The 57,150-nt window shown below is 64.9% G+C and carries 47 protein-coding genes and 4 tRNA genes (2 of these 51 running past the window's edge); 8 read left to right on the forward strand and 43 right to left on the reverse strand.

The features are described 5' to 3' along the window. Positions 1–35, forward strand: the end of a protein-coding gene (locus QPK31_RS11465; RefSeq protein WP_290423069.1) for an amidase. The gene continues 1,492 nt to the left of window position 1, outside the view; the window shows 35 of its 1,527 coding nt (coding positions 1,493–1,527); its start codon lies beyond the left edge, outside the window; its stop codon occupies positions 33–35. A gap of 154 nt (positions 36–189) precedes the next feature. Here QPK31_RS11465 and QPK31_RS11470 read toward each other — a convergent pair whose 3' ends face one another. The 3 genes from QPK31_RS11470 to QPK31_RS11480 all read right to left on the reverse strand — a co-directional run bounded on the left by QPK31_RS11470 (position 190) and on the right by QPK31_RS11480 (position 2,458). Continuing rightward, positions 190–1,281 (reverse strand): tartrate dehydrogenase, encoded by a 1,092-nt coding sequence (locus tag QPK31_RS11470; protein ID WP_290423070.1) that lies wholly within the window; start codon positions 1,279–1,281, stop codon positions 190–192. 72 nt (positions 1,282–1,353) lie between these two features. Beyond that, a complete protein-coding gene (locus QPK31_RS11475; protein ID WP_290423071.1) occupies positions 1,354–2,157 on the reverse strand; it encodes an OST-HTH/LOTUS domain-containing protein in 804 nt (267 codons plus the stop codon). A 225-nt stretch (positions 2,158–2,382) separates the two neighbouring features. Further along, a tRNA-Asn gene (locus tag QPK31_RS11480) sits at positions 2,383–2,458 on the reverse strand. Between the two features lie 123 nt (positions 2,459–2,581). Here QPK31_RS11480 and purT point away from each other — a divergent pair. Further along, positions 2,582–3,793 (forward strand): formate-dependent phosphoribosylglycinamide formyltransferase, encoded by a 1,212-nt coding sequence (purT, locus tag QPK31_RS11485; protein ID WP_290423072.1) that lies wholly within the window; start codon positions 2,582–2,584, stop codon positions 3,791–3,793. A gap of 85 nt (positions 3,794–3,878) precedes the next feature. Here the strand turns inward: purT and QPK31_RS11490 are convergent. The 4 genes from QPK31_RS11490 to QPK31_RS11505 all read right to left on the reverse strand — a co-directional run bounded on the left by QPK31_RS11490 (position 3,879) and on the right by QPK31_RS11505 (position 6,066). Beyond that, positions 3,879–3,954: transfer RNA gene (locus QPK31_RS11490), tRNA-Asn, on the reverse strand. A gap of 348 nt (positions 3,955–4,302) precedes the next feature. After that, positions 4,303–4,378 (reverse strand) — tRNA-Asn (locus QPK31_RS11495). Positions 4,379–4,726: 348 nt separating this feature from the next. Then, a tRNA-Asn gene (locus tag QPK31_RS11500) sits at positions 4,727–4,802 on the reverse strand. Between the two features lie 52 nt (positions 4,803–4,854). Beyond that, on the reverse strand, positions 4,855–6,066 hold the full coding sequence (locus QPK31_RS11505; protein WP_290423073.1) for an amino acid aminotransferase: 1,212 nt from the start codon (positions 6,064–6,066) through the stop codon (positions 4,855–4,857). A gap of 115 nt (positions 6,067–6,181) precedes the next feature. Here QPK31_RS11505 and uvrB point away from each other — a divergent pair, with 115 nt between their 5' ends. Continuing rightward, on the forward strand, positions 6,182–8,290 hold the full coding sequence (uvrB, locus tag QPK31_RS11510; protein WP_290423074.1) for an excinuclease ABC subunit UvrB: 2,109 nt from the start codon (positions 6,182–6,184) through the stop codon (positions 8,288–8,290). Between the two features lie 111 nt (positions 8,291–8,401). Here uvrB and QPK31_RS11515 read toward each other — a convergent pair whose 3' ends face one another. The 21 genes from QPK31_RS11515 to ndk form a co-directional block, all read right to left on the reverse strand. Then, positions 8,402–8,863 (reverse strand): RES family NAD+ phosphorylase, encoded by a 462-nt coding sequence (locus tag QPK31_RS11515; RefSeq protein ID WP_290423075.1) that lies wholly within the window; start codon positions 8,861–8,863, stop codon positions 8,402–8,404. 163 nt (positions 8,864–9,026) lie between these two features. Continuing rightward, a complete protein-coding gene (locus tag QPK31_RS11520; RefSeq protein WP_290423076.1) occupies positions 9,027–10,118 on the reverse strand; it encodes a trypsin-like serine protease in 1,092 nt (363 codons plus the stop codon). Positions 10,119–10,311: 193 nt separating this feature from the next. Continuing rightward, complete coding sequence (locus tag QPK31_RS11525; RefSeq protein ID WP_290423077.1) at positions 10,312–10,773, reverse strand: FKBP-type peptidyl-prolyl cis-trans isomerase; 462 nt, start codon at positions 10,771–10,773, stop codon at positions 10,312–10,314. Positions 10,774–10,885: 112 nt separating this feature from the next. Continuing rightward, the gene (locus QPK31_RS11530) at positions 10,886–12,928 is read right to left on the reverse strand and encodes an ATP-binding protein (protein WP_290423078.1); all 2,043 of its coding nucleotides are present in this window, start codon (positions 12,926–12,928) and stop codon (positions 10,886–10,888) included. A gap of 1 nt (position 12,929) precedes the next feature. Next, positions 12,930–13,526: a MarC family protein gene (locus tag QPK31_RS11535; protein ID WP_290423079.1), complete on the reverse strand. Its 597-nt coding sequence runs from the start codon at positions 13,524–13,526 to the stop codon at positions 12,930–12,932. Between the two features lie 212 nt (positions 13,527–13,738). Beyond that, on the reverse strand, positions 13,739–14,278 hold the full coding sequence (locus QPK31_RS11540; protein WP_290423080.1) for a phosphoribosyltransferase: 540 nt from the start codon (positions 14,276–14,278) through the stop codon (positions 13,739–13,741). A 31-nt stretch (positions 14,279–14,309) separates the two neighbouring features. Further along, positions 14,310–15,626, reverse strand: a complete 1,317-nt coding sequence (locus QPK31_RS11545; protein ID WP_290423081.1) for an adenylosuccinate synthase — start codon at positions 15,624–15,626, stop codon at positions 14,310–14,312. A 3-nt stretch (positions 15,627–15,629) separates the two neighbouring features. Further along, positions 15,630–16,784: an ATP phosphoribosyltransferase regulatory subunit gene (locus QPK31_RS11550; protein ID WP_290423082.1), complete on the reverse strand. Its 1,155-nt coding sequence runs from the start codon at positions 16,782–16,784 to the stop codon at positions 15,630–15,632. A 456-nt stretch (positions 16,785–17,240) separates the two neighbouring features. After that, positions 17,241–18,113, reverse strand: a complete 873-nt coding sequence (gene hflC / locus QPK31_RS11555) for a protease modulator HflC (RefSeq protein WP_290423083.1) — start codon at positions 18,111–18,113, stop codon at positions 17,241–17,243. Further along, entirely contained in the window at positions 18,113–19,420 is a 1,308-nt protein-coding gene (gene hflK, locus QPK31_RS11560) for an FtsH protease activity modulator HflK (RefSeq protein WP_290423084.1), read from the reverse strand. The genes hflC and hflK overlap by 1 nt, the downstream gene beginning before the upstream one ends. A 3-nt stretch (positions 19,421–19,423) precedes the next feature. Beyond that, the gene (gene hflX, locus QPK31_RS11565) at positions 19,424–20,626 is read right to left on the reverse strand and encodes a GTPase HflX (protein WP_290423228.1); all 1,203 of its coding nucleotides are present in this window, start codon (positions 20,624–20,626) and stop codon (positions 19,424–19,426) included. A gap of 32 nt (positions 20,627–20,658) precedes the next feature. Continuing rightward, positions 20,659–20,895, reverse strand: a complete 237-nt coding sequence (gene hfq / locus QPK31_RS11570; RefSeq protein ID WP_026354376.1) for an RNA chaperone Hfq — start codon at positions 20,893–20,895, stop codon at positions 20,659–20,661. Between the two features lie 233 nt (positions 20,896–21,128). Next, on the reverse strand, positions 21,129–22,472 hold the full coding sequence (der, locus tag QPK31_RS11575; RefSeq protein WP_290423085.1) for a ribosome biogenesis GTPase Der: 1,344 nt from the start codon (positions 22,470–22,472) through the stop codon (positions 21,129–21,131). A gap of 9 nt (positions 22,473–22,481) precedes the next feature. Further along, a complete protein-coding gene (gene bamB / locus QPK31_RS11580) occupies positions 22,482–23,636 on the reverse strand; it encodes an outer membrane protein assembly factor BamB (RefSeq protein WP_290423086.1) in 1,155 nt (384 codons plus the stop codon). An 87-nt stretch (positions 23,637–23,723) separates the two neighbouring features. Then, positions 23,724–24,380, reverse strand: a complete 657-nt coding sequence (locus QPK31_RS11585; protein ID WP_290423087.1) for a tetratricopeptide repeat protein — start codon at positions 24,378–24,380, stop codon at positions 23,724–23,726. A gap of 61 nt (positions 24,381–24,441) precedes the next feature. Continuing rightward, on the reverse strand, positions 24,442–25,788 hold the full coding sequence (hisS, locus tag QPK31_RS11590) for a histidine--tRNA ligase (RefSeq protein WP_290423088.1): 1,347 nt from the start codon (positions 25,786–25,788) through the stop codon (positions 24,442–24,444). Positions 25,789–25,876: 88 nt separating this feature from the next. Next, on the reverse strand, positions 25,877–27,151 hold the full coding sequence (ispG, locus tag QPK31_RS11595) for a flavodoxin-dependent (E)-4-hydroxy-3-methylbut-2-enyl-diphosphate synthase (protein WP_290423089.1): 1,275 nt from the start codon (positions 27,149–27,151) through the stop codon (positions 25,877–25,879). 12 nt (positions 27,152–27,163) lie between these two features. Continuing rightward, positions 27,164–28,180, reverse strand: coding sequence for a helix-turn-helix domain-containing protein (locus QPK31_RS11600; protein ID WP_290423090.1), 1,017 nt, complete (start codon positions 28,178–28,180; stop codon positions 27,164–27,166). 7 nt (positions 28,181–28,187) lie between these two features. Next, positions 28,188–28,991 carry a type IV pilus biogenesis/stability protein PilW gene (pilW, locus tag QPK31_RS11605; RefSeq protein WP_290423091.1) on the reverse strand — a complete coding sequence of 268 codons (804 nt, stop codon included), beginning with the start codon at positions 28,989–28,991 and terminating at the stop codon, positions 28,188–28,190. A gap of 23 nt (positions 28,992–29,014) precedes the next feature. Beyond that, complete coding sequence (rlmN, locus tag QPK31_RS11610) at positions 29,015–30,184, reverse strand: 23S rRNA (adenine(2503)-C(2))-methyltransferase RlmN (RefSeq protein ID WP_290423092.1); 1,170 nt, start codon at positions 30,182–30,184, stop codon at positions 29,015–29,017. 87 nt (positions 30,185–30,271) lie between these two features. Continuing rightward, positions 30,272–30,685 carry a nucleoside-diphosphate kinase gene (ndk, locus tag QPK31_RS11615; RefSeq protein WP_229438683.1) on the reverse strand — a complete coding sequence of 138 codons (414 nt, stop codon included), beginning with the start codon at positions 30,683–30,685 and terminating at the stop codon, positions 30,272–30,274. A 280-nt stretch (positions 30,686–30,965) separates the two neighbouring features. Between ndk and QPK31_RS11620 the strand changes: the two genes are divergently transcribed. Together QPK31_RS11620 and QPK31_RS11625 are read left to right on the forward strand one after the other, a co-directional pair. Then, complete coding sequence (locus QPK31_RS11620; protein WP_290423093.1) at positions 30,966–31,652, forward strand: Bax inhibitor-1/YccA family protein; 687 nt, start codon at positions 30,966–30,968, stop codon at positions 31,650–31,652. A 132-nt stretch (positions 31,653–31,784) separates the two neighbouring features. Further along, complete coding sequence (locus tag QPK31_RS11625) at positions 31,785–34,427, forward strand: ATP-binding protein (RefSeq protein ID WP_290423094.1); 2,643 nt, start codon at positions 31,785–31,787, stop codon at positions 34,425–34,427. Positions 34,428–34,562: 135 nt separating this feature from the next. Here the strand turns inward: QPK31_RS11625 and rlmD are convergent, their stop codons facing one another. The 7 genes from rlmD to QPK31_RS11660 all read right to left on the reverse strand — a co-directional run bounded on the left by rlmD (position 34,563) and on the right by QPK31_RS11660 (position 43,289). Continuing rightward, positions 34,563–35,906 (reverse strand): 23S rRNA (uracil(1939)-C(5))-methyltransferase RlmD, encoded by a 1,344-nt coding sequence (gene rlmD, locus QPK31_RS11630; protein WP_290423095.1) that lies wholly within the window; start codon positions 35,904–35,906, stop codon positions 34,563–34,565. 162 nt (positions 35,907–36,068) lie between these two features. Next, positions 36,069–37,109, reverse strand: coding sequence for an RNA polymerase sigma factor RpoS (rpoS, locus tag QPK31_RS11635; protein ID WP_290423096.1), 1,041 nt, complete (start codon positions 37,107–37,109; stop codon positions 36,069–36,071). Positions 37,110–37,118: 9 nt separating this feature from the next. After that, positions 37,119–38,057: a peptidoglycan DD-metalloendopeptidase family protein gene (locus tag QPK31_RS11640; protein ID WP_290423097.1), complete on the reverse strand. Its 939-nt coding sequence runs from the start codon at positions 38,055–38,057 to the stop codon at positions 37,119–37,121. 34 nt (positions 38,058–38,091) lie between these two features. After that, positions 38,092–38,997: a protein-L-isoaspartate(D-aspartate) O-methyltransferase gene (locus tag QPK31_RS11645; RefSeq protein ID WP_290423098.1), complete on the reverse strand. Its 906-nt coding sequence runs from the start codon at positions 38,995–38,997 to the stop codon at positions 38,092–38,094. Continuing rightward, complete coding sequence (surE, locus tag QPK31_RS11650; protein WP_290423229.1) at positions 38,994–39,773, reverse strand: 5'/3'-nucleotidase SurE; 780 nt, start codon at positions 39,771–39,773, stop codon at positions 38,994–38,996. Before surE ends, QPK31_RS11645 begins: the two co-directional genes overlap by 4 nt. 160 nt (positions 39,774–39,933) lie before the next feature. After that, positions 39,934–42,672 carry a tetratricopeptide repeat protein gene (locus QPK31_RS11655; RefSeq protein ID WP_290423099.1) on the reverse strand — a complete coding sequence of 913 codons (2,739 nt, stop codon included), beginning with the start codon at positions 42,670–42,672 and terminating at the stop codon, positions 39,934–39,936. 8 nt (positions 42,673–42,680) lie between these two features. Beyond that, positions 42,681–43,289: a toll/interleukin-1 receptor domain-containing protein gene (locus QPK31_RS11660; protein ID WP_290423100.1), complete on the reverse strand. Its 609-nt coding sequence runs from the start codon at positions 43,287–43,289 to the stop codon at positions 42,681–42,683. Positions 43,290–43,494: 205 nt separating this feature from the next. Here QPK31_RS11660 and QPK31_RS11665 point away from each other — a divergent pair, with 205 nt between their 5' ends. After that, positions 43,495–44,469, forward strand: coding sequence for an NADPH:quinone oxidoreductase family protein (locus tag QPK31_RS11665; protein WP_290423101.1), 975 nt, complete (start codon positions 43,495–43,497; stop codon positions 44,467–44,469). Between the two features lie 155 nt (positions 44,470–44,624). Here QPK31_RS11665 and QPK31_RS11670 read toward each other — a convergent pair whose 3' ends face one another. After that, a complete protein-coding gene (locus tag QPK31_RS11670; RefSeq protein WP_308633762.1) occupies positions 44,625–46,664 on the reverse strand; it encodes an ATP-dependent DNA helicase in 2,040 nt (679 codons plus the stop codon). 27 nt (positions 46,665–46,691) lie between these two features. Then, a complete protein-coding gene (locus QPK31_RS11675) occupies positions 46,692–46,892 on the reverse strand; it encodes a YdcH family protein (RefSeq protein ID WP_056333185.1) in 201 nt (66 codons plus the stop codon). A gap of 171 nt (positions 46,893–47,063) precedes the next feature. Between QPK31_RS11675 and QPK31_RS11680 the strand changes: the two genes are divergently transcribed. Further along, positions 47,064–47,828, forward strand: coding sequence for a PP2C family serine/threonine-protein phosphatase (locus QPK31_RS11680; RefSeq protein WP_290423102.1), 765 nt, complete (start codon positions 47,064–47,066; stop codon positions 47,826–47,828). Positions 47,829–48,005: 177 nt separating this feature from the next. Here the strand turns inward: QPK31_RS11680 and QPK31_RS11685 are convergent, their stop codons facing one another. The 6 genes from QPK31_RS11685 to QPK31_RS11710 form a co-directional block, all read right to left on the reverse strand. After that, entirely contained in the window at positions 48,006–48,674 is a 669-nt protein-coding gene (locus tag QPK31_RS11685) for a hypothetical protein (protein ID WP_290423103.1), read from the reverse strand. A 26-nt stretch (positions 48,675–48,700) separates the two neighbouring features. Next, the gene (gene zapE / locus QPK31_RS11690) at positions 48,701–49,798 is read right to left on the reverse strand and encodes a cell division protein ZapE (protein WP_290423104.1); all 1,098 of its coding nucleotides are present in this window, start codon (positions 49,796–49,798) and stop codon (positions 48,701–48,703) included. A gap of 218 nt (positions 49,799–50,016) precedes the next feature. Next, positions 50,017–51,450 carry a dihydrolipoyl dehydrogenase gene (lpdA, locus tag QPK31_RS11695; RefSeq protein WP_290423105.1) on the reverse strand — a complete coding sequence of 478 codons (1,434 nt, stop codon included), beginning with the start codon at positions 51,448–51,450 and terminating at the stop codon, positions 50,017–50,019. Positions 51,451–51,464: 14 nt separating this feature from the next. Continuing rightward, positions 51,465–51,848 (reverse strand): PspC domain-containing protein, encoded by a 384-nt coding sequence (locus QPK31_RS11700; RefSeq protein WP_290423106.1) that lies wholly within the window; start codon positions 51,846–51,848, stop codon positions 51,465–51,467. 67 nt (positions 51,849–51,915) lie between these two features. Continuing rightward, positions 51,916–53,196: a 2-oxoglutarate dehydrogenase complex dihydrolipoyllysine-residue succinyltransferase gene (gene odhB / locus QPK31_RS11705; RefSeq protein WP_290423107.1), complete on the reverse strand. Its 1,281-nt coding sequence runs from the start codon at positions 53,194–53,196 to the stop codon at positions 51,916–51,918. Between the two features lie 81 nt (positions 53,197–53,277). After that, positions 53,278–56,139: a 2-oxoglutarate dehydrogenase E1 component gene (locus tag QPK31_RS11710; RefSeq protein ID WP_290423108.1), complete on the reverse strand. Its 2,862-nt coding sequence runs from the start codon at positions 56,137–56,139 to the stop codon at positions 53,278–53,280. 430 nt (positions 56,140–56,569) lie between these two features. On the opposite strand from QPK31_RS11710, the gene QPK31_RS11715 reads away from it, so the two are divergent. Continuing rightward, positions 56,570–57,150: the 5' portion of a PepSY-associated TM helix domain-containing protein gene (locus QPK31_RS11715; RefSeq protein WP_290423109.1), read on the forward strand. It continues 85 nt past the right edge of the window; only the first 581 of its 666 coding nucleotides appear in the window; the start codon lies at positions 56,570–56,572; its stop codon lies off the right edge, out of view.

Raw genomic sequence — 57,150 nt, forward strand, 5'->3', positions numbered from 1 at the left:
AAGGAAGCACGAAATCCGCAGTTGCCACCGCGTGAAATGGCGCAAGCCGTAGGGTGGGCTCTCGAGCCCACCGGTCTCATCGCATGATGGCATGCGCGTGTGAGCGTGGACGCACACCACGCCATTCCCGTCATGATTCGACATTCAACCGTGCCATACCGCGTGGGCTCAAGAGCCCACCCGACACCATCACGCTACCAATGCGGCAATCGCATCACCGACTTCCACGGTCGTCGCAGCCCCACCGAGATCCCCCGTCCGCGGCCCCGCACGCAACACCTGCTCGATCGCCTTGAGAATCGCATCATGCGCCTCGCGCAAGCCGGAGGGCGCATCCGGCCCATCCGCCAGGAAGCCCAGCATCATCGCGCCCGACCAGATCATCGCGATCGGATTCGCAATCCCCTTCCCCGCGATATCCGGCGCCGAGCCGTGCACCGGTTCGAATAGCGACGGAAAGGTGCGCTCCGGATTCAGGTTGCCCGACGGCGCCAGCCCGATCGTGCCGGTGCAGGCCGGCCCCAGGTCCGACAGGATATCGCCGAACAGATTCGACGCCACCACCACGTCGAAACGCTGCGGCTGCAGCACGAAGCGCGCGGTCAGGATATCGATGTGCTGCTTGTCGACCGTGACGTCCGGGTAGGCCGCGCCCACCGCGTCGGCACGCCCGTCCCACCACGGCATGCTGATCGCAATGCCGTTCGACTTGGTCGCCACCGTCAGGTGCTTGCGTGCGCGCGACTGCGCCAGTTCATACGCGTATTTCAGCACGCGGTCGGCGCCATGGCGGCTGAACACCGATTCCTGGATCACCACTTCGCGCTCGGTGCCCGGGAACATGATGCCGCCCAAATTGGTGTACTCGCCTTCGGTATTCTCGCGCACCACAAAGAAATCGATGTCGCCCGGCTTGCGGTTGGCCAGGGGGCAAGGCACGCCCTCGAACAGGCGCACCGGACGCAGATTGATGTACTGGTCGAACTCGCGCCGGAACTTGAGCAGCGAACCCCAGAGCGAGATGTGATCGGGCACCGTGGCCGGCCAGCCGACGGCGCCGAAATAGATCGCGTCCATGCTTGAGAGCTGCTCCTTCCAGTCGGGCGGCATCATGTCGCCGGTCTTCAGGTAATAGTCGCAGCTGGCCCATTCGAACTGCGTGAATTCGAGCGCGATATCGAAGCGCTTCGCGGCCGCTTCCAGGACTTTCAGGCCTTCCGGCAGGACTTCCTTGCCGATACCGTCGCCGGCGATGGCGGCGATCTTGAAACTGCGTGTCATGTGCTCTCGTCCAAAATTTTTATCGTAACAGCCATCGGAACGGCTTGCAGGAAGCGCCGCCATCGGCCATCGTTATGAAGCGCCTGCGCCGCAACGGCTGCGATACCAGACCTGCCCCCTGCTGCCTTCCGTGCCGGGTGCATGGCGGATGTCGAACTCGCCGGATCGCCGCAGCACCTGGGGCCAGGTCGTGCAGCCGTAGCGGCTCGGCACCTGATCGCGGCTTTCCTGCGCCATGAAGCGGATTGCAGCGTCGAGCGAGGTCCAGCCCTCGCCGTGGCAGGCTGCCTCCGCTTCGCGCAAACTGGCGACAATCGCACTGCCCGGCCAGTCTACCGTGCCGTCGGGATGGATACCGTGTACGAATGCATCCTCGAACTGCTGCGACTCGATGAACGATGCCGCGCGCGCCTGACACCGGGCCAGGGCGGTAGCCCAGGCGTGGAGACGCCGGTAGTGGACGTCGATGCGCGCATCGCAGCTTTCCAGATGATGCATCGCCGCGGCGCGGCCGGTGTCGCTGGACAGATCGAAGCGTTCGCCAAGATGATGTACCAGGTTGTTGCGCAGCTCGACCAGTTCGGCCAGCCCGGCCTCGACCTGCAGCGCCTGCTCGGGAGACATCGAGATGGTGACGTTCATGCTGGCGTAGGGCACATCCGGTGCCGGGCTGTCGGCCCCGGTGGGTTCGCCCTCGGCGGCTGCCGAGGCCAGGTGGCGCTTGACGAACTCCTTGACCAGCGTTCCCAGGGTACGGCCGTGCATGGCGCTTGCCCGCTCGTCGCGCAAGGCCTCGAGCTGTTCCATCGGCCCTTCGACTGCCATGTGGGACATCATCGTCTTCAGCAGCCGCTCGTACTGCTGCAAGCGGAGCATGCACCGCCCTAATCGACGTTCGATTTCATGCTGCAAGTGTTCCATGCCCGGTCTCCACAAAGGTGATTTCGACTAGGCAATTCTGCCATACGGGCTGGAATGCATGTCCCGGTCCCTGGGTACGGGAGAAGACTTCATGCGGCATGTCGTTTGCAAGCAGGCCGGCAAGCGGCCGTAAACGACAAAGGCCTTCCGAAGAAGGCCTTTGCTTTGACTACCGAATTCTGGCTCCCCGACCTGGACTCGAACCAGGGACCTGCGGATTAACAGTCCGTCGCTCTACCGACTGAGCTATCAGGGAATTGAGGCAATATTATAGCCGGCCATTTCCAAATTAGCCAGTCCTCTACGAAAAATCGGATTTCGCACCCGGCGCCCGGCGCTTTGCTATAGTCGCTGCACCTTTGTACCTTCACATCTCACCATGACTATTCCCCGCATTCTCGGCACTCCCCTTTCTCCTTCCGCCACGCGCGTGATGCTCCTCGGCTCGGGCGAACTCGGCAAGGAAGTGATCATCGCGCTGCAGCGCCTCGGCGTCGAAGTCATCGCCGTCGACCGCTACCCGAACGCGCCCGGCCACCAGGTGGCGCACCGCTTTCATGTGATCGACATGACCGACGGCGACGCCCTTGCCGCGCTGATCGAACAGGAAAAGCCGGACCTCGTGATTCCGGAAATCGAGGCGATCGCCACCGACAAGCTGGCCGAACTCGAAGCGGCCGGCGCCATCACCTGCATCCCGACGGCGCGCGCCGCCCAGCTGACCATGAACCGCGAAGGCATCCGCCGCCTCGCCGCGGAAGAGCTGGGCCTGGCCACCTCTCCCTACCGCTTCGCCAGCAGCCTGGCTGAACTGGAAACGGCCTGCGCCGCGGTCGGCTTCCCGTGCGTGGTGAAGCCGGTGATGTCCTCGTCCGGCAAGGGCCAGTCCAAGCTCGACAGCGCAGCCGACGTGCGCGCCGCCTGGGATTACGCCGCCGCCGGTGGCCGCGTCGACAGCGGCCGCGTGATCGCCGAAGGCTTCATCGACTTCGACTACGAGATCACCCTGCTGACGGTGCGCTCGCTCGGCGCCGACGGCCAGGTCGAGACCGGCTTTTGCGAGCCGATCGGCCACAAGCAGGTGCAGGGCGATTACGTCGAATCCTGGCAGCCGCATCCGATGAGCGCGCTGGCCCTGGAACGCTCGCGCGAAATCGCGGCCAAGGTCACGGGCAACCTGGGCGGCCTGGGCGTGTTCGGCGTCGAGCTGTTCGTGAAAGGCGACATGGTGTGGTTCTCGGAAGTGAGCCCGCGCCCGCACGATACCGGCATGGTGACCATGGCGACCCAGGTGCAGAGCGAGTTCGAGCTGCATGCCAAGGCGGTGCTGGGGCTGCCGGTTGATACGACCTTGCGCGCGCCGGGGGCCTCGGCCGTCATCTACGGCCAGCTCGACGAAAAGGGCATCGCCTTCGAGGGCGTGGCCGAGGCGCTGCGCGTGCCGGGTGCGGACGTGCGCCTGTTCGGCAAGCCGGAATCATTTGCGCGGCGGCGCATGGGTGTGGCGCTGGCGACCGCCGGGGAGATCGAGACCGCACGTGCACGCGCATTGGAAGCGGCGTCGCGCGTGAAGCCGGTGTCGGGCAAGTAAGCGGAAGGGCGGGCGCCCTGCCCGCTTGAACAAACCGTTCGGAAAACGAAAAAGGCCGCATCGTTCGACGCGGCCTTTTGTATTCTGGCTCCCCGACCTGGACTCGAACCAGGGACCTGCGGATTAACAGTCCGTCGCTCTACCGACTGAGCTATCAGGGAATTGATGGATCGAATTATAACTGCTCAGCAGCATTCCGCAAAGGGTTGCACAGCGAATCGTGCAGCCCACCGAAGCCGACGGCGACGACCGTAGGGTGGGCACCCCGTGCCCACGCGGAACAATGCGCATTGTTGGCGCTTGAAAAAATCAAGACCGATGGGCTAACGAGACGCTTCTGGGGCGCAGTCGAAACGCGTCAATCGGGATCGAAACGACGCCAACTAGATGCGAACTTTCGCGTGGGCACGGGGTGCCCACCGTACGGTTAAGGCTATCGGCCTTGCTCGACAGCGCCATTCCGAAAACAAAAAAGGAGTGCCGATCACTCGACACTCCTTTTCATATTCTGGCTCCCCGACCTGGACTCGAACCAGGGACCTGCGGATTAACAGTCCGTCGCTCTACCGACTGAGCTATCAGGGAATTGATGGATCGAATTATAACTGCTCAGCAGCATTCCGCAAAGGGTTGCACAGCGAATCGTGCAGCCCACCGAAGCCGACGGCGACGACCGTAGGGTGGGCACCCCGTGCCCACGCGGAACAATGCGCATTGTTGGCGCTTGAAAAAATCAAGACCGATGGGCTAACGAGACGCTTCTGGGGCGCAGTCGAAACGCGTCAATCGGGATCGAAACGACGCCAACTAGATGCGAACTTTCGCGTGGGCACGGGGTGCCCACCGTACGGTTAAGGCTATCGGCCTTGCTCGACAGCGCCATTCCGAAAACAAAAAAGGAGTGCCGATCACTCGACACTCCTTTTCATATTCTGGCTCCCCGACCTGGACTCGAACCAGGGACCTGCGGATTAACAGTCCGTCGCTCTACCGACTGAGCTATCAGGGAATTGTGTTGCTCTTCAATCTTAACTTGCGTTCAAGTTCGAAGAGCCAAGATTCTAGAGGACTTTGGCGATGGCGTCAACGACGAGATCGATATTCTTCGAATTCAGCGCGGCAACGCAGATGCGGCCGGTGTCGACCGCATAGATCGATTCCTCGCGCAGCTTGCCCACCTGCTCCTTGGTGAGACCCGAATACGAGAACATGCCGACCTGCTCGCGCACGAAACCGAAGTCGCGCCCCGGCGCCCTGGCAGCCAGCTTCGTCACCAGCTCTTCGCGCATCGCCTTGATGCGCACGCGCATGCCGGCCAGCTCGTCTTCCCACAGCTGGCGCAGTTCCGGCGTCGACAGCACGGTCGCCACCACCTTACCGCCGTGCATCGGCGGGTTCGAGTAGTTGGTGCGCACCACGCGCTTCAGCTGCGACAGCAGGCGTGCCGCTTCTTCCGACGACGAGGCCACCACCGACAACGCGCCGACGCGCTCGCCGTACAGCGAGAACGATTTCGAGAACGAGTTCGACACCAGCAGCGGGCCGCCGGCTTCCACGAAGCGGCGCACGACGGCGCCATCTTCCGCGATGCCGGCGCCAAAGCCCTGGTAGGCCATGTCGAGGAAGGGAACCAGGCCGCCTTCGGTGACGGCGGCGATCACCTGGCCCCACTGCTCTTGCGTGAGGTCGGCGCCGGTCGGGTTGTGGCAGCAGGCGTGCAGGACGACGATGGAGCCGGCGTCCATCTTGCGCAGCGAGGCCAGCATGCCGTCGAAATCGACGCCGTGGGTGGCTGCATCGTAATAGGTGTAGTTGTTGACCACGAAGCCGGCCGACTCGAACAGCGCGCGGTGGTTTTCCCAGCTCGGGTCGCTGATGAAGACTTCCGCATCCGGCGCAAAACGCTTGAGGAAATCGGCGCCGATTTTCAGGGCGCCGGTGCCGCCGATGGCTTGCACGGTGATGGCGCGCTTCTCTTGAATTACGGCGCTGTCGGCCCCAAATACAAGCTCTTGCACAGCCTTGTCGTACATTGCCAGGCCGTCGATCGGCAGGTAGGTACGCGGCGCTTGCTGCTCCATCAACTTCGCTTCCGCCTGTTGCACGCACTGCAGCAGAGGCACCTTGCCATTATCGTCGTAATACACGCCCACACCCAGGTTGATCTTGGCCGGATTGGTGTCGGCGTTGAATGCTTCGGTGATTCCCAGGATGGGGTCGCGCGGGGCCATGTCGATGGCGCCGAAGAGGCTGGCGGAGGCGGTAGAAGTCATCGTGATAAACTGAATTGTCGGTGAGTTCGCAGCTGTTGTATAGACAGCGACGCTGCTGCAGGAACGTTGCTGCGGTGCGGCAAGTGAACTCCCATTCTAGCAAAGGTCGGACAACATGGCAGATATATCAGCTGTAAGCGCAACCGCAACCGGTCCCGAGCCGACTGTGATCACCTACCCGAATTCGCCGTTCAAATTGCACCAGCCCTTCCCGCCGGCGGGCGACCAGCCGACCGCGATCGAGGGCCTGGTCGAAGGCATCGAGGACGGCCTGATGTACCAGACCCTGCTTGGAGTAACGGGTTCCGGTAAAACCTACACGATGGCCAACGTGATTGCCAAGGCTGGCCGCCCGGCGATCGTGTTCGCGCCGAACAAAACCCTGGCGGCCCAGCTGTATTCGGAGTTCCGCGAATTCTTCCCGCAGAACGCGGTCGAATACTTCGTGTCCTATTACGATTACTACCAGCCCGAAGCCTACGTGCCGCAGCGCGATCTGTTCATCGAAAAGGACTCGTCGATCAACGAGCACATCGAGCAGATGCGTTTGTCGTGCACCAAGTCGCTGATGGAGCGGCGCGACGTGGTGATCGTCGCCACCGTGTCGGCGATCTACGGTATCGGTAATCCGAACGAATACCACAAGATGATCCTGACGCTGCGCCACAAGGACAAGGTGGCCCAGCGCGACATCATCGCGCGCCTGATCCAGATGCAGTATTCGCGCAACGAGATGGACTTCGGCCGCGGCACCTTCCGCGTGCGCGGCGACACCATCGACATCTTCCCGGCGGAACACGCGGAACTCGCGATCCGCGTCGAGATGTTCGACGACGAAATCGAATCGCTGCAACTGTTCGATCCGCTCACCGGCCGCGTGCGCCAAAAGATCCCGCGCTTCACCGTGTACCCGGGTTCGCACTACGTCACGCCCCGTTCGACCGTGCTGCGTGCGATCGAGTCGATCAAGGCCGAGCTGAAGGACCGCCTGGAAGAATTCCGCCAGCAAAACAAGCTGATCGAGGAACAGCGCCTGGAACAGCGCACCCGCTTCGACCTCGAAATGATGGCCGAGATCGGTTTTACGAAGGGCATCGAGAACTACTCGCGCCACCTGTCGGGCGCCATGCCGGGCGAGCCGCCGCCGACCCTGGTCGATTACCTGCCGAAAGACGCGATCATGTTCATGGACGAATCGCACGTGCTGGTCGGCCAGTTGTCCGCCATGTACAACGGCGACCGTTCGCGCAAGACGAACCTGGTCGACTACGGCTTCCGCCTGCCGTCGGCGCTGGACAACCGGCCGCTGAAATTCGAGGAATTCGAAGGCAAGATGCGCCAGACGATCTTTGTCTCCGCCACGCCGGCCGAGTACGAAAAGGCGCATGCCGACAACGTGGTCGAGCAGGTGGTGCGCCCGACCGGCCTGGTCGACCCGGTGCTGATCGTGCGCCCCGCCCTGTCGCAGGTCGACGACCTGATGAGCGAAATTAACGACCGCATCAAGAAGGACGAGCGGGTGCTGGTGACCACGCTGACCAAGCGCATGGCCGAGCAGCTGACCGAGTATTTGTCGGACCACGGCATCAAGGTGCGCTACTTGCACAGCGACATCGAGACCGTCGAGCGCGTCGAGATCCTGCGCGATTTGCGCCTGGGTACCTTCGACGTCCTGATCGGGATTAACCTGCTGCGCGAGGGCCTGGACTTGCCCGAAGTGTCGCTGGTGGCCGTGCTGGATGCGGACAAGGAAGGCTTCCTGCGTTCCGAGCGTTCGCTGATCCAGACCATCGGCCGCGCGGCGCGTAATTTGAACGGCGTGGCGATCCTGTACGCGGATCACGTCACCGATTCGATGCGCCGCGCTATCGACGAAACCGAGCGCCGCCGCGCCAAGCAGATCGCCTTCAACGAAGCCAACGGCATCACGCCGAAGGGTGTGCAGAAGAAGATCAAGGAACTGATCGACGGCGTCTACAGCAACGCCGCGCAGAAGGCCATGGTCGAGGGCGTGCACGAGGATGCGGCGACGGCCAAGGTCGAGTCGATGAGCGAGAAGCAGATCAGCAAGGAGATCAAGCGCCTCGAGAAACTCATGGTCGACCACGCCAAGAACCTCGAGTTCGAAAAGGCGGCCCAGGTGCGCGACCAGCTGCATGTGCTGAAGCAGCAGGCCTTCGGGGCGCCGGGGGCGGACAATGTGGTGTCGATGCTGGGGAAGTAAAACGAACGGCGCCGGTGGCGCCGTTTTTTTTGGGGGCAGATGTTTTGTAGGGTGGGTTCTCGAACCCACCAGCTCTTACGTTGCCCAGATTGGTGGGTGCAAGAATCCACCCTAGCGCTTGAACATCCTCGGATCAAACCTGAACGACCGCGCAACGCTCAGCTTCACCCCCTCGTACGCCGGATGCGCCGGATTGATCACCAGGTTCACGCCCTCGCCCACGATCACCGACGGCACGCGCATGTAAAGGTACTCGCGCTTCTTCAGGAAGGCCGTCCCGAATGCGGCCGCGCTGCCGCCATCGTCCAGCGCATCCCAGCCTTCCGGCAACGCCTCCGCCTTCACATCCAGGCCCAACCCGGGATCGTCGGGCAAGTCGATCGCTACCAGCACCAGCGGCTCTTCCTCGACTTCCTCGGTGTGCACGAACTTTTCCAGCACCGCCAGCTCCACCGTCATCGCCGCATACAGCGCCGGTACGCCCTCGTTGTGCCAGTGTCCGCCACTCTCACGGGCGCCCTTGCATTCGCGATCGAGCGCCGCCTTTTCGATTGCAATTCTCCAGGTTCTCATGGGTACTGTTGCATAGCCAAGTAACGGCTTCAGCATACAACGCCCGCCCCGCCGCGCACGTATGCAAGGAGGAACATACCCCGCCGCACAGCCCAAAAAACAAGAGCGGCCCGAAGGCCGCTCCCGTCATGCGATCGCTATCCGGCCCGCAGGCCGGAGCGGATTACTTCTGCTTGCGACGGCGTGCTGCGCCACCCAGCATCAGGGCGCCCAGGCCCAGCAGTGCAATGCTGGTCGGTTCCGGCACCAGGGTAACGCGGCCGCCGGTAGCGGTGTACAGGAAGTCCTTGTAGCCGCCCATGATCATGCCGCCGAAGTAGGTGCCGAAGGTACCTTCAGCATAGCCCAGCGAGGTGAAGCGGCCGCTGAAGGTGTTGTTTGCCACCAGCATCAGTTCGCCGTACATTTCGACGAACGATGGGCCACCCGAGTCGCCGCCGCCGATACCCGATTCGCGGTCGTTCGGCAGCACCGGGGTGCACACGCCGAACAGGTCGCAGAAGGTGTCGCGGCCACGGCCGTCGAAGTCGGCGTAGAAGACTTCCTGGTTGCCGCCTTCGAAGTCCTGCTCGTCGTCGAGGTCGATCAGGTCGACGTAGTTTTCGCCGGTGCGCTTGATGTTGAAGGCCGGGTTGATGTAGTAGCCGTTGACGCCATCGCCCGAGGTGCCGTAGCCGGCCATGATGATGTGGGTGCCGGCGTTGATCGGGTTGACGGCGACCTTGTAGATCTTGGCCGAAGCCGGTGCGTCTTCCGCCAGGGTGATGACAGCGACGTCATCGTTCACGCAGCCGCGGGTGCCGTCAGGGCAGTTGTTGAAGCCCTGGTAATCCTGATGCACGGCGAAGCTGCTGGCGTTGATGATGGCATTGTAGGTACCGGCGCTGTTGAAGACCACGCGCACGTCGCTGCCTGGCTTGTTCAGGTCAACGTAGGAACCGTTGCCATTGGTATCGACGCAGTGACCAGCCGAGACTACCGAGCGCTTACCTACCAGTGCGCCCGAGCAGATGAAGGATTGACCGTCGTAACGAACGTTAATGCTGACCACACCCGAGAAACGTGAATCCGGCGTGTTCGGATCGACGTGTGCGCCTGGGGTATCCGGCAGTGCGCCCGAAGTGATCGCTGGAGTCACGACCGAACCTGGGGCGGCGGCGATCGAACCCGCGTGGGCCGAGCCCATGCCAAACACGAAGCCGGTAGCAACGACGGCACCAGCGATTTTCTTCAACGACAGATTCCGATTCAGCATTTGTTTTCCTTTTAATTTGACTTTGATCTCTCACGGACGGTCCCAACTACCGTGTATAAACTATTTAGCAGAAATCATGCCAGAAGGAAAAAAATGCATCGATTCAATATGTTAGCTGGCTAACATAGGAAATTTGTATCCTGATTGTAAGAATTTCCGACACTCAATTATAAGTGCCGGAAGATTTCCAGGCTTACTTGGCGTCCTTGACGTCCACCAGCTCGACATCGAACATCAGGTTGGCGTTCGGCGGAATCGGACCGGCGCCGCGTGCACCATAGCCCAACTCCGCCGGAATGATCAGAGTGCGCTTGCCGCCCACTTTCATCCCCACCACGCCCTCGTCCCAGCCCTTGATGACCGCGCCCATGCCGAGCGGGAAAGTGAACGGCGCGCCGCCCACCGAGGTATCGAACTGTGGGCCGCGGCCCTTGGGCGCCTTCGGCGAATAAAGCCAGCCGGTGTACTTGACGGTAACGGTCTTGCCGCTGACCGCCTCCTTGCCCTTGCCGACGACGGTGTCGGTCTTTTGCAGCTGCATGCGCGCCGGCGCATCGGCGCTGTTGGGTGCACTGGGTGCGGCAGGCGCGGCGGCGTGGGCGCCGGCGACGGACAGAATCAGGGCCAGCCCAATGGCGGAAACGTGTGATTTCATGGAAATACCTTCGTAAGGAATGTCTGCACGATTGTTCGCGCAGCCGCTTTCTTGCCAATTGGCACGAGCGACTGTGCGGGCAGTATTCCCTACTCGGCAGCTTCGCACAAGCTCAACGATAGGCTTGTTGGACCTCTGCAAGAATCTCCGCCACCCGGTTCAGGTCGGCGGGTTTCACCAGATGGTGATTGAAGCCGGCCTCTACGGCCAGGCGCTGGTCTTCGGCCTGGCCGTAGCCGGTCAGGGCAACCAGCACGGCGTCCTGCAGTTCGGGAATGGCGCGCAGCTGGCGCGCCAGGGCGTAGCCGTCGGTATCGGGCAGGCCGATGTCGAGCAGCATCACGTGCGGCCGCACCTGGCGCGCCCGCTGCAGCGCGCCGCGCCCGTCATACTCGACCGACACCGCATGCCCCTGCACTTCCAGCAGCGTGCCCAGCAGCTCGGCGGCGTCCTGGTTGTCGTCCACCACCAGCACGCGCAGCGGCGCCTGCTGCGGCGCGTTCTCGGCGGCGTGGGCGACAGGCGCTTCGGCCTCGACTTCCAGGCGCGGCACGCAGATCTCGAATTCGCTGCCGCGTCCGCCGTCTGGCGCGGCGCGCGCGTCGACGGTGCCGCCGTGCAGCACGATCAGGCTCTTCACCAGGGCCAGGCCAATGCCCAGCCCGCCCTGCGAACGGTCGGGCGTGCGCTCGGCCTGGGTGAACAGGTCGAAGATATACGGCAGCACGTCGGGCTCGATGCCGATGCCGTTGTCGGTCACGGTCACCGTCACGCGGTCGCCGTGGGCGAACACGCGCAGCGCGATCTGCCCGCCCGCCGGCGTGTATTTGGCGGCGTTGTTCAGGATGTTCGACAGCACCTGCACCAGGCGCGTGCGGTCGCCCAGCACGTGCACCGGCTCGCCTGACAGTTCCATCGTCAAGGCGTGGCGCTTGGCCTCGATCAGCGGCCGTACCTGTTCCAGGGCGCCGGCCACGATCGTGTTCAGGTCGAGCTCTTCCTTCTCCAGCGTGACCAGGCCGCGCGTGACCCGCGAGACGTCGAGCAGGTCGTTGACCAGGCTGGTCATGTGCTCTGCCTGGCGCGAGATGATCTCGCTGGCGTTGCGCACGGCTCTGGCGTCGAGGGTGCCCATTTTGAGCAGGTGGGCGGCGGTGGTGATCGGCGCCAGCGGATTGCGCAGTTCGTGCGCCAGCATGGCCAGGAACTGGTCCTTCTGGCGGTTCGCGGCGCGCAGTTCGTCCTCGACCTGCTTGCGCGGCGTGACGTCGCTGCCCTCGACGAAGATGCCGACCACGTTGCCGTGCGGGTCGCGGATCGGCTGGTAGACGAAGTCGATGTAGCGTAGCTCGAGCGGCGCGCCCGGCTCGCGCGCCACCTTCAGCGGCACCGCGTGGCCGACGAAGGGTTCGCCGCTCGTGTACACCTGGTCGAGCAGTTCGAAGAAGCCCTGCCCTTCGACTTCGGGCAAGGCCATGCGCGCGGTCTTGCCGACGATGTCGCGGTAGCCGATCAATTGCTGGTAACTTTTGTTTGCGATCTCAAACATATGTTCGGGACCGCGCAACACGGCGATGATGCCGGGCGCCTGCTCGAACAGCGTCATCAGGCGTTCGTTCTCTTCCTTGCGGTAGCGCTCGCCCAGTACCTGCTCGGTCGCCTCGACGCAGGCGCAATACACGCCGCCCACCGCACCGCTGTCGTCGCGCACGGCCGAATACGAGAAGGTGAACCAGGTCTGCTCGTCGTACCCGTGGCGGTTCATCAGCAGCGGCAGCTTTTCCCACCAGGTGCCCTCGCCCTGCAGGGCGCGCTCGACAATGGGGCCGATGTCGCCCCAGATCTCGCCCCAGATATCCTTGAAGGGCGCGCCGAGCGAGGACGGGTGCTTGTCGCCGAGGATCTCGATGTAGGCGTCGTTGTAGAGGAAGGCCAGCTCCTCGCCCCAGGCCACGAACATCGGGAACTTCGAATTGAGCATCAGCGCCACCACCGTGCGCAGCGCCTGCGGCCAGCCGCGCGGGTCGCCGAGCGGCGAGCGCGACCAGTCGTGGGCGCGCATCATGGCCCCGGCCTCGCCGCCGCCGCTGAGGAACATCGGCAAGCCGGCGTCCAGTGAGGCCTCGGGCAAGGATGGTGGGTGCGCGTCGCTCATGTCAGAGGGTCCGGACGAATTCGCGGATACCGCCGAGCAGCATCTCGACCGACATCGCCGTCAGGATCAGGCCCATCAGGCGCTCGAAGGCGGTCATCACCTGCGGACCGAGCTTTTGCTGGAGGCGCTCGGCGCTCAGGAACACCGCCAGCCAGACCACGCCCACCGCCGCCAGGGCCGCCACGTGGACCATGGTTTCCGAGATCGTGTCCGAGCTGAACAGCAGCACGGTGGCCAGCGCCGACGGGCCGGCCAGGGCGGGAATCGCCAGCGGCACGATGAAGGGCTCGCCGTGCTCGCTGCGGCCAAGCACGCCATCCGGGTGCGGGAAGATCATGCGGATCGCGATGATCAAGAGGATCACGGCGCCGCCGATGCGCAGGGCTACCGGACTCAGGTGCAGCGCGGCCAGGAAGTGCTGGCCGAAGAACATGAAGACCAGCAGCAGCAGGAAGGCGATCGCGCATTCGCGCACCACAATGCGCGGGCGGCGGTGCAGCGGGGTGTCCTTCAGGGCGGTGGCGAACAAGGGAACGTTGCCGAACGGGTCAGTGACGAGGATGAGGAGGATGAAGGTCTGGAAGAAGCTCTGGGTCATGGTTCTTATTGTTTGTGACGTTCCGGGCGACGCGGTCGAGGCTTTCGTAACAATCTTAACCGATCTGCACTGGGCTGTTAACTTGATAACGTGCGGTAAGGCTCAGGATAAAGAAAAAGCCAGGGCATCCTGCGACACCCTGGCCTTCGCGGGACCGGCATGGCGCGGTGGTTTCCCACCATGCCATGCCGGCCCGGGTCTTTCTGTACCGATTACTTGTCGAACTTCTTCAGCCACGCCGACAGCTGGTGCGGACGCAGGCCGTCGTAGTCTTCGAACGGCTGGTGGATCCACGGGTTGTGCGGCAGGTCTTCCAGGTGGTAGTCCGGCTTGAAGGCCGAGGTGCCCTTCACCCAGATCACGGCCGATTTCACTTCGGTGACGTCGGCATAGTTCTCGGTCAGGTGCTCGCGCACTTTCTGCAGGGTGACGCCCGAATCGGCCAGGTCGTCGACCAGCAGGATGCGGCCGGCCAGCGGGCCCTTGGTCATCGTCATGTACTTGGCGATGTCCAGGTTGCCTTGTTTGGTGCCGGCTTCTTCGCGGTAGGAGCTGGTCGACAGGATCGCCAGCGGCACGTCGAAGATGCGCGAGATCACGTCGCCCGGACGCACGCCGCCGCGCGCCAGGCACAGCACCATGTCGAACTTCCAGTTCGATTCGTAGACTTGCAGGGCCAGGCGCTCGACCAGGCGGTTGTACTCGTCCCAGGAGACCCACAGGTCCTTGTCGGTGGATGCAGGAGTATTCATGTTTCAGTCATTCCTATTTTTATAGTGGTGCTCAGGCAGCAAACGGGTGGCGCAGGACGATGGTTTCTTCGCGGTCCGGGCCGGTCGAGACCATGTCGACCGGGATGCCGACCAGTTCTTCGATGCGCTTGATGTAGGCGCGGGCATTCGCCGGCAGCTCGTCCATCGACTTGGCGCCGACGGTCGATTCGGTCCAGCCCGGCATTTCTTCGTAGACCGGCTCGCACAGCGCGGCTTCTTCGGCGCCGACCGGGAAGATGTCGGCCTCAACGCCGTTGATCTTGTAGCCGGTGCACAGCTTCAGCGACTCGATGCCGTCCAGCACGTCGAGCTTGGTCAGGCACATGCCCGACACGCCGTTGATCTGGACTGAGCGGCGCAGCAGTGCGGCGTCGAACCAGCCGCAGCGGCGCGCACGGCCGGTGACGGTGCCGAACTCGTGGCCGACGCGCGACAGGTGCTCGCCGACGCCTTCGGCGGTCGACAGTTCCGACGGGAACGGGCCCGAACCGACGCGGGTGGTGTAGGCCTTGGTGATGCCCATGATGTAATGCAGCATGCCAGGACCGACGCCGGCGCCGGCAGCGGCGTTGCCGGCCACGCAGTTCGACGAGGTGACGAACGGATAGGTGCCGTGGTCGACATCGAGCAGCGAGCCTTGCGCGCCTTCGAACAGCAGGTGGCCGCCGGCCTTGTGCGCGGCGTACAGCTGCGACGACACGTCGCCGACCATCGGACGCAGGCGCGGCACCAGGGCCATCGCGTCGTCGAAGGTCTTCTGGAAGTCGATCGCTTCGCCGCCCAGGTAGTTCACCAGCACGAAGTTGTGGTATTCCAGGTTTTCCTTCAGCTTCTCAGCGAAGCGCTCTTCGTTGAGCATGTCGGCGATGCGGATCGCGCGGCGCGCCACTTTGTCTTCGTAGGCCGGGCCGATGCCCTTGCCGGTGGTGCCGATCTTGTTTTCGCCGCGCTTGGCTTCGCGTGCCTTGTCGATGGCGACGTGGTAAGGCAGGATGACCGGGCAGGCTTCCGAAATTTTCAGGCGCGAGGCGACTTCGATGCCGGCGGCTTCGAGCTTGTCGATTTCGCGCATCACGTCCGGCACGGAAACGACCACGCCGTTGCCGATGTAGCAGGCCACGCCTTCGCGCATGATGCCCGACGGGATCAGCTGCAGCGCGGTTTTCTGGCCCTTGATGACCAGGGTATGGCCGGCGTTATGGCCGCCCTGGAAACGAACGACGCCGGCCGCATGGTCGGTCAGCCAGTCGACGATTTTGCCCTTGCCTTCATCGCCCCACTGGGTGCCGATGACGACGACGTTCTTTGCCACGGTAGTATTTGACATCACTTAACCTAAGTTTTTGAGAATCCAATTTCCATCTTCGAGGACGAGCACGCGGTCGCACTCGAACTCGTCCTGAACATTATCGTGACCCGGCATGGACTGGATCACGACTTCGCCTGCCTTGCGCAGGTCAGCGATTTTTTCGCGCAGCTCCGGCGCGTTGCCCCAGGGGGCGCGGATCGAATGCTTGCGCTCTGCCGTCGGCAGCAACCGCGCCAGCTCGCGCAAGTCGAGCGAGAAGCCGGTGGCAGGACGTGCGCGCCCGAATGCTTCGCCCACGTGGTCGTAGCGCCCGCCCCTGGCGACTGCGTTCGGCAGGCCCGGCACGTAGAGCGCGAACATGGCGCCGCTTTCGTACTGGTAGCCGCGCAGGTCGGCCAGGTCGATCGCGACCTCGGCGCGCTTGAAGGCGCCGGCCGCCAGGGCAGCCAGTTCCGCCAGTGCGCGGGTGATGCCGGGCAAAGCCGGCAGGATGTCTTTCGCGCGCGCCAACACCTCGACGTCGCCGTACAGGTTCGGCAGCGCGAGCAGCGCGTCGCGCGTTACCGGCGCGTAATCGCGGGTCAGCTCGGCCAGGCCGGGCACGTCTTTTGCGCGCAGCAGTGCGGTGATCTGGGCTTCGTCTTTTTTCGCCGCCGCGTCTTCGGCCAGCAGCGCGCGCAGCACGCCGACGTGGGCCATGTCGAGGCGCACTTCCGTGAAACCGGCCAGGGCGACCGAGGCCAGGGCGAGTTCCTGGATCTCGGCGTCGGCTTCCAGGCCGGCGTGGCCGTAGATCTCGGCGCCGATCTGGATCGGCTCGCGCGTGGCGTGCAGGCCCGACGGACGGGTGTGCAGGACGCTGCCGGCATAGCAGAGGCGGGTGACGGAGTTACGGTTCAGCAGGTGCGCATCGATGCGGGCGACTTGCGTGGTCATGTCGGCGCGCAGGCCGAGCAGGCGGCCGGACAGCTGGTCGATCAGCTTGAAGGTGCGCAGGTCGGTATCTTGCCCGGCGCCGGCCAGCAGCGACTCGACGTATTCGAGCATCGGCGGCATGACCAGTTCGTAGCCGTACAGGCGGAAGGTGTCGAGCATCGTGCGGCGCAGATCTTCGATCTTGCGGGCTTCGGACGGCAAGACGTCGGCGATATTCTCGGGCAGGAGCCAGTTCGGCATGGGCAACAGCTAATGGATTGTTAAGATTGATGCAATAAGGCGCGCTCGAACGTGCGAAGTCGTCGCCGAATCGGCAATTTTACCTGAAAATGCGGCGGGGCTGGCGGTTGATGTTGCTTGAAGAGCTCGTTCGGTCGCAAGCGTCGATTCATGGCCGCATAAGCCGAAGGGGCGTAGGGTGAACGGGTCCCCCGTCCACGCGTTCACGGAAACGATGCACACCACGGTCGCGATCGGCATCGGTTAGTTGAACGCGTGGACGGCAGAGCCGTCCACCCTACGTTTCTGTGCGGTCGCTGACGGATGCAATGATGCCGCGTTGACGCATCGTTCCGCGTGGGCAGGGAGTGCCTTGCGCGGCCCGGCCCACCGCACGGGAGCCGATATCAATATGCGGCGACCACGAATAAAAAAACGCCGCGGGGTGCGCGGCGTCTTTGGCATGCTGCTCGGCGATTATTTGCTGCCCGGATTCTTGAAGTACTTGAAGTACTCCGAATTCGAATCGATCACCATCACATCGCCCTGGGCCTTGAAGCTGGCGCGATAAGCTTCGAGCGAACGATAGAACTTGTAGAACTCCGGATTCTTGCCAAACGCTTCCGCATAGATCGCGGACGCTTTCGCATCGCCCTCGCCCTTGATCTTCTCGGCTTCGCGGAAGGCTTCGGCCAGGATCACGGTGCGCTGGCGGTCGGCGTCGGCGCGGATCTTCTCGCTTTCGGCCGAACCGGTCGAACGCAGTTCATTGGCTACGCGCACCCGCTCGGCGCGCATGCGGTCGTAGACCGAGTCGTTGATCTGATCGATGTAGTCCACGCGCTTCAGGCGCACGTCGACGATGCCGACGCCGATCTGCTTGGCCTCGGCCACGACCTTGTCGCGCACGGCATCCATCACGCGGCCGCGCTCGCCGGAAATCACTTCGCGCACGGTGCGCTTGGTGATCTCGTCGTTCAGGGCCGCCTTGACGATCTGCGACATGCGGTTGCGGGCGGCGCGCTCGTCGCCGTTGAAGCTGACGTAGTACAGGCGCGGCTCGACGATGCGCCATTTGACAAAGGCGTCGACCAAGATGTTCTTTTTCTCGGACGTGATGAAGCGGTCGGCATCGGGCGTATCCAGGGTCAGGATGCGCTTGTCGAGATAGATCACGTTCTGGAACGGCGGCGGCAGCTTGAAGTGCAGGCCCGGCTCGGCGATCACTTCGCGCACTTCACCAAGGGCGAAGACAATCGCGAAGCGGCGCTGGTCGACCACGAACACCGTCGAGGACAGCAGCATCAGGGCAATGAAGCCCGCCACGAAAATGGTTACGAGGCGGCTCATCAACGGCTCTCCCTGTCACGTGAGGTATCGCGGCTGCGCGAGTCGCGCTGGCGCACCGCTTCGATGTTTTGCAGGACTTCCTGCGAAGTCGATCCTTGCGCGGCCGCGCCCTGCTGGGCCGGCGCCTGCACCGGGCCCGAGTGCGCACGGCCGACATTCGCGTCGTTCGCGGCGACCTGGGCGACCAGCTTGTCCAGCGGCAGGTACAGCAGGTTGGAACCCGACTTGGCGTCGACCATCACCTTCGTGGTGTTGCTGAAGATCGATTGCATGGTGTCGAGGTACATGCGGTCGCGGGTCACGCCCGGGGCCTTGGCATACTCGGCCACCACCTGGTTGAAGCGCGAGGCGTTACCGGTGGCGTTTTCGATGACCATTGAGCGGTAGGCCGACGCGTCTTCCAGCAGGCGATTCGCGGCGCCGCGCGCACGCGGGATCACGTCGTTGGCGTAGGCCTGGCCTTCGTTGCCGGCGCGCGCGCGGTCCTGGCCGGCTTTCACGGCGTCATCGAAAGCGCTCTGCACCTGCTCAGGCGGCTGCACGTTCTGCATGGTCACGTTGGTGATCAGGACGCCCAGCTTGTAGCGGTCGACGATGGCCTGCATCATGGTGTGGACGTCGACGGCCACCTTTTCGCGGCCTTCGTACAGCACGAAGTCCATCTTGCTCTTGCCCACCACTTCGCGCACCGCCGTTTCGGCGATCTGGTGCACGCTGGTGTCCTGGTCGCGGTTGTTGAAGACCCAGGCGACCGGGTCCTTCAGGGTGTACTGCACCGCAAACTGGATGTCGATGATGTTTTCGTCGTCGGTCAGCATCAGCGCTTCGGCCGGCTGCTTGTTGCGCACGTTGTCGCGGTAGCCGATTTCGGCGGTACGCACCTGCGAGACGTTGACGGTTTCGTGGGCCTGGATCGGGGCCGGCCAGCGCCAGTTGAAGCCGGCGCCGGTGGTGTGGCTCAGGCGGCCGAAGGTGGTCACCACGCCGACCTGGCCTTCCTGGACGATGAAGGCGCCGCTGGCGAGCCAGATCAGCACGACGATGAAGCCGATCACGGTGGCCGTGATGCCGGCGCCCCGCCCTTCCGAGCGGTACGGTCCGCCGGCGTCGCCGCCGTTGTTGCCGCGGCCGCCGAACAGGCGGTTCAGGCGCGCATTGAAGTCGCGCCACATCTGGTCGAGATCGGGCGGACCTTCACCCGGACGGCGGCCCTCCTGGGCCTTGGGGTCACGCTTGGGATTGTTACCCCAGCGCGGATCGTTCAGCGACAGTTTGACGCCAAAACGTTTAAGTAAGGAAACGAGCATAGGCTAGTGGGGCCCGAGATGGGTGGAGGTTGGAATACTTGCGCCGAAGTCGTCGTCCGACCCATCCGATTGGTCGGATGCGTCCGACGCCTTCGTCGCGGCATCGTCCTGCTCTTCGTTTTTAGCGCTCAGGCCAGGCGCGGAGCCGGCTGCCTCGACGATTGCATCGCGCAACAGATCGAGGCCGGCGCCGCTGCGGGCGCTGATAAAAACGCGGCTGATTTTATCATATTCATCACGTTCGACCCCGGGCTGGAGGTCGGCCGCGTCAATCTTGTTCCACACAAGGATCTGCGGAATATGGTCTGCGCCGATTTCGCGCAGGACGTCGTTGACCTGTTCGATCTGTTCCATGCGCACCGGCGAGGAACCATCGACCACATGCAGCAGCAGGTCGGCGTGAATCGTTTCTTCCAGGGTGGCGCGGAAAGCGGCAACCAGCTGGTGCGGCAATTCGCGCACGAAGCCGACGGTGTCGGAAATCACCACGCTGCCGACCTCGTCGTTGAGGTAGAGGCGGCGGCTGGTGGTGTCCAGGGTCGCGAACAGCTGGTTCGCCACATACACGCCGGCCTTGGTCAGCGTATTGAACAGGGTCGACTTGCCGGCATTCGTATAGCCGACGAGCGAGACCGAGAAGGTGTTGTTCCGGCCGCGCTGGCGGCGCTGGGTCTCGTGCTGCTTGCGCAGCTTGGTGAGACGGGCACGTAAGGCCTTGACGCGTTCGCCGATCAGGCGGCGGTCGGTCTCGAGCTGGGTTTCGCCGGGACCGCGCAAACCGATACCGCCCTTTTGCCGTTCCAGGTGGGTCCAGCCGCGGATCAGGCGCGTGGCCAGGTGCTGCAGCTGGGCCAGTTCCACCTGCAACTTACCCTCGTGGCTCTTGGCGCGCTGGGCGAAGATGTCGAGGATCAGGCTGGTGCGGTCGATGACGCGGCGGTTCAGGCGGCGCTCGAGGTTACGCTGCTGGGCGGGCGACAGGGCGTGGTTGAAGATGACGATGTCGGCATTGTCGACGGTCGCGGCCTGGGCGATCTCGTCGGCCTTGCCGCTGCCGACAAAATAGGCAGGATCGGGGGCGGAACGTTTTGCGGTGATCGTGGTGATCGGCTCCGCGCCGGCCGAGCGCGCCAACAAGGCGAGCTCTTCGAGACTGGCGCTGAAGTCGACAGCGCCAAAATCGATGCCGACCAGCGCGGCGCGCATGGTACTTGTACCGAGGGCGTCAGCCATCGGCCTTACTCAGCTTCGGAATCGAGGTTGAGATTGACGGCGCGAGCCGGCACGACGGTGGAAATGGCATGCTTGTACACCATTTGGGTGACGGTATTGCGGAGCAGGACGACGTATTGGTCGAAGGACTCGATGTGGCCCTGCAGTTTGATCCCGTTGACCAGGTAGATCGAGACAGGGACATGCTCTTTGCGCAAGGCATTGAGGAATGGGTCTTGTAACAGTTGCCCTTTGTTGCTCATAACAGCTCCGTAATGTTGTTGTAGTTTAAAAATTGGAGGCTAATGCCGCCATTTCAAGTGGACGGGGCAAGATTCAGCTTTGCGAACGATGGCCTGCGGTTACTGTAACCTGTTTTACCCTTTTTTGTCGTACTGCTACGCTTAAGAAAACATTAAAACGAGCAATACAGCCCACGGGAGATGGCTTGCGCAGCGGCCCGGCGGGTTTGCCGGGCGCGCTTATCCGGATTGGATTACCCTTCGCGCTTATCGAAAGGATTTTTACCGCTGCGCAGCTCGATCCGCAATGGCGTGCCGATCAGGCTGAAGGTGTCGCGGAAGTGTTTTTCCAGGTAGCGTTTATACGGTTCCGTCACGCCGTCCAGGGCATTGCCGTGGATGACGATGACCGGCGGATTCTGGCCGCCCTGGTGGGCGTAGCGCATCTTCGGACGGGTGCCGCCCTTGCGCTTCGGTTCCTGCTTCTCGATCGCTTCCTGCAGCGCGCGGGTCAGGCGCGGGGTCGACAAATTCGCCGTCGCGGCCGCGTAGGCCGCATCGACCGACTTCATCAGCTGCGACACGCCGCTGCCCTTCAGCGCCGAGATGAACTTCATGTCGGCAAAGCCGAGGAAGTCGAGCTTGCGGTCGATGTCGTTCTTCACCTGGTCGCGCTGGTCGCTGGTCAAACCGTCCCACTTGTTGACGGCCACCACCAGCGCCCTGCCCGATTCCAGGATGAAGCCGGCGATGTGCGCATCCTGCTCGGAAATGTCCTGCTGGGCGTCCAGCATCAGCACGACCACGTTGGCTTCCGACACCGATTGCAGGGTCTTCACGACCGAGAATTTCTCGATCGCTTCGAACACCTTGCCGCGGCGGCGGATGCCGGCGGTGTCGATCAGGGTGTACTGCTTGCCGTCGCGCTCGAATGGCACTTCGATCGAGTCGCGGGTGGTGCCCGGCATGTCGAAGGCGATCACACGCTGCTCGCCGACCAGGGTATTGATCAGGGTCGACTTGCCGACGTTCGGACGGCCGACCAGGGCGATCTTCACGCCGCGGTCCGCCGGCTCCAGTTCTTCCTCGTCGCTTGGGCGCTGGGCAAAGGCCAGGTCGAGCGCTTCGTTGACCAGGTCGTGCACGCCGTCGCCGTGAGCGGCGGAAATGACATACGGGTCGCCCATGCCCAGCTCGTAGAACTCGGCGGTGACCGAGGTGTACTTCATGCCCTCGGACTTGTTAATCACGAGCATGACCTGGCGGCCGGACTTGCGCAGGAAGTCGGTAATGGTCTTGTCGTGCGGGGTCAGGCCCTGGCGGCCGTCGACGATGAAGACGACGATGTCGGCTTCGGCCACGGCCTGCTTCGTCTGCAGGGCCATCTCGTGCATGATGCCTTCCTTGGCCACCGGCTCGAAACCGCCGGTATCGATGACCAGGAAGGGCCGCTCGCCGATCCGCCCCTCGCCGTAGTGGCGGTCGCGCGTCAGGCCAGGGAGGTCGGCCACCAGCGCGTCGCGCGAACGGGTCAGGCGGTTGAATAGGGTCGACTTTCCGACGTTCGGGCGACCAACGAGTGCAATTACCGGCTTCATGTATTTATTCTATTCGACCGCGATGGCGGCCACAGTTCCATTTTGTGTTTGAAAAATCAGGTTACTTCCGGCCACCAGCGGCGTGCCGCTGACAGCGCCGCCGTCGAGGGCGGCGCGCGCCAGGAACGACCCGTCCTCGCGCGACAGGAAGTGGATGTAACCCTGGTAGTCGCCGACCGCGACCGCACGGCCGTAGGACAGCGGCGTCGAGAGTGCGCGGAAGGCGAGCTTGTCGTTCTTCCAGACGCTGGCGCCGCTGTCGCGGGCAAACGCATGCACGGCGCCCTTGTCGTCGGCGGCGAAGACGAAACGCTGGTCGACGGCCACGCCCACTTCCGAGGACAGGTCGCGGTTCCAGCGCGGCGAGCCCGACGCGAGCTCGAAGCAGGCCACGCGGCCCTGGTAGGATACGGCGCAGACGTCGGATTCGAAGATCACCGGGGCGCCGCCGATGTCGGTGACGCGTTCCAGTTCGGTGGCGCCGCGCGCCATGCCCACCTCGACTTCCCAGCGCGGAGCGCCGGTGGCCATCAGGAAGGACGTCAGCTTGCCGGCCGGCTGGGCCACGATCACGTCCTTGTCGTGCACCAGCATGCCCGGCGCGTTACGCAGGGTCAGCGGTGGCGACGGACGCTGCACGGTCCATTTCTTTTCGCCGGTGGCGGCATCGACGCCGACGATGCGATTGTCGATCGAACGCGCCACCACCATGCCCTGGCCGACGGCCGGGGCGGACAGGATCTCGCTCGACAGCTGGGTCTTCCACAGCGCCTTGCCGTCCATGTCGAAGGCCATCAGCACGCCCTTGGCGGCGCCGACCACGATCACGTTGCCGTCGGTGCCGACGCCGGCGGTCAGGTTCGAGCCGGCCTTGATGCGCCACATCGAACGGCCGTCCGCCGCCTCGACGCGGGCGATATCGCCCTCGGCGCTGGCCACGACCAGGGTGTTGCCGGCCAGCGCAGGCGAGAACTGGTAGCCCTTGGCCTTGCCGATATCGAGCTTCCATGCGGTACGCACGGCCATCGAGGCCTTCAGTTCTTCCAGCTTGGCCGGCTCGTTGGTCTTGTCTTTCGACGAGAAGGGATTCAGCGAACTCAAGGTCGAGCAGCCCGTCATCAGGGCCAGGACACCGACACCAACCAGCTTACGGGTAATACGCATATTCTTTTAGCCTTGTTCTTAAGTCTGTAGAGGACGCAAAGCCCGCGCCCGCCTTGGCGGCATGGCGCGGGCCGTATCAAACGACGATTACGCTGCGGCTTTCGGCGCTTCCGGGGCGGTACCGCCGATCGCTTCGAGCTTGATGCGCACCAGCTGGCTGCCCGGATGCTTCGGACCCATGGCGGCCAGTGCGGCAACGTAGGCGTTGCGGGCGTCGGCGATTTTGTTCTGCGCCACCAGCACGTCGCCCTTGCGGTCCTGCACTTCGGCCGAGAATTGCGGCAGGAACTTTTCGTTCAGCAGCTTCATGGCGCCATCGTAGTTCTTCTCGTCCAGCAGCACGCCGGCCAGGCGCAGTTTCGCGACTGACTGGTATTCGTCGTTGCCGTTGTCGACCACCCATTGCAGCTGGACCTTGGCGGTCTTCAGGTCGTTTGCTTCGAAGGCGGTCTTGGCGGCGGCCAGGGCGCTCATCTGGGCATACGCGGTGCGCTTGAACTTGTCCTGGATGTCGGCGGCGATGCGCTGGGCCTTGGCGTTGTCGTTGGCGATCACGGCCTCGGTCAGGGTGTCGTACAGGGCCGACGCTTCGGTCGACGACTTGCGCACGTGCTGGTTCCAGAAGTTATAGGCGGCAAAGGAGCCGAGCGCAATGATCAGCACCCAGGTGATCAGGTTGCCGTACTTGGACCAGAAAGCCTTGAATGAGGCAATCTGTTCTTGTTCTTCGAGGTCGTATGCCATGGTCGTTCGTCTGTCTGATAATTATCGATGGATCGGGACTTCAGTGCTGTTGAAACGTCGCTTATGGATGGTAATGCACGTGATCGTGGTCGTGGTCATGGTCGCCGATGATGGCGTCCACCACGTGGTCGACCACGGCGTCGAAGGCAACGCTGGCCTGCTGCTGCTCGCCGGCTTGTCCAGCAGCTGCGCGCAGCGACTTCACGGCCGCCACGTTGTTGGCCACTTCGTCTTCGCCGAGGATGACGGCAAAGGCGGCGCCGCTGGCGTCGGCCTTCTTCATCTGGCTCTTGAAGCTGCCCGCACCGGCCGGCGTTGCGCAATGTAGCACAACATCCAGGCCGGCATCGCGGAATCGTTCGGCCAGGATAAAGGCCTGCACCTGCGCTTCCTCGCCCTGGTGCACCATGTAGACGTCGCACTGCGAAGGCGCGGCCGGTTCGCCGAGGCCCTTCATCAGCTCGACGATGCGCTCGATGCCCATCGCGAAACCGACGCCCGGGGTGTGCTTGCCGCCGAAGGTTTCGATCAGCGGATCGTAGCGGCCGCCGGCGCAGATCGTGCCCTGCGAGCCCAGCTCGTCGGTGACCCACTCGAACACGGTGCGGTTGTAGTAATCGAGGCCGCGCACCAGGCGCGGATTCACGGTGTACTGGACGTTGTTACGGTCGAGCAGCTTTTTGACGCCGTTGAAGTGGGCCAGCGATTCCTCGCCCAGATACGACAGCAGTTGCGGCGCGCCGTTCACCATCTCCTGCATGGCCGGGTTCTTGGTGTCGAGGATGCGCAGCGGGTTGCTGTGCAGGCGGCGCTGGGCTTCGGCGTCGAGCACCTCGCTGTGCTGTTCGAAGTAGGCGATCAGGTCGGCGCGGTGACGGTTGCGCTCGTCGGCGTTGCCGATCGAATTCAGTTCCAGGCGCACGTTCTGCAGGCCCAGGTCATCCCACAGGCGGCGGCACAGCATGATCAGTTCGGCATCGATGTCCGGGCCGGCAAAGCCGACGGCTTCGGCGCCGAACTGGAAGAACTGGCGGTAGCGGCCGCGCTGCGGACGCTCGTGGCGGAACATCGGGCCCTTGTACCAAAGGCGCTTCGGGCCTTCGTACACCAGATTGTGCTCGATGACGGCGCGCACCACGCCGGCCGTGCCTTCCGGACGCAGGGTCAGCTGGTCGCCGTTCATCGAGTCCTCGAAGGAATACATTTCCTTTTCGACGATGTCGGTCACGGCGCCGATGGCGCGCGCGAACAGGCGGGTTTCCTCGACGATCGGGGTGACGATCTTCTGGTAGCCGTAGCTCTTCAGGATCGTTTCGGCGGTGTTCTCGAACAGTTCCCACAGCGGTGCGTCGGCTGGGAGGATGTCGTTCATGCCTTTGATGGCATTGATTTTTTCTGGTTTGGACATGATTGCGTTCTTTGATTCGTAGGGTGGGTTCTTGAACCCACCATGTACCGTGCGGCATGCTTGGTGGGTTCGAGAACCCACCCTACGTTTAGCCAACGATTTCGGTTTGTTTGCCGTAGTTTTTCTTCACGTAATCCAGCACGATGGCCTGGAACTCTTCGACGATCCGCTCGCCGCGCAGCGTGGCGAACTTTTGCCCATCGACAAACACCGGCGCCGCCGGCGATTCGCCGGTGCCCGGCAAACTGATGCCGATGTTCGCATGCTTCGACTCGCCCGGACCGTTGACGATGCAGCCCATCACGGCCACGTTCATCGCTTCCACACCCGGGTAGGACTTCTTCCATTCCGGCATCTGCTCGCGCAGGAAGCTCTGGATGTTGTCGGCCAGTTCCTGGAACACGGTCGAGGTGGTGCGGCCGCAGCCCGGGCAGGCGATCACCATCGGGGTGAACTTGCGCAGGCCCATGGTTTGCAGGATCTCCTGCGATACCACGACCTCCTTGGTGCGGTCGCCGCCCGGCTCCGGCGTCAGCGACACGCGGATGGTGTCGCCGATGCCTTCCTGGAGCAGCACCGACAGCGCGGCGGTCGAGGCGACGATGCCCTTGCTGCCCATGCCGGCTTCGGTCAGGCCCAGGTGCAGCGGGTAGTCGCAGCGGCGCGCCAGTTCGCGGTAGACCGCGATCAGGTCCTGCACCGCCGATACCTTGCACGACAGGATGATCTTGTCTTTCGCCAGGCCGACTTCCTCGGCGCGCACGGCGTTCTCGATGGCCGAGGTGATGAGGGCTTCGTACATCACGGCCTGGGCGCTGAACGGGTTCGCGCGCGCGGCATTCGCATCCATGATGCGCGCCAGCAGCGACTGGTCCAGGCTTCCCCAGTTGACGCCAATGCGCACCGGCTTGTCGTGCTTGATCGCCACTTCGATCATCTGGGCGAACTGGGTGTCGCGCTTGGCGCCCTGCCCCACGTTGCCCGGGTTGATGCGGTACTTCGACAGCGCGGCGGCGCATTCCGGGAAGTCGCGCAGCAGGATGTGGCCGTTGTAGTGGAAGTCGCCGACCAGCGGCACATCCACTTCCATGCGGTCGAGCTGCTCGCGGATCGCCGGCACGGCGGCAGCCGCTTCCGGCTTGTCGACGGTCAGGCGCACCATCTCGGAACCGGCACGCGCCAGTTCCTTGATCTGGATGGCGGTGCCGATCACGTCGGCGGTGTCGGTGTTGGTCATCGACTGCACCACCACCGGGGCGTCGCCACCGATCCAGACCTTGCGCGCGCCGTGCTGGACCAGCACGCGGCGGCTGGCGCGGCGCGCCATCGGACCGGAAGGAATGGGCATGTTCATGGCATTCATGGGTGTTTCCGTTTATTTGTTCAGCGTGACACGGGAAATGGTCTTGCCCGGCACTTGCGGCAGCGCCACGGCGGCGCCGCGCAGCGTGGCGCTCACGCCGTTCGGGTTGCCGACCACCAGGGTCGCGGTACCCGGCACTTCGACGGTTTCAGTACTGCCGGCTTTCACCAGGCGCGAAATCAGCGCGCGGCCGCCTTGCGGGCGCACTTCGATCCAGGAATCCTCGCGCACGCTCAGCACCAGGGTGTTGGCGCCGGCCGGGGCAGGCGCCGCCGCCGGCGCTGCCGGCACGGTGGCGATGGCAGCCGGCGCATTCGCGGCTGGCGCGGTCGTCGCGGGCGCCGTGGTCGTCGGCGAGGCCGGTGCGGTCTGGACGGCGGGCGGTGTGGCGGCGGGCGCCTGGCCTGCCGGCGCAGTCGTCGCGCCATTTGCCGGGGCCGCGTTGGCGTCGCCCTGGGCCGGCACCGAGATCAGCGGCACGGCAGGATCGTGGCCAGCGTCGGCGCCGGCGCCGGTGGCCGCGCCGTCGGCCGGCACGGTCTGGATGGCATCGCCCGTGGCCGTGGCATCGCTCCCCGGCAGCTTGATCAGGCCGAAATTCCAGGCGGCGCCGGCGGCGGCAGCCACCACGACGACCGCGACGATCCAGCCCAGCGGCAGGCTGGAACGCCGGCCATGGGTCGGGAAGCGCGATTCCGAGAACGAAGTTGGACGTTCGCGGCGGGCGGCGGCGCCATCGAGCTCGCTGGGAGCCGGCTCGTCCATCTTGACCATCGCCACCAGCGGCGCCGGGTCGAGACGCACGATCTTGGCGTAGGCACGCACGAAGCCGCGCGTCACGGCCGGGCTCGGCAGGGCCGCGTAGTCGCCGGCCTCGATCGCCACCACCTGGCGCACCGCCAGCTTGAGCTGCTCGGCCACCTGCTCGACGCTCCAGCCCATCGCTTCGCGCTGTGCGGCGAGGGTGGCGCCCGGATGGCTGTGGTGGTTGGCCGGCGTGGCGCCCTGGTCTGCGCGCTCAGAAGTCATTGTCGTCTCACTCATCGAATGCCCCGCGCTCGTACGCCGCGAACTCGGGCGAGCCCGGGAAGCGCCGCCGCAGCTGCGCCAGCAGGCTGGCTTCGTTCGCGCGCTCGCCGCTCTTGCGTCCGACCCGGATGGCCAGCCACAAGGCATCGGCGGACAGGGTGTCGAGTGTCGACACGTCCGTCAGGCGGTGTATGAAAAAACCGGCGCGCCCGTAGTCGCGCCGCTCGTAGTACACCCGCGCCAGGCCGGCGCTGGTGGCCGGCAGGTCGGGGTTGAAACGCAGCGCATTGAGCAGGTAGCGCTCGGCCGCGTCGTAATTCTTCGTCTTCAGGCTGCACTGCCCGGCATTCACCATCGCGCTCACCGGCGTCCGGTAGGACGGGTTGGCGATCGCGGCGTCGAAATGGCGCATCGCCTCTTGCGGGCGGTTGGCGCGCTGGCACAGGAAAGCGCCGTAGTTGTTGGCCAGCTCGGGATTGCGCGGCGCCAGGCGCAGCGCGTGCTGGTAGTTTTCTTCCGCGAGCGGCAATTCGTTCATCGCGGTGTAGATCAGGGCGCGCACGCCATAGGCGTCGGCGTAATCGCCGTCGGCGGCGATCGCCTTCTTGATTTCGTCGAGGGCGATCTCGTACTTGCCGTCCTGGTAGTACTCGACCGCCAGCTGCAGGCGGATCGCGGCGCGCTTCTCGGCCACGGTCTGGTCGGAGGCGGTCTTCAGTTCGGCGGTGGAACCGCCGCCCGGATTGCTGGCGCAGGCCGACAACAGGCACAGGGCAAGCGCCGCCGCCAGGCGGGTCGCTGCCCCGTTCATTCCCTTGCCTGCCTGCGCGCCGATCAAGAAGGAATCTCCACGATGCGGCCGAAGTCGGCGCCGAATTTTTTCTGGTACTCGGCCATCTTTTCCATGCGCTCGGCCACGCGGGTACGGTCCTTGACCTCGCCGGCCAGCTGGCCGCAGGCGGCGTCGATGTCGTCGCCGCGCGTCTTGCGCACGGTGGTCACGATGCCGGCGTTCATCAGCACTTCGGCAAAGGCCTTGATGCGCGGGTTCTTCGAGCGGAACAGGCCCGACTCCGGGAAAGGATTGAACGGAATCAGGTTGAACTTGCAGTTCACGCCGACTTCCGGATCGTTGACCAGGGCGATCAGTTCGCGCGCATGCTCGTCCGAATCGTTGAAGTTGTCGAGCATGCAGTACTCGAAGGTGATGAAGTCGCGCGGCGCGAATGCCAGGTAGCGCTTGCAGGCGGCCAGCAGTTCGCGCAGCGGGTACTTCTTGTTCAACGGCACCAGGATGTCGCGCAGGGCGTCGTTCGAGGCGTGCAGCGACACCGCCAGGGCCACCGGCACGTCCTGCGCCAGCTTGTCGATGTTCGGCACCACGCCCGAGGTCGACAGGGTCACGCGGCGGCGCGACAGGCCGTAGGCGTTATCGTCGAGCATCAGCTTGAGCGCGGTGGCGGTCGGCTCGTAGTTCAGCAGCGGCTCGCCCATGCCCATCATGACCACGTTGGTGATCTGGCGTTCGCCTTTCGGGCCGGGCTCGATGCCCTTGGTGCGGCGCAGCTCGAACTCGGCCATCCACAGCTGGCCGATGATCTCGGCGACCGTGAGGTTGCGGTTGAAGCCCTGCTTGCCGGTCGAGCAGAAGCGGCAGTTGACGGCGCAACCCGCTTGCGTGGAGATGCACAGCGTGCCGCGGTTTTCTTCCGGGATGAACACGGTTTCCACGGCGTTGCCGTTGCCGACGTCGACCAGCCACTTGCGGGTGCCGTCGCTCGAGGTGTTGTCGCTGATGATGGCGGGCGAGCGCACCTCGGCGCGGGTTTTCAGTTTTTCGCGCAGCGACTTGGCGAGGTCCGTCATGTCGTCGAAATTGCTGGCGCCGAACTGGTGTATCCAGCGTTGCAACTGCTTTGCGCGGAACGGCTTCTCACCCAATTCAGCGCAGTAAGCGACGAGTTGCGCGGGATCGAAGTCCAGCAGGTTGGTGAGAGTCGTCATGGTGTTCTGGGGTACTGTATAAAAATAAAACGAACCCCGCTCGCCGGGCCTGAAGCATGGGCGAGCGGTGCTTGGTGCCGACAGCGATTACTTCAGTTCTGGGAAGAAGTAAGCGATTTCGACTTGTGCGGCTTCGACAGCGTCCGAACCGTGCACGGCGTTGGCATCGATCGAATCGGCGAAATCGGCGCGGATGGTGCCTTTTTCAGCTTTCTTCGGATCGGTCGCGCCCATCAGGTCGCGGTGCGCCAGGACGGCGTTCTCGCCTTCCAGAACCTGGATCATGACTGGACCGGAAACCATGAAGGTGACCAGGTCGTTGAAGAAGCCGCGCTCCTTGTGGGCAGCGTAGAAGCCTTCAGCCTGCTCGCGCGACAGCTGGGTCATACGGGCTGCGACGATCTTCAGGCCAGCGTTTTCGAAGCGGCTGTAGATTTGGCCGATCACGTTTTTTGCAACTGCGTCTGGTTTGATGATCGACAGGGTGCGTTCGATTGCCATGTAAAAACTCCAATAAAAAGAAAGGTTTAAATCGAGAAGTTGAGAACTCAATCAACCTTCGATTTTACCATACATGCGTCCATATAACCCAGAATGCGGCCGGGAGGCCAAAAGTGGCGTGATCATGGCCCAATCGCATCGAAAAAACACCCGGTAGCGCGAGGCCGGTAGCTTGCGGTACGGAACTTATGAATAACTTAAACCCAAGGCCTGTCCATACTCTGCGCGGCATGCGCATGCTATGCTGGCACCGAATTATCCTACCAACGGAGGCATGAACATGAACCCTATCCTGCAAAAGCAACCCGCGTACGACGTGGCGGTCGGCCAGGTCACGCGCAACAAAGTCCTGCGCAACACCTTCTGGCTGCTGGCCCTGTCGATGATCCCGACCGTGCTCGGCGCCTTCGTCGGCGTGAGCATGCAGCTGCCGATGCTCGGCGGCGCGATGGGCTTCATCATCTTCCTGGCGGTTGCCTTCGGCTTCATGTTCGCCATCGAGAAGACCAAGGATTCCGCGGTCGGCGTCTTCGTCCTGCTGGGCTTCACCTTCTTCATGGGCCTGATGCTGACCCCGCTGCTGCGCCACACCCTGGGCTACAGCAACGGCGGCACCCTGATCATGACCGCCTTCGGCGGCACCGCCTGCGTGCTGGCCGTGATGGCAAGCATCGCCACCACCACCAAGCGCGATTTCTCGGGCATGGGTAGCTGGCTGATGGCCGGCGTGGTCGTGCTGCTGCTGGCCGGCTTCGCCAACATCTTCCTGCAGATCCCGGCGCTGACCATCGTGTTCTCGGTGCTGGCGGTGGCGATCTTCTCGGCCTTCATCCTGTATGACGTGCAGCGCATCGTCAACGGCGGCGAAACCAACTACATCACGGCCACGCTGGCGATCTACCTCGACGTGTACAACGTCTTTGCCAACCTGCTGCGCTTGCTGGGCATCGTCGGCGGCGACGACTGATCCTGGCAAGGGTTTTACCGGAACCGGCCTGCGGGCCGGTTTTTTTTCGCCTGTACTTCTTTAGAAACAATTGATTTGGGTTCAGATCGGCGTTTCAACGTATCATCGTCTTTTCTTCAATCGCAACATTCGATGGCTGCCCACCTTCCCTACGACTTGCTGGCCAGTCCCGGCGCCATTCGCGCCGGCTACGCCGCGCGCGACTGGTCGAGCAGCCCGGTCGGCCATCCCGCCGGCTGGGGGCCGGTGCTGCGCAGCGCGGTCGCGATGATCGTCGACTCGCGCTTCCCCATCTTCATCGCCTGGGGACCGCAGCTGGTGATGCTCTACAACGATGCCTATGTCGAGCTGCTCGAAGCCAAGCATCCGGCCGCGCTCGGCACGCCGCTGCGCACGGTCTGGCCGGAACTCTGGAACGGCGTCCAGCCGCTGGTCGAGCAGGCGACGGCCGGCATCCCGACCTATGGCGAAGACGTACCGCGCACGATCCTGCGCAACGGCCAGCCCTTCGAAGCCTGCTTCACCCTCGCCTATTCGCCGCTGCGCGACGAGACCGGCGCGATCGGCGGCGCGCTGTGTGTGATCAACGAAACCACGGCCCGGGTCGCCCTCGAACGGCGCCAGGCCCTGCAATTGCAACTGGCCGACCGCCTGGGCGGCCTGCTCGATACCGACCGGATCGCCGAGGTCGCCAACGAAGCGCTCGGCCAATACTTGGGCGCCTCGAACATCTTCCACGGCGTGAACGACGACACGCGCGGCAGTTTCCGCATTCGCGCCCACTGGACCCCGCAAGGCAGCGGCGAACTGGTGGGCCGCGAAGCCTGGCATGCCGACTTCGGCCCCGAGGTCATGGCCGAACTGCGCGCAGGACGCCCGCTGGTGGTCGAGGACGTCCGGACCGATCCGCGCACCGCGCCTTTCCTGGCGGCCTACGAACGGCTCGGCATCGTGTCGCTGCTGGTGCAGCCCCACGCGCGCAATGGCCGCCTGCTGGCCGGCCTGAACGTGCTCGACCATAGCGCGCGGCGCTGGACGGCCGAAGAATGCAAGCTTGCCTCCGACATCGGCGAACGGGTCTGGAACGCCATCGAGCGCGCCGACAGCGCACGCGAACTGCGCAACGCGGTGGCGCGCCAGTCCTCGCTGCTGGCGATCTTCGAATTCCAGCTCGGCCTGGCCGACCTGCTGCGCCGCCTCGACAATGCCGACGCCATCCTGCGCGACACCAGCGTCCTGCTCGGCCGCTTCCTGCAAGCCAGCCGCGTCGTCTATGGCGAATACGATGCCGAGCGCCGCCGCGTGCGCTTCCAGGCCAACTACGTGGACGGCGTCGAAGCACTGCGCGGCAGCCTGGATACCGACGCTTTCGGCGTCAATTTCGCCGCGCTGGAACGCGGCGAAACCTGGGTCGTCGACGACCTCGAGCATGATCCGCGCACCGGCACCCCGGCAACCTGGCCAGCCTACCGCGCGCTCGACGTCCGCGCCGGCGTCGCCGTGCCGCTCAGCCGCAACGGCGCCCTGATCGCCTGCCTGTTCGTCAGCCAGGCGGCGCCGCGCGCCTGGAGCGAAGACGAACTGCGCGTGATCGGCGACGTCGCCGAGCGCGCCTGGAGCGCCATCGAGCGGGTGCGCGCCGAGGAAGCCCTGCGCGCGGCCGACCGCCGCAAGGACGAGTTCCTGGCGATGCTGGCACACGAGCTGCGCAATCCGCTGGCGCCGATCGCGGCCGCGGCCCAGCTGCTCACCCTCGACCCGCAGGACAGCGGCCGCGTCGCCCGCACCAGCGGCATCATCGGGCGCCAGGTGGCGCACATGACCGGCCTGATCGACGATTTGCTGGACGTGTCGCGCGTGACGCGCGGCCTGGCCGTGCTGGAGCGCGCACCGGTCGACCTGAAGCGGGTGGTGGCCGACGCCGCCGAGCAGGTGCGCCCGCTGGTCGAGGCGCGCCGCCACGAGCTGGTCCTGCAGCTGGCGCCCGAAGCGGCCTGTGTCGAGGGCGACCACAAGCGCCTGGTGCAGGTGCTGGCGAACCTGCTGAACAACGCCGCCAAGTACACGCCCGATGGGGGACAGCTGCGCCTGTCGATGACGCTCGACGCCGCGCAGGTGATGCTGGTGGTGACCGACAACGGCATCGGCATCGCGGCCGAGCTGCTGCCCACCGTGTTCGATTTGTTCTCGCAGGCCGAGCGCACGCCGGACCGCACCCAGGGCGGACTTGGCCTCGGCCTGGCCCTGGTGAAAAGCCTGGTGGAGCTGCACGGCGGCAGCGTGGCCGCGGCCAGCGCCGGGCGCGATTGCGGCAGCCGGTTCACGCTGCGCCTGCCGCGCATCGCGGCGCCTGTCGAGCAGCCGCCCACGCCCGCCAGCGTGATCGACAGCGTCGCCGGCGCCGGTTTGCGGGTGCTGGTGGTGGATGACAATGTGGATGCGGCCAATACCATGGCCATGCTGCTGGAAGCGGCCGGCCACCGCGTAACGGTGGCGCACGATCCGCAGGAAGCCTTGAGGCGGGCGCAGGCGGCGACGTTCGACGCCTGCCTGCTCGATATCGGGCTGCCGGGGATGGATGGTCACGCACTGGCGGGGCGGCTGCGGGCGTTGCCTGCCACGGGCGGTGCATTGCTGGTGGCGGTAACAGGCTATGGCCAGCCGGACGCGGTGCAGGCGGGCGCGTCGGCGTTCGACGCCTATCTGCTCAAGCCGGCCGATCCGGTGCAGCTGTTTGCGCTACTGGCGCAGCGCGCTGGGACAGGCAGCGGTTGATACGTAGGGTGGGCGCCCTGTGCCCACGCGTGACGTTTGCATGGTGATAGCTTTACAGAAGGCCAACAATGCGCAACGTTTACGCGTGGGCACGGGGCGCCCACCCTACCATGTCACCCGCCGCGGCCTTCGACTTCAGGCCAGCTCGAACACGCCGATCGATTCGACGTGCGAGGTATGCGGGAACATGTTGACCACGCCCGCCTTCTTCATCACGTAGCCGGCGCGGTGCACCAGGATGCCGGCGTCGCGCGCCAGCGTCGACGGGCTGCACGACACATACACGATGCGCTGCGGCAGGTAATCCGTGCGGCCGCTTTCGCGCAGCTCGGCCAGGGCCAGCGCCAGCGCGATCGCGCCGTCGCGCGGCGGATCGATCAGCATGCGGTCGAAACGGCCGAGCTGCACCAGGTCGTCCGGCGTCACCTCGAACAGGTTGCGCGTGTAGAAGGTGGTCTTCGCATCCAGGCCGTTGGCCTTGGCGTTTTCCAGCGCACGCGTGGTCAGCACGGTGCTGCCTTCGATGCCGACCACTTCGCGCGCCTGGGTCGCCAGCGGCAGCGTGAAGTTGCCCAGGCCGCAGAACAGGTCAGCCACGCGGTCTTGCGGCTGCACGTCCAGCAGGGTCAAGGCCTTGTGCACCAGGGCGCGGTTGATCTGGTGGTTCACCTGGGTAAAGTCGGTCGGCTTGAACGGCATGCGCACGCCGAATTCCGGCAGCGTGTAGTACAGCTCGCGGTCCAGCGGGTAGAACGGGTAGACGGTGTCCGGCCCCTTCGGCTGCAGCCACCACTGGATGCCCCATTCGTCCGCGAATGCCTTGACCAGCTCCTCGTCCTTGGCGGACAAAGGCGCCATGATGCGCAGCACCAGGGCCGTGGTTTCCTCGCCGACGGCCACTTCGATCTGCGGCATCTGGTTGTAGATCGACAGCGAGCCGACCAGTTCCCGCAGCGGCATCAGCATGCCGCCCAGGTGTGGCGGCAGGATGTGGCAGTAGCGGATATCGGCGACATACGACGAGGCGCGCTCGTGGAAGCCGACCAGCACCGTGCCCTTCTTCTCGACGTGGCGCACCGACAGGCGCGCGCGGAAGCGGTAGCCCCAGGTCGGGCCGTACATCGGGCGCATGATGTTCTCGGCCTTGACCTTCGACAGGTGCCAGAGGTTGTCTTCCAGCGTGCGCTGCTTGATCGCGACCTGGGCGCCCGGTTCGAGGTGCTGCATCGAGCAACCGCCGCAATAGCCGAAGTGCTCGCAGCGCGGCTCGACGCGCATCGAGGAGGCTTTCTGCAGCGTGACCATGCGGCCCGCTTCCCAGTTTTTCTTCTTGCGCTTGACTTCGTAGCTGACACGCTCGCCCGGCAGCGCATCTTCGACGAAGATCACCTTGCCCGGGGTTCCGTCCTCGTTCTCGAGGTGGCCGACGCCGCGCGCATCCGCGTCCAGCGATTTAATATCGATAAAAATTTCTTGCATTGATAAAAATGAGGTAACGCGAATCGGAGGGACGTACGGTGGGCACTCCGTGCCCACGCGGAACGATGATCATTGTTGGCGGATCAAACAATGCACCACCAACGTCAACTGCGGCCTGCGGCCACGAAAATGGACAACCAGATCAGGCGCAAAACCGCCGCATCATAACAAGGAATCGCGCACGACGCCACGTGCCGCCATCGCCCGCTTCAGCTTCACCAGTGCCTCCTGCTGGATCTGCCTCACCCTTTCGCGCGTCACGCCCATCTCCTCGGCCAGGGTCTCGAGCGTGGCCGGATCGTCGTTGTCCAGCCCGAAGCGCCGCATCACGACCACCCTTTGCTTCTCGGGCAGCCGCGTCAGCCAGTCGCGCACCAGCACGGTCATCTCGTGCTGCTCGGCGCGCGCATCCGGGCTGTCGTCGTTCTCCCCCGGCAGCATGTCCATCAAACTGGACCCCGGATCGTTGTCGAGCGGCGCATCGAGCGAGGCCGCATGTTCCGACAGGGCGAGGATATCCTGCACTTCCTCGGCCGGACGCCCGACCAGGCTGGCGATGTCCTCGACGCTGGCATCCTTGCCATCGTGGTGCTGGGCCTCGAGGTGGTACTTGGCACGCAGCACGGCGTTCAGTTCGCGCACCATGTGCACCGGCAGCCGCACGGTGCGCGCCTGGTTCATGATGGCGCGCTCGATGCTCTGGCGGATCCACCAGGTGGCGTAGGTGGAGAAGCGGAAGCCGCGCTCGGGCTCGAACTTGTCGATGGCGCGCATCAGGCCGATGTTGCCCTCCTCGATCAGGTCGAGCAGCACCACGCCGCGGTTGATGTAGTGCTTGGCGATCGACACCACCAGCCGCAGGTTGTGTTCGATCATTTTCTGGCGCGCGCAGAAGTCGCCCGCCTTGGCCAGGGTGGCGAAGTACGCCTCCTGCTGGGCCGACAACAGCGGCCGCGTGCCGATCTGGTTCAGGTAATGCTGGGTGGTGTCGGTGGAGAGTTCGGCGGCCAGTACCGTCTTGAGTTCGTCGACGCTGTCGGGCTCGGCGCTGGCGCCGGGAAGCCCGGCGGCGCCATCGGCGCCATCGGCGGCCGCCTCTTCCGGGGCGTCGCCGTGGAATCGGGAGGACGCGCCGTCGCCCTCCAGCTCGTCAGGCAGATCGTCCGATGCGTCGTGATCCTGGGAGTGCGGCGGCAGCGTCATTGGCCCTCTCTAGCGGCTGGGCAGGAACCTCGACGGGTCGACCGGTTTGCCCTGCTGGCGAATCTCGAAGTGCAGCTTGACGGTATCGGCGTCGGAATCGCCCATCTCGGCGATCACCTGCCCCTTGGCCACGTTGTCGCCTTCCTTGACGACGATCGCGCGGTTGTGGGCGTAGGCCGAAAGCAAGCTGCTGCTGTGTTTGACGATGACGAGGTTACCATAACCCCGGATGCCACTGCCAGCGTACATTACTTTGCCGGCGCCGGCAGCCATGACTTGCTGGCCGGCGCGCCCGGCGATGTCGATGCCCTTGTTCTTGCCTTCGTCGAAGGTGGCGATGATGCGCCCGTCCGACGGCCACATCCAGCTCAGCTTCTCGTCGTCGGTGGCGGTGACGGTGGCGCCGACGCGCGAACCGGTCACGGGTGCGGCCGGCGCCGGGCCGGCGCCCGCGTTGACCACGTTCTCGGCCTTGTCGCCGCGCTGGGCGTCGGCCACGTTGTCTTCGCTGTACGGCTTCTTGTCGGCGCGCGGGGTGGTCTTGCGCGGCGCCTGCGGACGGCTTTCCGGCGGCATCGGCACCGGCTGGGTGACGACGTTGCCGGCCACGCGCTCGCCGCCGGGCGGATTCACGCGCAGCACCTGGCCGACCTTGATGTCGTCGGGATCGGCCAGGTTGTTCCAGGTTACCAGGTCGCGATAGCTCTGGCCATGGTCGAGGGCGATGCGCAGCAGGGTGTCGCCACGGCGCACGGTATAGGTGCCGCGGGTGTCCTGGCGCGGCTCCTCGGCACGCGCCGGCGGCGCCGGACGGGTGTGGGCCGGGACCTGGGACACGGGACGCTCGACGACGGGAGCGCGGCGGGTAGCGGTGTTGCAGCCGGCCAGCAGGCCGAGCATGAGGGTCAGCAATACGAATTGGTTACGAGTACGGGATCGTTGTTTCATTCTTTTCTAATACCTATTACAGACTGGGCAGCGCTCAAGCGGTGCCGGGACGCAAGGGGACGAAATGGCAGGATTCCAGCGTCTCGCTGGTCCATTCGGACTTGCCGATGCGGGTGATCCGCTCCAGGCGCTGCACCTGGCCCCCAACCGGGGCCACCAGGCGTGCGCCGATGGCAAGCTGCTCAAGCAGTGCGCGCGGCACTTCCAGGCCCGCTGCCGCCAGGATGATCCCATCGAAGGGCGCCACCTGCGCGAGCCCGAGCATACCATCTCCGTAATGCAAGCGGAGATTGGATATGCGCAAGGGCCGCAGGTTGGCCTTGGCCAGTTCATGCAGCGGCTTGATGCGTTCGATCGAATAGACTTCCTGTGCCACGCGTGCCAGCACCGCGGCCTGGTAGCCGCAACCGGTGCCGATTTCGAGCACGCGCCCAAGTGTAACCCCATTCCCGGCCTTGCTGTCGCGCAATGTTTCGCGCATGGCCTCAATCATACGCGCAACAATATAGGGTTGGGAAATCGTTTGATGGTGCCCGATGGGCAGCGAGGCGTCGATATACGCCTGGCTGGACAGGGCCGGCTCGATGAACAGGTGGCGCGGCACCGCTTCCAGGGCGGCCAGCACGGCCGGGTCCTTGACGCCCTGCCCGGCCACCCGCGCCACCATGGCGCGGCGGATCGCCTCGGTGGCCATCAGGTCGGAGCGCTGGGCGGCGGGCGCGCTTTGCGTGCTGGGCGCGGCATAGCCGGGCGCGCGCGGACCGGGCGCGGGCGCCTTCGGCGGCTGGGCGGCGGCGCCGACGGCGCGCGCGGCGTTCTGGGTGGCGGTCTGGGGCGTGGCCACCGGGGCCGGCGTGCCGGGTTTGCGCGCGCCCCCGGTTACCGAGGACAGCGGCAGGGGAAAGCGTTTGCCCTCCGGGGCGCCGGGCCGGTCTGTCATGCCTGTCCCTTGTCAGGTTCGCTATCGTTTGCCCTTGGATTGCCCAGCGCATTCGCCAGGAGTTCGAGCTGGGGCCGGTGGGTCAGGTCGATCTGCAGCGGCGTGACCGAGATCTTCCCCTGGGCCGTGGCATGGAAATCCGTGCCTTCGCCGGCATCGCGGCAGGCGCCGGGGGCGCCGATCCAGAAGATTTCGCGTCCGCGCGGGTCTTGCGAGCGGATCACGGGCTCGGCCTGGTGGCGGCGCCCGAGCCGGGTCGGGGTCAGCGGCCCGAGCTGCTCGTAAGGCAGGTTCGGGATGTTCACGTTCAGCAGGAACGGCGCCGGCAGCATCTCGAAGCGGCGCAGCACCACGTCGCGCGCGGCGCGGGCGGCGGAATCGATGTGGGCCCAGCCCGCATGGACCTGGGAAAACGCGATCGCCGGGATACCGAACAGGAAAGCTTCGGTGGCGGCGGCGACGGTGCCCGAATACAGGGTGTCGTCACCCATGTTCTGGCCGTTGTTGATACCGGACACCACCAGGTCGGGCGGCGCTTCCTGCATCCCGGTCAGGGCGATGTGGACGCAGTCGGTCGGCGTGCCGTTAACAAAATAGAAACCGTTGGCCGCCTTGGTGACGGACAGCGGCCGGTCGAGCGAAAGCGAGTTGGACGCACCGGAGCGGTTGCTGTCGGGCGCGACAACAATGATCTCGGCGATCGCCGCGAGGGCGTCGGCCAGGGCGTTAATACCAGGGGCGAGGTAGCCGTCGTCGTTACTGATAAGAATTCGCATCACGCGATTTTACCTGAAGCAACTGCGGTATCGCGCACCGTCAGTACATAAATTCTGGCCGCCGCAGGGAAGCGCCGTTGTCGTGGAACGACGCTTCCTGCGGCGTGCACGTCCCCCACGCGGCGGCAGCGCGCGCCGGTTTGTAAGCCCGGCAATGTTGCTAACGCAGGGCCACGGGCCGCCCTCCCGCCGCCTCGATCAGCGCGCCTTCGAGCGAGGCGACTTCGTCTTCGGTAAAGGCGAGCAAGGCATCCTTGTCGCCATCGTCGAGGTAGACCTGCTTGATCAGGGCCACCCCGCGCCGCCGCAGCGCCTGTGCCACGTGCGGGCGCAGGATGGTTTCGCGCAGGCTGTCGGCCAGGGCGCGGGCTTCCTGTCCGCGGCGTGCATCGACCAGCTTTTGCAATTGAGACAATTTGTGTTCGAGCAGGTCGTGCGGCGCGGCGGGCGAGGCATCGCGCAAGCCGTCGCGCCGGCCCTCGTGCGCGCTGTCGCGTGCGCCATCGCGGCTGCCGTCGCGCGGACCATCGCGGCTGCCGTCGCGTCCGGCACTGCGGGCGGGCGCGGCGCGTGGCGCCATATCGGCCACACCGCCGGAGGCCGCCGTACCGCCGGCGCGCGCCGTCGCACCCCCTGCCATTCCCGCGCCGCGCCCGGGCACAAGGGCGCCGGCCGCGCCGGCCGGCGCCAGGCCGGGCGCATCGTGCGGCCCGGCGGACATGGCGCGGATATTCAGCAGGCGGCTACTGCCCTCTTCCACGCTGGCCTCCAGCCGGCGCGCAGCCTGGCTGTGGCCCTGGCTCGACAGGGTCCGGGCCAGCATCTGCTTGCTGCGCAGGGTTTCGTGGTCGTCCATGCCGCGCAGGCGCTCGTGCAGGCTGACCACGTGCTGCTGCAGGCGCCGCGCTTCCTCGAGTTCGCCCTGCTCCGAGAGCGTCGAGGCCAGGCGCAGCAGGATGCTCAGGGTGTCCGGGTGCTCGGAGCCGAGGCGCCGTTCGCGCGCCGTGGCCAGCGACTGCTGCATCTCGCGCACCGCGCCCAGGTCGCCCTGGGCGGCAAAGATCTCGGCCAGCGCCTCGCGCGCCTGCAGGGTGGCGGCGGCATCCGGCCCGGACTGGCGTTCGCGTACCCTGAGCACCCCTTCCTGCAGCTTGCGTGCGTTGCCGAGGTCGCCCATGTCGCGCAGCAGGGTCGCCAGCAGCTGGGTGCAGCGCAGCGTGTCTTCGTGCTCGGTGCCGAGGATGCGCTGGCGCCCTTCCAGCACCCGTTCGTAGACCATGCGCGCGCGCGAATATTCGCCCTGGCGCGCCAGCGTGCGCGCCTGCCCCGCCAGGGCGTCGAGGGTGGCGATGTGGCCGGGGCCGTAGAGCCGTTCGCAGGCTTCGACCACGGATTCGTGCAGCGCCAGCGCGCGCGGGAATTCCTCCACCTGCGCCAGGGTGGCGGCCAGGCCCGAGCGCGCGGCCAGGGTCTCGGCGTGTTCTTCGCCGGCGCCGAGCAGGCAATGTTCGAGCAACAGCTCGTACTGCGCGCGGGCATCGCGCAGCCGTCCGCTGTCGCGCAGCAGCGCCGCCAGCGCCGAGCGGCTGGCGCGGGTATCGGGATGGCTGTCGCCGAACAGGCGCTGGCGCAGGGCGGTGCTTTCTTCGAAGCTGTCCTGGGCCTGGGCCGAGCGCCCTTGCGCGCGCTGCAGTTCGCCCAGTCGCAGCAGGTCGCGCGCCAGCGGCGCCGCGTTCGGGTCGAGCATGCCGGCGCCCTGCCCGCCGGCGGCCAGCGCCGCGCGGCTGGCGGCGATCGCGTCGAGCAAGTCGAGTTCGGCGCGCGATTGCCAGGGGAAGCGCCCCTGGTCCAGCCAGCCCAGCAAGGCGGCCAGGCTGCGCGCCGGCGCATGGCAATCGGCGTCGCGCATGGCGGAGGCGCCCAGCAGTTCGCCCGGTGCGCCGCAGGCCAGGAGCGGCACCTCGTCGAGGTAGCTGTCGAGCGAGAGCTGGGACAGGCCGTAGCAGTTGCGCAGCAGCTGTTCCAGCGCCGGCTGGTAGCCGGGAATGCCGCGCTGCGGGTCGCCGCGCCGCCACAGCGCGCGGCGTTCGGGGTCGGCGCCTTCGAGCCCGCAGGGCAGCGGATACACCAGCAGCGGGCGCTGCTCGTCTTCGTGGCTGCAGCGGTATTCGACGGCGCGCGTGACGACTCCGCCCAGTCCGTCGAGGCTGCGCCCGCCCGGCGTGAACAGGCCGACCAGGCGGTCCGGCAGCAGCGTGGTGCAGACGCTCACCGCCGCCGAGCGTCCGCAGCGCGCATCGATCAGCACGTGGCGGAAGTGGCGCGCCAGGTGGGCGGCAAAGGCGCGGTACAGGGCCGGGCAGGCAGTGAACAGGCCGTCCCAGTCCATGCGGTCGGCGCGCTCGCCGTAGCTGTCGTCGAAGCGGCCGGCGCGCATCAGGTAGAGCGAGCGGCTCTGGTCGACGCGTTCGAGATGGGCTTCCCAGTCGATGGCCTCGAGCACCAGGCGCGCGCGTTCCTCGTGGTCGAGGTCGGCGCCGGCGCGGCCCAGCGATTGCAGCTGCTGCAGTTGCTGCAGTTGTTCGCCGCAGGCCTCGAAGTATTCAAGCAGGCCGGGCCGCGCCGCGGCGGCACGGGCGGTGGCACGCGCATCGGGGCGGAAGTCGGGCCGCGGGTCCTCGAAGCGTTCGTCGCGTGTCGGGAAATAATGGTGCAGGCCGGGCGCCTCGGTATCCCAGTCGATCATCAGCACCGGCACCGTGGCGTTCTGCCCGGCCGCCAGTTGCACGGCGGCGTGGGCCAGCGCGATGCTGCGCGCGGCGCCATGCTCGAAGGAGTAGAAGGTGGTGACTTCGCCGGGCCTGGGTATCGGCGGCAGCGTAAGGCGGTTGATTTCCATGTAGCTCCTCATTTTTTGGGGAAAGTGAGATCCGGGATGGCGCGCCACTCGGGTGGGACATCGGGGAGCACGAATTGGTTGCAATCATGACCAGCCGGCGTATGGCGTTTCTGGTACTGGTAATGGGTGGCGATGCGCTTGACCATCTTGTTGATGTCGGGAAGGAAATCGGGATTCGATTTCAGGTCGGCGGTCGCCATGGTGAAGTGCGAGAAATCGACGTAGAAGCTGGACGACGCGATCTGCGGCGGCAGCCGGTCCGGGTGCTGGGTCATGATGACGGGGATGATCAGGTGGCTGGGCAGCGTGTACCAGGCGCTGCGCTCGGCCTCGATCAGGCGCATGGCCGCGTATTCGCGGCGCGTATAGGCGTGCGCCTCGTACTTGGGCGTGTAGATGAGGATCATGCACACGCTTTCGCACATGGCGCGCGCGATCCTGCCGTCGAGGTCGTCGCCGCCGCCGAGCTGTTCGGTGTCGACGAAGAGTTCTTCTTCGTTGTCGAAATACGGTTCGAGATAGCATTGCAGCGCATCGACCAGCGCGGCCTTGAAATGCTGCATCAGGGCGTGCCGCCCATGGGCGTAGCTGAAGAAGCAGCCGTACCGGATTGCCATTCGATTCCCCTGTTCAATACGTCCGCGGCGCGCACGCGCATCCACCACTCTAGCGCCGCACACCCTCGTCACTTTGCGTGCGAACAAACCCGCCGGAGCCTCCCGAGGCCGTGCCGGACACGACGATGCCAGGCGGAACACATCGCGCGCGACTGAGGCATAATCGAAGCGATTCGCGACCACCAACACAACAACAGGAGATGCAATGAAAGCGATCGTATGCAAGGACTGGGGCCCGCCCGACAGCCTGGAGCTGCAAGACCTGCCCGACCTCGTGCCGCAAGCCGGCGAAGTCGTGGTCGAGGTGCGCGCGGCCGGGGTCAACTTCCCCGACGTGCTGACCGTGCAGGGCAAGTACCAGTACCGTCCCGAGCTGCCTTTCACGCCGGGTAACGAGTTCGCCGGCACCGTGCGCGCGGTGGGCGAAGGCGTGGACCACTTCAAGGCCGGCGACAAGGTGATCGGTTTCGCCCGCAGCGGCGCCTTTGCCGAGCAGGTACGCGCGCCGGCCGATGTCCTGATGCCGATGCCGCCCGACATGGACTTCGACATCGCCGCGGCGATCACCCTCACCTACGGCACCTCGCACCACGCGGTGGTCGACCGCGCGCAGCTGAAGGCCGGCGAAACCATGCTGGTGCTGGGCGCGGCCGGCGGCGTCGGCCTGGCGGCCATCGAGATCGGCAAGGCGCTGGGTGCGCGCGTGATCGCGGCGGCATCGAGCGCGGAAAAGCTGGAAGTCTGCCGCGCGCATGGGGCCGACGTGCTGATCGATTATGCGAAGGAAGACCTGCGCGAGGCGCTGAAGGCGGCCACCGGCGGCAAGGGGCCGGACGTGATCTACGATCCGGTCGGTGGTCCGTACACCGAACCGGCGCTGCGCTCGATCGCCTGGCGCGGGCGGCACCTGGTGATCGGCTTCGCGGCGGGCGAGATTCCGAAGCTGCCGTGGAATCTGATGCTGTTGAAGGGCGCCTCGGTGGTCGGCGTGTTCTGGGGCGAGTTTGCAAGGCGCGAGCCGAAGGCGAACGTGGCCGCGATGCGCCAGATGCTGGGGTGGATGGCCGAGGGCAAGCTCAAGCCGCTGGTGTCGCAGCGCTATGCGCTGGCGGAGACGGCGCAGGCATTGAACGACATGGCCGACCGCAAGGTGACCGGCAAGGTCGTGATCGTGCCGTAATTGGTAGGGTGGACGGCTGTGCCGTCCACGCGTTCAACCGGTCCGCGCGTAATCGGACGGTTCGATATTTACCGGTTCATTGAACGCGTGGACGGCGAAAGCCGTCCACCCTACATGTCAACGGCGCGGTTCGTGCGGCCGCCCGATGGGGGCGATCATTCCGCGTCCGGCTTGAAGAACTGAATCACATCTTCCTGCACCCGCGTGCGCTTGAACGGCGGCAGGCTTTGCCAGATGCGCCGCCCATACGGCTTGCTGATCAGGCGCGGGTCGCAAATCATCAGCACGCCGCGGTCCTCGACGTCGCGGATCAGGCGCCCGGCGCCCTGCTTCAGCGTGATGATCGCTTCCGGCAACTGGTGGTGCATGAAGCCGTTCAGCCCCTGCTTTTCCATCACCTCGATGCGCGCCGCCAGCACCGGGTCGTCCGGCGGGGCGAACGGCAGCTTGTCGATGATGACCAGCGACAGCGCGTCGCCGCGCACGTCCACGCCTTCCCAGAAACTCTGGCTCCCCACCAGCACCGCATTCCCGGCATTGCGGAAGGAATCGAGCAACTCGGTGCGCCCGCGCTCGCCCTGCACGAACAGCGGGAAATCCAGCCCGCGCTCGGCGAACTCGGTGCGCAGGCGCTCGGCCACGCGGTTCACCGCGCGTATCGTGGTGCACAGGAAGAAGGTGCGCCCGCCCGCCGCCTCGATCACCGGCAGCGCGTGGTCGACCACGGCATCGGTATAACCCATCGAGTTCGGTTCCGGTAACCCAGTCGGCACATACAGCACGCCCTGCTCGCCGTAGTTGAACGGGCTCGGCCAGGTGCGTGCCGGTTCGCCGGTCAGGCCCATCTGGTCGGAGAAGTGCTTGAAGTCGTTCTTCACTGCCAGCGTCGCCGAGGTGAAGATCCAACTGCGCGGGTTGCCTTCACGCTGGTTCTGGAAGATCGGCGCGATCGACAGCGGTGTCTTGTGCAGCTGCAGCGAGGAATTGAAGGCCTCGACCCAGAGCACGGCCTGCTCGGCTTCCGGTCCCTTGGCTTTCGGGTCGGCCTTCCACGCATCGTAGGCAGCTTTGAGCTCGACCGCGCGCACGCGGCAGGCCTCCAGGGTCTCGGCGCGTTCGGCCTGCTCCTCCAACACGTCGATCAGGCCGTCGAGTTCTTCCTTCAGTTTCACCAGCGCGGGGAAGAAGGCCGAGGTCGGCAACACCTGCGGCAGCGACAAACGGGTGCCGCCTTCCGGGAAGGTCAGGCGCAGGTCGCGCGCGGCCTTTTCGACCACGGTGACAACCTTGGCCCAGTCCGGGCCGCGCGCATGCGCCAGGCCTTCGGCCAGCACGTCGCGGCACAGCTCCAGCACCTGCGAGGTGGACACCGACTGGCCGAAGAACAGGGTCGCAGTGTCCGGCAACTGGTGCGCTTCGTCGAAGATGATGGTGTTGGCCGACGGCAGCAGTTCGGCCACGCCGGTATCCTTCAGCGCCACGTCGGCGAAGAACAGGTGGTGGTTGACCACGACTACGTCGGCCTGCTGGGCTTCGCGGCGCGCCTTCATCACGAAGCAGTCCTGGTAGTACTGGCATTCGGCACCCATGCAGGTGTCGCGCGTGGACGTGACCAGGTTCCAGACGCTGGCGTTTTCCGGCACCTTGGCCAGTTCCGCCTTGTCGCCGGAACTGCTCATCTTGATGAAGCGCGAAATCTCGCGCAGGTGGCCGACGTCGTCGCGCGAGGTCAGGCGCCCGTTCTGCAGCGTGCGCTCCAGGTGGAAATGGCAGAGGTAGTTCGAGCGGCCCTTGAGCAGCGCCACCGACACCGGCGCCTTGAGGGCCTTGCGGATGGTCGGGATATCGCGCAGGAACAATTGATCCTGCAAGTTCTTGGTCCCGGTCGAGACGATGGTCTTGCCGCCCCACAGCAGTGCGGGCACGAGATAGGCGAAGGTCTTGCCGGTACCGGTGCCGGCCTCGGCCATGAGCACCTGCTGGCCATCGATGGCGGCGGCGATGGCTTTCGCCATCTCGGTTTGCGACTGGCGCGGCTTGAAGGTGCCGACGGCGGGCGCGAGCGGGCCGCCGACGCCGAACAGGCGGTCGATTTCTTCGTCGTATTTGCCGGCGGGAGCGGTCGCGTCGGGGGCGTCGGAAGACGACGGCACAACGGACTCGGCAACGCCGGGCACAGGGAGGTGATCGGTCAAAACAGGCTTTTCAAGGAAGTGTAGGCCTCAGGCCGGCACATCCGGCACGAGTTGCATTTTCAGCAAGGTGATATGGTCTTTCAGCTGCAGTTTACGCTTTTTGAGGCGGCGCAATTGTAACTGGTCCGCGTGGCCATCGGCCGTCAGCATCGCGATGACCGCGTCGAGATCACGGTGTTCCACGTCGAGTTCGATAATGCGGCGCTGGATGTCTTGGACATCGGTCATGATGGCGGTTCCAAACAGGTTTTTCAACAGGCGGGGCGGCGGCGGGACTGCAGGCTGGTATTGCACCGGATGAAGCTTGCAACACGGAGGCTTCTCGGTGCATAGTTTAATCTACAGCGACGTTGCCGCCAACAAAGATTGGCCGTCCAGCCACGGAAAGCATCAAAGTTTATGAATCTCTTCAAGATCGAAGCGGGAACTGCGCAACACATCGGGAACCGTCCGCGGCAGAACGACCGGGTCGCCATCCTGAACGGCGCCCGCGCGCCCGGCTATGTGCTGGCCGTGCTGTCCGACGGCATCAACGGCGTGGCCGGGGCCGAGCAGGTGCTGCACACGGCGCGCCAGGTGTTCGACGGCTTCAAGCCGGGCGACGGGCCGAATCCCGAGCGCCTGGCCCAGCTGCTGCGCGACATCGTGCACGAGACCCACATGGTGATCAAGATGAATGCCGTCACCACGGGCGAGGAAGCGCATGCCAGTTTTGTCGGGCTGCTGCTGTCGCCGCATGGCGAGGCGGTGTGGGCGCACGTGGGCGACTCGCGCCTGTACCGGTTCGAGGACGGGCAATGCGCGCTGCGCACGGGTGATGCGGCGTATGTCGAGCACCTGGTGAGCGACCGGCTGCCGCTGGAATCGGCGCGCAACCACCGGCGCTCGAAGCTGCTGCTGAATGTGCTGGGGAATAGCCGCAAGGAGCCGTTTGTCACGGTGGGCATGCATACGGGGGCCGCGGCGGGGGATCAGTTCCTGCTGTGCACCGATGGGCTGTGGCATTTCTTTACGGATGCGGAACTGGGTGCGGCGATCGTGCGGGCGACGCCGCGGCAGGCGTCGGAGATGTTGATCAACAAGGCCGCCGAGCGCTCGCAGGGCAAAGGTGGGAATTGCTCGATGGCGATTGTGAAGCTGGTGAAGCCGGGCTCGGACCTGTAGGGTGGGCACCCCGTGCCCACGCGGACGCCGGCATGGTGTTGGCGTCACAAACGCATGATGTTGGCTTGATTTTGGATGCCATCGGGTGAGGATACGCACGAAAAAAAGCCGGTGGGCACGAGTGCCCACCCTACGAAAGGCAGCGGTAGCGATTTGCGGTAACAGCCGCGCCAGGATTTATTTCGCCGGTGCAGGCTGCTGCCCCGCCGCCTTCTCCTGCTCTTCCTTCGCGCGCTTCGCTTCACGATCCGCCGTGCGCTTGGCCACTTCCTTCTGCTTCTCTTCCGACTTGCGGCGGCGCTCCTCGTACGCGGTGGCGTTCGCGGCGCGCTTCGGCGCCTCCGCCGCTTCTTTCGCGGCGTCCTGCTGTACCTTCTGGTCATGGCGCGCCATGCGCTTGGCCACCGACGACGGACGCGGCGGCGGTGCGGTGGTCGGTACCTTGGGCGGCGGCGGCGGTTCGGTGGCGGCGCGCGCTTCTTCCTCGCGGTAGCGGGCTTCGGCCTCGGCCATCTCGCGGTCGCGTTCCTCGACCTTGTGCTTGCGCTTGAAGTGCTCGGCTTCGATCTCGATGGCGCGCTGCACGGCCAGGGCGCTGCGGCGGCGTTCCTTGGCTTCGTCCAGGCAGTTATTCACGAAGAACTTGTCGTAGCAGACGGCTTCGCGCGCGGCGAAGTTGGCTTCGATGGCGGCGCGTTCGGCGGCCACGGCGGCCAGGCGCTCGTCGGCCTGGGCCACCGTGGTGGTCGGCGAGGACGGGGCCGGCGGCGGCGCCTGGCGCTCGGCGGCGCAGCCGGCCAATAAGGCCAGGACCAGGGTGCAGGCCAGGGACTGTACGTTTCTCATCTTGTTCCTTCGGTCTTTTCTTGTTGTCAGGCGATGGCGTCGGCCGCGCCGCGCCGTTCGGCGAGCATGTACTCGCGCGATTGCATCTCAATGATACGCGAGACCGTGCGGTGGAATTCGTTTGCCAGCATGCCCTGGGTGTATAGCTCTTCCGGCTCGCCCGCGGCCGACATCACCAGCTTGACCTTGTGGTCGTAGAACACGTCGATCAGCCAGGTGAAGCGGCGCGCCTCCGAGGACTGGCCGGCCGACATCTTCGGGATGCCCGACAGGATCACGGTATGGAAGCGCGTGGCCAGTTCCAGGTAATCGTTCTGCGAGCGCGGGCCACCGCACAGGGTGGCGAAGTCGAACCAGATCACCCCGCCGGCGCGGCGCAGGGCGCGGATCTCGCGGTTCTCGATGTGGACGATCGGGCTCTCGTCGGCGGTGTCGGCGACCTTGGCATAGGCGTCGCGCAGCGCGTGGTCCGAGGCGGCGTTCAGCGGCGTGTAGTAGGCCTGCACCTGTTCCAGGGCGCGCTTGCGGTAGTCGTTGCCGGCGTCGACGTTCAGGATGTCGAGCTTTTCCTGCAGCAGCGCGATGGTCGGCAGCATGCGGTCGCGGTGCAGGCCGTCCGGGTACAGGGTGGACGGCTCGTAGTTCGAGGTCATCACGAAGCTGACGCCATTGGCGAACAGGGCCGACAGCAGGTTGTACAGGATCATCGCATCGGCGATGTCGGAGACGTGGAATTCGTCGAAGCAGATCAGGCGGTATTTTTTCGCGATGCGCTTCGCCACTTCGTCGAGCGGGTTGGCGACGCCTTTCAGTTCATCGAGCTGGCCGTGCACGGCGCGCATGAATTCGTGGAAGTGCAGGCGCGTCTTGCGCACCACCGGCACCACCGAATAAAAGGAGTCCATCAGGAAGGACTTGCCGCGCCCCACCCCACCCCACATGTAGACGCCCTTCGGCACGTCGGGACGGTTGATGAGGCGCTTGAAAGCGGACGACCGCTGGGCCTTGTACTGGACCCAGTCGTCGTACGCCTGCTGGAGACGGTCGACCGCGGCCTGCTGGGCGGGGTCGGATTTGAAGCCGCGCTCGGTGAGAGCGTGCTGGTAATACTCTTGGACGTTCATGTGATGTGCAATTCAAGACGTGCGGGGCCGTTGTGGCCACGAACGTGGATAAACGTAGGGTGGGCGCCCTGTGCCCACGCGTGAACGTTGCGCATTGTTGGCCTGCTTGAGCCATCACCACGCACGCGTCACGCGTGGGCACAGGGGCGCCCACCCTACGTCGGCAACGTTATCGGCCGCGGCAGGCTGCTGCGGCCGATCGGTCGTCGCCTAGCTGCTTAGAAGTTCAGCGAACGCTTGTCGACAGCCAGCGCGGCTTCCTTGACGGCTTCCGACAGCGACGGGTGCGCGTGGCAGATGCGGGCGATGTCTTCCGACGAGGCCTTGAATTCCATCGCGACGACGGCTTCCGAGATCAGTTCCGACGCGACCGGGCCCACGATGTGCACGCCCAGGATTTCGTCGGTGGTGGCGTCGGCCAGGAATTTCACCATGCCCGAGGTGTCGCCCAGCGCGCGTGCACGGCCGTTGGCCATGAACGGGAAGGTGCCGGCTTTGTACGCCACGCCTTCGGCCTTCAGCTGCTGCTCGGTCTTGCCGACCCAGGCGATTTCCGGCGAGGTGTAGATGACCCAAGGGATGGTGTTGAAGTTGACGTGGCCGTGCTGGCCGGCGATGCGCTCGGCAACCGCGACGCCCTCTTCTTCCGCCTTGTGCGCCAGCATCGGGCCGCGCACGACGTCGCCCACTGCCCACACGCCCGGCAGGCTGGTGCGGCATTCGTCGTCGACGACCACGAAGCCGCGCTCGTCGAGCTGCAGGCCGACGGCTTCGCCGTTCAGGCCATGCGTGTTCGGCACGCGGCCGATCGAGATGATCAGGCGGTCGAACGTTGCAGTCTGCTCGGCGCCGGTGCTGTCGGCGTAAGCCACGGTGACGTTGTTCTCGCCCTTGGTGATCGCACCGATCTTGCAGCCCAGGTTGATCTTCAGGCCCTGCTTGGTGAACAGTTTATGGGCTTCCTTGGCGATCTGCTCGTCGACAGCGCCCAGGAAGGTCGGCAGGCCTTCGAGCACGGTCACGTCCGCACCCACGCGACGCCACACCGAACCCATTTCCAGGCCAATGACGCCGGCGCCGATCACGCCGAGTTTCGACGGCACGGCTTCGATCGCCAGTGCGCCTTCGTTCGACAGGATCAGTTTCTCGTCGAATTCCGCGCCAGGCAGCTGGCGTGCGTTCGAGCCGGTGGCGACGACCACGTTCTTCGCCGTCAGGGTTGCCGTGGTCGGGCCGCTGACGTTGATGGTGTAGCCTTCGTCAGCCTTGCCGCCGAACGAACCCAGGCCGTGGAAGAACGTCACCTTGTTCTTCTTGAACAGGAACAGGATGCCGTCGTTGTTCTGCTTGACGATGGTGTCCTTGCGCTTGAGCATCTGCGGCAGGTTCAGTTCCAGGCCCGAGACGTTGATGCCGTGCTCGGCGAAGGCGTGGCCGGCGTGCTCGAAGTGTTCCGACGATTGCAGCAGCGCTTTCGACGGGATGCAGCCGACGTTGGTGCAGGTGCCGCCTGGTGCGGGCTTGCCTGCGGCGTTGCTCCATGCATCGATGCAGGCGGTCTTGAAGCCCAGCTGGGCCGCGCGGATGGCGGCGATGTAGCCGCCAGGACCGCCGCCGATGACGACGACGTCGAATTGATTCTCGTTACTCATGAATAGATCCTTATTTATTCTTCTGGGACAAAAATCCACATCAGCAGGTAGACCACTGCCCCGAACCCCGATGTGACGAGGGCGAACAGCAGGAAGACAAGGCGCCAGACCCAGGTCTCCAGGCCCAGCACGCCGTTCAGGCCGCCACAGACGCCGCCGAGCCAGCGCTCGCGCCGCGAGCGGCGCAGCGCGCGTACCTGGGCTTCGAAGCTGTTGAAGCCAGCCTGGAAATCCGGCCCGGCACTCGAGCTGTGATTCGAGCTGTGATTCGACCGATCCTTGTGCAGGTTGACCCGCTCGCCGGCCAGCACCTTCGCCTTGGCCTGTTCGAATTCGGCGTCGCTCAGCGCGCCGGCCTGGTGCAGTTCGTGCAAACGCCGGATTTCATCGGAGATCATGGCATTTCCCTACTGTGATGTGGAAGAAGGCGCCCCACTTGTGCAGGGGGACGCCCTTGCCTTCAAATTACAGGTCGAGCAGCAGGCGTGCCGGATCTTCCAGCGCGTCCTTCATGGCGACCAGGCCCAGCACGGCTTCGCGGCCGTCGATGATGCGGTGGTCGTACGACATCGCCAGGTAGTTCATCGGGCGGATGACGATCTGGCCGTTTTCGACGACGGCGCGGTCCTTGGTCGCGTGCACGCCCAGGATGGCCGACTGCGGCGGGTTGATGATCGGGGTCGACAGCATCGAGCCGAAGGTGCCGCCGTTCGAGATCGAGAAGGTGCCGCCGGACAGGTCGTCCAGGGTCAGCTTGCCTTCTTTCGCCTTGGCGCCGAATTCGCCGATCTTCTTCTCGATCTCGGCGATCGACATCTGGTCGGCGTTGCGCAGGATCGGCACCACCAGGCCGCGCGGCGAACCGACGGCGATACCGATGTCGAAGTAGCCGTGGTAGACGATGTCGTTACCGTCGACCGAGGCGTTCAGGATCGGGTACTTCTTGAGTGCGGCAACGGCGGCCTTGACGAAGAAGGACATGAAGCCCAGCTTGACGCCGTGCTCTTTCTCGAACTTGTCCTTGTACTTGGCGCGCAGGTCCATCACCGGCGCCATGTTGACTTCGTTGAAGGTGGTCAGGATCGCGTTGGTCGACTGCGACTGCAGCAGGCGCTCGGCGATACGGGCGCGCAGGCGGCTCATCGGCACGCGCTCTTCCGGACGGTCGCCCAGCTGGGCCGGGGCCGGTGCGGAAACTTGCTGCAGCGCTGGCCGGGCCGCCGCTGCGGTGGCGGCTGGCGCAGGTGCGGCGGCTGGAGCGGCTGGCTTGTTGGCAACGGCGTTCAGGGCGTCGCCCTTGGTCACGCGGCCGTCGCGGCCGGTGCCGGTGGCATCCGATGCGCTCATGTTGTTGTCGGCCAGGATCTTGGCGGCAGCCGGCATGGCGACGTCGCCTTTCGATCCCGTGCTGGCGGCTGCCGGGGCAGCGGCTGGCGCCGAGATCGATGCGTTTGGAGCGGCCGAAGGAATCGCCTTCACTTCCAGCGGGCTGGTCTGTGCCGAGGCTTCGGTGTCGATGATGGCGATGACTTCGCCGGCGACGACGGTCGCGCCGTCGGCCTTCAGCAGTTGCACGATCACGCCTGCGCCCGGGGCTGGCAGTTCCAGGACCACCTTGTCGGTTTCGATGTCGATCATGTTCTCGTCGCGCGAGACCGGCTCGCCGACTTTCTTGTGCCACGACAGCAGGGTTGCTTCAGCAACCGATTCCGACAACTGGGGGACCTTGACTTCGATTTGTGCCATGTAAAACTCCGTTTGATTATTCTGTTTGTCTATCTGCGAAAACGCCCGATCAGCCTGTGCGGGCCAACCGGGCGGAGACGATCACTTGGTCAGGATAAAGCCCTTGAGCTTCGAGAACGCGGTGTCCAGCAGTTCTTTCTGCTGAGCCACGTGCTTGTCCGAGTAGCCGACGGCCGGAGCCGCCGAGGCCGGACGGCCGGCGTAGGCCAGGCGCTGACCTTCGTCCATGTTTTCGAAGATGTTGTGCTGGATCTGGAACCATGGACCCTGGTTCTGCGGCTCGTCCTGCGCCCACACGATCTCGGTGGCGTTGCTGAACTTCTTCAGTTCGGCAGCGAAGGACTTGTGCGGGAACGGGTACATCTGTTCCATGCGCACGATCGCCACGTCCGAGACGCCGCGGGTCTTGCGTGCGTTGACCAGGTCGTAGTACACCTTGCCCGAGCAGACGATCACGCGCTTGACCTTCGAGGCTTCGATCTTGTCGTCGCACTCGCCGATCACGGTCTGGAAACCGCCCTTGGTCAGGTCCGACAGCGGCGAACCGGCGTCCTTGTTACGCAGCAGCGACTTCGGCGTGAAGATCACCAGCGGCTTGCGGAACGGGCGCACCATCTGGCGGCGCAGCAGGTGGAAGATCTGGGCAGCGGTGGTCGGCTGCACGACTTGCATGTTGTTGTCCGCGCACAGTTGCAGGAAGCGCTCGATGCGGCCCGACGAGTGTTCCGGACCCTGGCCTTCGTAGCCGTGCGGCAGCATCATGACCAGGCCCGAGGCGCGGCCCCACTTCACTTCGCCCGAGGCGATGAACTGGTCGATGACAACCTGCGCGCCGTTCACGAAGTCGCCGAACTGGGCTTCCCAGATGGTCAGGGTGTTCGGTTCGGCGGTCGAGTAGCCGTACTCGAAGCCGAGCACCGCTTCTTCCGACAGCACCGAGTCGATGACCGTGAACTGTGCCTGGTTGTCCGAGACGTTGGCCAGCGGCAGGTAGATACCCTGGTCCCAGCGCTCGCGGTTCTGGTCGTGCAGCACGGCGTGGCGGTGGACAAAAGTGCCGCGGCCCGCATCCTGGCCCGACAGGCGGATCGCGTAGCCCGAAGCCAGCAGCGACGCGAAGCCCAGATGTTCGCCCATGCCCCAGTCGAGGTTCATTTCGCCGCGGCCCATGGTGGCGCGGTCGGCCAGTACTTTTTCGACCAGCGAGTGCGGTTTGAAACCTTCAGGCACCTTGGTGATGCGTTCGGCCAGGCGCTTCAGTTCGGTCAGCGGCACGGCGGTATCGGCGGCGTCGGTCCACTTCTTGTTCAGGAACGGCGCCCAGTCGACGGCGTACTGGTTCTTGAAGTTGGTCAGCACCGGGTCGACCGTGTGCTTGCCGGCGTCCATCGCATCGCGGTAGGCGGCGACCAGCTTGTCGCCTTCGTCGGCGGCCACGGTGCCCTGGGTCGACAGCTTCTCGGCGTACAGCTTGCGGGTACCCGGATGCTTGGCGATCTTCTTGTACATCAGCGGCTGGGTCAGCGCAGGGGTGTCCTGCTCGTTGTGGCCTAGTTTGCGGTAGCAGATGATGTCGACCACGACATCCTTGCCGAACTCGACGCGGTAGTCGAGGGCGATTTGCGTCGCCAGGACCACGGCTTCAGGATCGTCGGCATTCACGTGCAGCACCGGCGCTTCGATCATCTTGACCACGTCCGAGCAGTACAGCGTCGAACGGGCGTCGCGCGGGTCGGAGGTGGTGAAGCCGATCTGGTTGTTGATGACGATGTGGACCGTGCCGCCCGTGCCGTAGCCGCGGGTCTGGGCCAGGTTCAGGGTTTCCATGACCACGCCCTGGCCGGCGAAAGCGGCGTCGCCGTGCACCAGGATCGGCAGCACTTGCTTGCCCTTGCGGTCGCCACGGCGGTCCATGCGCGCCTTGACCGAACCTTCGACGACCGGGTTGACGATTTCCAGGTGCGATGGGTTGAAGGCAAGTGACAGGTGGACCGGGCCGCCCGGGGTCGAGACGTCGCTCGAGAAGCCCTGGTGGTATTTCACGTCGCCCGACGGCAGGTCGTCGGCGTGCTTGCCTTCGAATTCTTCGAACAGTTCCGATGGGGCCTTGCCCAGGGTGTTGACCAGCACGTTCAGGCGGCCGCGGTGGGCCATGCCGATGACGATTTCCTGGATGCCCTTTTCACCGGCGCGCTGGATGGTTTCGTCCATCGAGGCGATGAAGGATTCGCCGCCTTCCAGCGAGAAGCGCTTGGCGCCGACGTACTTGGTATGGAGGTAGCGTTCCAGGCCTTCGGCAGCCGTCAGGCGCTCGAGGATGTGGCGCTTCTTCTCGGCCGAGAAGGTCGGGGTCGAGCGGATCGATTCCAGGCGTTCCTGGATCCAGCGCTTTTCGGTCGGGTCGCTGACGTACATGAACTCCGCGCCGATGGAGCGGCAGTAGGTGTCGCGCAGCATGTTCAGCAGGTCGCGCAGGGATGCGTCGTCGCCGCCGAAGTAGGTGTTGGAGATGTTGAACTTGGTGTCGAGGTCGGCGTCGGTGAAGCCGTAGAACGATGGGTCGAGTTCAGGAATCGGCGGACGTTCCTGGCGCTGCAGCGGGTCCAGGTTGGCCCAGCGCGAGCCGAGGTAGCGGTAAGCGGCGATCAGTTGGGTGACGGCGACGCGCTTGCGGCCCATTTCCGGGTCGGTTTCGGCGGCGGCGCTGACGGTACGGATCGGGCCCTGCTTGGCGCGTTCCGCGAACGAGGCGATGACGGACGAGTGATCCACGTCCGGGCGGTTGCTACCGTCGACAGCAGGCACGTGCTGCATGTTGTCGAAGTAGGCACGCCAGTTCTCCGGGACCGATCCCGGATTGTTCAGGTAGGCCTCGTACAACTCTTCCACGTACGGCGCATTACCGCCGAACAGGTAGGAGTTGGCGTTATATTGTTGCATCATTCTTGCTCACCTTTCTTCGCGCTTCGCGAGTTTGGCGGGTTGGTCTAACCTTCCGCGGCACGGCCTGACCGGTTAGCGGATCGCACTTACAAGACATCAAGTTGTGGGGGAAGGACTGTTGTTGCGACAGGGATATTTCAAGTTCGCTGACATAGCACAATAGCGGCAGGTATTGTAACGCAACATCCGGGTGGCATAGGCGCCACGCTTACTTTTTGTGACATGTTGAGTTGACATGTAGGGTGGACGGCTTTGCCGTCCACGCGTCCAGCCAGCTCCTGCGTCGCCGCGATGCATACGTGATTCGAACGCGTGGACGGGGAACCCGCCTCTCGTGGCCCGGTCCACCCTACGGCCCTCCCGCCTTTTTTGTTGACCGGCTAAATGATAATCGTTATCATTTGCATCGTTCACTCAACAGGAAACTTGCATGTCCGTCCAGAATCCGCCGCGCACCGCAACCGCACCCGCCGCCCTCCCCGGCGCCAAGCGCGCGCTCTGGCTCAAGCAATTGCATCAGTGGCACTGGATCAGTTCGGCCATCTGCCTGATGGCCATGCTCCTGTTCAGCATTACCGGCTTCACCCTGAACCATGCGGCCCAGATCGAATCGAAGCCACGGGTCACGCGCCTGTCCGGCACCGTGCCCGCCGCCCTGCTGCCCGAGCTGCAGGCTTACGCCGAAGAACACGCCGATGCCGAAGCGCCGGTCCCGGCGAAACTCGCCGAATGGGCCAACGGCGCCTTCCCGGTCGACGTCCGCGCCAGAACCGCCGAGTGGAGCGAGGAAGACGGCTACATCGCCCTGCCGCGTCCGGGCGGCGACGCCTGGCTGCGCATCGGCGTCGACGGCAAGGCCGAATACGAAAAAACCGACCGCGGCTGGATCTCGTGGCTGAACGACATGCACAAGGGCCGCAATACCGGCGCCGTGTGGAGCTGGTTCATCGACATCTTCGCGATCGCCTGCATCGTCTTTTGCATCACCGGCTTCCTGATCCTGAAGTACCA

This window comes from Massilia sp. YIM B02769 (assembly GCF_030411995.1).
Taxonomy (GTDB): Bacteria; Pseudomonadota; Gammaproteobacteria; order Burkholderiales; family Burkholderiaceae_D; genus Telluria.

Bases quoted from the DNA above. Each gene is read 5' to 3' on its own strand.
- QPK31_RS11655 (WP_290423099.1), bottom strand. From the start codon at position 42,672: ATGGAAATCAACCGCCTTACGCTGCCGCCGATACCCAGGCCCGGCGAA.
- QPK31_RS11685 (WP_290423103.1), bottom strand. From the start codon at position 48,674: ATGAGAAACGTACAGTCCCTGGCCTGCACCCTGGTCCTGGCCTTATTG.
- QPK31_RS11710 (WP_290423108.1), bottom strand. From the start codon at position 56,139: ATGATGCAACAATATAACGCCAACTCCTACCTGTTCGGCGGTAATGCG.
- QPK31_RS11680 (WP_290423102.1), top strand. From the start codon at position 47,064: ATGAATCTCTTCAAGATCGAAGCGGGAACTGCGCAACACATCGGGAAC.
- QPK31_RS11475 (WP_290423071.1), bottom strand. From the start codon at position 2,157: ATGCTCCGCTTGCAGCAGTACGAGCGGCTGCTGAAGACGATGATGTCC.
- ispG (WP_290423089.1), bottom strand. From the start codon at position 27,151: ATGAATGCCATGAACATGCCCATTCCTTCCGGTCCGATGGCGCGCCGC.
- QPK31_RS11530 (WP_290423078.1), bottom strand. From the start codon at position 12,928: ATGAGCGACGCGCACCCACCATCCTTGCCCGAGGCCTCACTGGACGCC.
- hflX (WP_290423228.1), bottom strand. From the start codon at position 20,626: ATGCGCGCCGCGCTGGTCGGCATCGATTTTGGCGCTGTCGACTTCAGC.
- uvrB (WP_290423074.1), top strand. From the start codon at position 6,182: ATGGCAGATATATCAGCTGTAAGCGCAACCGCAACCGGTCCCGAGCCG.
- QPK31_RS11550 (WP_290423082.1), bottom strand. From the start codon at position 16,784: ATGCCGAACTGGCTCCTGCCCGAGAATATCGCCGACGTCTTGCCGTCC.
- QPK31_RS11700 (WP_290423106.1), bottom strand. From the start codon at position 51,848: ATGATCTCCGATGAAATCCGGCGTTTGCACGAACTGCACCAGGCCGGC.
- QPK31_RS11525 (WP_290423077.1), bottom strand. From the start codon at position 10,773: ATGAAATCACACGTTTCCGCCATTGGGCTGGCCCTGATTCTGTCCGTC.
- QPK31_RS11660 (WP_290423100.1), bottom strand. From the start codon at position 43,289: ATGGCAATCCGGTACGGCTGCTTCTTCAGCTACGCCCATGGGCGGCAC.
- QPK31_RS11675 (WP_056333185.1), bottom strand. From the start codon at position 46,892: ATGACCGATGTCCAAGACATCCAGCGCCGCATTATCGAACTCGACGTG.
- pilW (WP_290423091.1), bottom strand. From the start codon at position 28,991: ATGAACGGGGCAGCGACCCGCCTGGCGGCGGCGCTTGCCCTGTGCCTG.
- QPK31_RS11625 (WP_290423094.1), top strand. From the start codon at position 31,785: ATGGCTGCCCACCTTCCCTACGACTTGCTGGCCAGTCCCGGCGCCATT.
- QPK31_RS11640 (WP_290423097.1), bottom strand. From the start codon at position 38,057: ATGAAACAACGATCCCGTACTCGTAACCAATTCGTATTGCTGACCCTC.
- QPK31_RS11620 (WP_290423093.1), top strand. From the start codon at position 30,966: ATGAACCCTATCCTGCAAAAGCAACCCGCGTACGACGTGGCGGTCGGC.
- QPK31_RS11585 (WP_290423087.1), bottom strand. From the start codon at position 24,380: ATGGCATACGACCTCGAAGAACAAGAACAGATTGCCTCATTCAAGGCT.
- hflK (WP_290423084.1), bottom strand. From the start codon at position 19,420: ATGCTCGTTTCCTTACTTAAACGTTTTGGCGTCAAACTGTCGCTGAAC.
- purT (WP_290423072.1), top strand. From the start codon at position 2,582: ATGACTATTCCCCGCATTCTCGGCACTCCCCTTTCTCCTTCCGCCACG.
- rlmN (WP_290423092.1), bottom strand. From the start codon at position 30,184: ATGACGACTCTCACCAACCTGCTGGACTTCGATCCCGCGCAACTCGTC.
- QPK31_RS11515 (WP_290423075.1), bottom strand. From the start codon at position 8,863: ATGAGAACCTGGAGAATTGCAATCGAAAAGGCGGCGCTCGATCGCGAA.
- hisS (WP_290423088.1), bottom strand. From the start codon at position 25,788: ATGTCCAAACCAGAAAAAATCAATGCCATCAAAGGCATGAACGACATC.
- lpdA (WP_290423105.1), bottom strand. From the start codon at position 51,450: ATGAGTAACGAGAATCAATTCGACGTCGTCGTCATCGGCGGCGGTCCT.
- QPK31_RS11645 (WP_290423098.1), bottom strand. From the start codon at position 38,997: ATGACAGACCGGCCCGGCGCCCCGGAGGGCAAACGCTTTCCCCTGCCG.
- QPK31_RS11505 (WP_290423073.1), bottom strand. From the start codon at position 6,066: ATGACTTCTACCGCCTCCGCCAGCCTCTTCGGCGCCATCGACATGGCC.
- odhB (WP_290423107.1), bottom strand. From the start codon at position 53,196: ATGGCACAAATCGAAGTCAAGGTCCCCCAGTTGTCGGAATCGGTTGCT.
- QPK31_RS11540 (WP_290423080.1), bottom strand. From the start codon at position 14,278: ATGAATACTCCTGCATCCACCGACAAGGACCTGTGGGTCTCCTGGGAC.
- QPK31_RS11665 (WP_290423101.1), top strand. From the start codon at position 43,495: ATGAAAGCGATCGTATGCAAGGACTGGGGCCCGCCCGACAGCCTGGAG.
- QPK31_RS11535 (WP_290423079.1), bottom strand. From the start codon at position 13,526: ATGACCCAGAGCTTCTTCCAGACCTTCATCCTCCTCATCCTCGTCACT.
- QPK31_RS11600 (WP_290423090.1), bottom strand. From the start codon at position 28,180: ATGACTTCTGAGCGCGCAGACCAGGGCGCCACGCCGGCCAACCACCAC.
- hfq (WP_026354376.1), bottom strand. From the start codon at position 20,895: ATGAGCAACAAAGGGCAACTGTTACAAGACCCATTCCTCAATGCCTTG.
- der (WP_290423085.1), bottom strand. From the start codon at position 22,472: ATGAAGCCGGTAATTGCACTCGTTGGTCGCCCGAACGTCGGAAAGTCG.
- hflC (WP_290423083.1), bottom strand. From the start codon at position 18,113: ATGAGCCGCCTCGTAACCATTTTCGTGGCGGGCTTCATTGCCCTGATG.
- surE (WP_290423229.1), bottom strand. From the start codon at position 39,773: ATGCGAATTCTTATCAGTAACGACGACGGCTACCTCGCCCCTGGTATT.
- rpoS (WP_290423096.1), bottom strand. From the start codon at position 37,109: ATGACGCTGCCGCCGCACTCCCAGGATCACGACGCATCGGACGATCTG.
- QPK31_RS11520 (WP_290423076.1), bottom strand. From the start codon at position 10,118: ATGCTGAATCGGAATCTGTCGTTGAAGAAAATCGCTGGTGCCGTCGTT.
- bamB (WP_290423086.1), bottom strand. From the start codon at position 23,636: ATGCGTATTACCCGTAAGCTGGTTGGTGTCGGTGTCCTGGCCCTGATG.
- QPK31_RS11545 (WP_290423081.1), bottom strand. From the start codon at position 15,626: ATGTCAAATACTACCGTGGCAAAGAACGTCGTCGTCATCGGCACCCAG.
- rlmD (WP_290423095.1), bottom strand. From the start codon at position 35,906: ATGCAAGAAATTTTTATCGATATTAAATCGCTGGACGCGGATGCGCGC.
- QPK31_RS11470 (WP_290423070.1), bottom strand. From the start codon at position 1,281: ATGACACGCAGTTTCAAGATCGCCGCCATCGCCGGCGACGGTATCGGC.
- ndk (WP_229438683.1), bottom strand. From the start codon at position 30,685: ATGGCAATCGAACGCACCCTGTCGATCATCAAACCAGACGCAGTTGCA.
- zapE (WP_290423104.1), bottom strand. From the start codon at position 49,798: ATGAACGTCCAAGAGTATTACCAGCACGCTCTCACCGAGCGCGGCTTC.